This is a genomic window from Streptosporangium sp. NPDC005286 (assembly GCF_040607515.1).
GTDB lineage: Bacteria > Actinomycetota > Actinomycetes > Streptosporangiales > Streptosporangiaceae > Streptosporangium.
The window spans coordinates 1-56,589 of sequence record NZ_JBEXGU010000031.1 but is presented as its reverse complement, the minus strand read 5'-3'; the positions used below and the strand labels follow the sequence as shown (position 1 = coordinate 56,589).

54 protein-coding genes (1 of these 54 only partly in view) are annotated in these 56,589 nt (G+C 68.0%); 28 read left to right on the top strand and 26 right to left on the bottom strand.

The genetic code is table 11. From position 1 onward, the window contains the following. The 3 genes in view from ABZU75_RS14555 to ABZU75_RS14545 are tightly spaced (each overlapping or abutting the next) and all read right to left on the bottom strand, a layout consistent with a single transcriptional unit that may run on beyond the window. A protein-coding gene (locus tag ABZU75_RS14555; RefSeq protein ID WP_355553894.1) for an ABC transporter ATP-binding protein crosses the window boundary here: on the bottom strand, positions 1-57 show its beginning. It extends 738 nt beyond the left edge of the window; the window shows 57 of its 795 coding nt (coding positions 1-57); the start codon lies at positions 55-57; its stop codon lies off the left edge, out of view. After that, on the bottom strand, positions 54-1,133 hold the full coding sequence (locus ABZU75_RS14550) for an iron chelate uptake ABC transporter family permease subunit (RefSeq protein WP_355553890.1): 1,080 nt from the start codon (positions 1,131-1,133) through the stop codon (positions 54-56). The genes ABZU75_RS14555 and ABZU75_RS14550 overlap by 4 nt, the downstream gene beginning before the upstream one ends. Then, positions 1,130-2,182 carry an iron ABC transporter permease gene (locus ABZU75_RS14545; protein WP_355553888.1) on the bottom strand — a complete coding sequence of 351 codons (1,053 nt, stop codon included), beginning with the start codon at positions 2,180-2,182 and terminating at the stop codon, positions 1,130-1,132. Before ABZU75_RS14545 ends, ABZU75_RS14550 begins: the two co-directional genes overlap by 4 nt. A 100-nt stretch (positions 2,183-2,282) precedes the next feature. Between ABZU75_RS14545 and ABZU75_RS14540 the strand changes: the two genes are divergently transcribed. Further along, on the top strand, positions 2,283-3,281 hold the full coding sequence (locus tag ABZU75_RS14540) for an iron-siderophore ABC transporter substrate-binding protein (RefSeq protein ID WP_355553885.1): 999 nt from the start codon (positions 2,283-2,285) through the stop codon (positions 3,279-3,281). A gap of 638 nt (positions 3,282-3,919) precedes the next feature. Further along, entirely contained in the window at positions 3,920-4,519 is a 600-nt protein-coding gene (locus ABZU75_RS14535) for a sigma-70 family RNA polymerase sigma factor (protein ID WP_355553882.1), read from the top strand. Positions 4,520-4,613: 94 nt separating this feature from the next. Here the strand turns inward: ABZU75_RS14535 and ABZU75_RS14530 are convergent, their stop codons facing one another. Further along, positions 4,614-5,450 (bottom strand): EamA family transporter, encoded by an 837-nt coding sequence (locus ABZU75_RS14530; protein ID WP_355553879.1) that lies wholly within the window; start codon positions 5,448-5,450, stop codon positions 4,614-4,616. A gap of 85 nt (positions 5,451-5,535) precedes the next feature. On the opposite strand from ABZU75_RS14530, the gene ABZU75_RS14525 reads away from it, so the two are divergent. The 4 genes from ABZU75_RS14525 to ABZU75_RS14510 all read left to right on the top strand — a co-directional run bounded on the left by ABZU75_RS14525 (position 5,536) and on the right by ABZU75_RS14510 (position 8,358). After that, a complete protein-coding gene (locus ABZU75_RS14525) occupies positions 5,536-6,111 on the top strand; it encodes an XRE family transcriptional regulator (protein WP_355553876.1) in 576 nt (191 codons plus the stop codon). Between the two features lie 248 nt (positions 6,112-6,359). After that, positions 6,360-7,295 (top strand): polysaccharide deacetylase family protein, encoded by a 936-nt coding sequence (locus ABZU75_RS14520; RefSeq protein WP_355553873.1) that lies wholly within the window; start codon positions 6,360-6,362, stop codon positions 7,293-7,295. A 92-nt stretch (positions 7,296-7,387) separates the two neighbouring features. Then, positions 7,388-7,909, top strand: a complete 522-nt coding sequence (locus ABZU75_RS14515) for a sigma-70 family RNA polymerase sigma factor (RefSeq protein ID WP_355553870.1) — start codon at positions 7,388-7,390, stop codon at positions 7,907-7,909. Continuing rightward, positions 7,906-8,358 carry a hypothetical protein gene (locus ABZU75_RS14510; RefSeq protein ID WP_355553867.1) on the top strand — a complete coding sequence of 151 codons (453 nt, stop codon included), beginning with the start codon at positions 7,906-7,908 and terminating at the stop codon, positions 8,356-8,358. Before ABZU75_RS14515 ends, ABZU75_RS14510 begins: the two co-directional genes overlap by 4 nt. Here the strand turns inward: ABZU75_RS14510 and ABZU75_RS14505 are convergent. Next, positions 8,300-9,733 carry a hypothetical protein gene (locus tag ABZU75_RS14505; RefSeq protein ID WP_355553864.1) on the bottom strand — a complete coding sequence of 478 codons (1,434 nt, stop codon included), beginning with the start codon at positions 9,731-9,733 and terminating at the stop codon, positions 8,300-8,302. The two genes, ABZU75_RS14510 and ABZU75_RS14505, sit on opposite strands and share 59 nt — an antisense overlap. Positions 9,734-9,886: 153 nt before the next feature. Between ABZU75_RS14505 and ABZU75_RS14500 the strand changes: the two genes are divergently transcribed. Both ABZU75_RS14500 and ABZU75_RS14495 read left to right on the top strand, forming a co-directional pair. Beyond that, positions 9,887-10,543 carry a response regulator transcription factor gene (locus tag ABZU75_RS14500; RefSeq protein WP_350914853.1) on the top strand — a complete coding sequence of 219 codons (657 nt, stop codon included), beginning with the start codon at positions 9,887-9,889 and terminating at the stop codon, positions 10,541-10,543. Between the two features lie 49 nt (positions 10,544-10,592). Next, on the top strand, positions 10,593-11,747 hold the full coding sequence (locus ABZU75_RS14495) for a HAMP domain-containing sensor histidine kinase (protein ID WP_355553860.1): 1,155 nt from the start codon (positions 10,593-10,595) through the stop codon (positions 11,745-11,747). Between the two features lie 222 nt (positions 11,748-11,969). On the opposite strand, the gene ABZU75_RS14490 is transcribed toward ABZU75_RS14495, so the two are convergent. Then, positions 11,970-12,590 (bottom strand): superoxide dismutase family protein, encoded by a 621-nt coding sequence (locus ABZU75_RS14490; RefSeq protein ID WP_355553857.1) that lies wholly within the window; start codon positions 12,588-12,590, stop codon positions 11,970-11,972. Positions 12,591-12,901: 311 nt separating this feature from the next. Here ABZU75_RS14490 and ABZU75_RS14485 point away from each other — a divergent pair, with 311 nt between their 5' ends. The 5 genes from ABZU75_RS14485 to ABZU75_RS14465 all read left to right on the top strand — a co-directional run bounded on the left by ABZU75_RS14485 (position 12,902) and on the right by ABZU75_RS14465 (position 19,317). Next, the gene (locus ABZU75_RS14485; RefSeq protein ID WP_355553854.1) at positions 12,902-14,119 is read left to right on the top strand and encodes a heparin lyase I family protein; all 1,218 of its coding nucleotides are present in this window, start codon (positions 12,902-12,904) and stop codon (positions 14,117-14,119) included. 92 nt (positions 14,120-14,211) lie between these two features. Further along, entirely contained in the window at positions 14,212-15,540 is a 1,329-nt protein-coding gene (locus ABZU75_RS14480; RefSeq protein WP_355553851.1) for a discoidin domain-containing protein, read from the top strand. A 124-nt stretch (positions 15,541-15,664) separates the two neighbouring features. Beyond that, a complete protein-coding gene (locus ABZU75_RS14475) occupies positions 15,665-17,020 on the top strand; it encodes a discoidin domain-containing protein (RefSeq protein WP_355553848.1) in 1,356 nt (451 codons plus the stop codon). A gap of 90 nt (positions 17,021-17,110) precedes the next feature. Further along, positions 17,111-18,328, top strand: a complete 1,218-nt coding sequence (locus ABZU75_RS14470) for an MFS transporter (protein WP_355553845.1) — start codon at positions 17,111-17,113, stop codon at positions 18,326-18,328. Continuing rightward, the gene (locus ABZU75_RS14465) at positions 18,325-19,317 is read left to right on the top strand and encodes a hypothetical protein (protein WP_355553842.1); all 993 of its coding nucleotides are present in this window, start codon (positions 18,325-18,327) and stop codon (positions 19,315-19,317) included. Before ABZU75_RS14470 ends, ABZU75_RS14465 begins: the two co-directional genes overlap by 4 nt. 89 nt (positions 19,318-19,406) lie before the next feature. Here the strand turns inward: ABZU75_RS14465 and ABZU75_RS14460 are convergent, their stop codons facing one another. Then, the gene (locus ABZU75_RS14460; RefSeq protein WP_355553839.1) at positions 19,407-22,211 is read right to left on the bottom strand and encodes a LuxR C-terminal-related transcriptional regulator; all 2,805 of its coding nucleotides are present in this window, start codon (positions 22,209-22,211) and stop codon (positions 19,407-19,409) included. Positions 22,212-22,419: 208 nt separating this feature from the next. Between ABZU75_RS14460 and ABZU75_RS14455 the strand changes: the two genes are divergently transcribed. Beyond that, positions 22,420-25,191: a LuxR family transcriptional regulator gene (locus ABZU75_RS14455; protein WP_355553836.1), complete on the top strand. Its 2,772-nt coding sequence runs from the start codon at positions 22,420-22,422 to the stop codon at positions 25,189-25,191. A 66-nt stretch (positions 25,192-25,257) separates the two neighbouring features. Here ABZU75_RS14455 and typA read toward each other — a convergent pair whose 3' ends face one another. After that, on the bottom strand, positions 25,258-27,111 hold the full coding sequence (gene typA, locus ABZU75_RS14450) for a translational GTPase TypA (RefSeq protein ID WP_355553833.1): 1,854 nt from the start codon (positions 27,109-27,111) through the stop codon (positions 25,258-25,260). Positions 27,112-27,290: 179 nt separating this feature from the next. Between typA and ABZU75_RS14445 the strand changes: the two genes are divergently transcribed. From ABZU75_RS14445 to ABZU75_RS14435, 3 genes are read left to right on the top strand one after another with little or no spacing between them, the layout of a single operon-like run. Further along, positions 27,291-28,070 (top strand): alpha/beta fold hydrolase, encoded by a 780-nt coding sequence (locus ABZU75_RS14445; RefSeq protein WP_355553830.1) that lies wholly within the window; start codon positions 27,291-27,293, stop codon positions 28,068-28,070. Between the two features lie 28 nt (positions 28,071-28,098). Further along, complete coding sequence (pta, locus tag ABZU75_RS14440) at positions 28,099-30,144, top strand: phosphate acetyltransferase (RefSeq protein ID WP_355553827.1); 2,046 nt, start codon at positions 28,099-28,101, stop codon at positions 30,142-30,144. Next, complete coding sequence (locus ABZU75_RS14435; RefSeq protein ID WP_355553824.1) at positions 30,141-31,277, top strand: acetate kinase; 1,137 nt, start codon at positions 30,141-30,143, stop codon at positions 31,275-31,277. Before pta ends, ABZU75_RS14435 begins: the two co-directional genes overlap by 4 nt. Before the next feature lie 177 nt (positions 31,278-31,454). Here ABZU75_RS14435 and ABZU75_RS14430 read toward each other — a convergent pair whose 3' ends face one another. Then, positions 31,455-32,888: an aldehyde dehydrogenase gene (locus ABZU75_RS14430; RefSeq protein WP_355553821.1), complete on the bottom strand. Its 1,434-nt coding sequence runs from the start codon at positions 32,886-32,888 to the stop codon at positions 31,455-31,457. 370 nt (positions 32,889-33,258) lie between these two features. Between ABZU75_RS14430 and ABZU75_RS14425 the strand changes: the two genes are divergently transcribed. Then, the gene (locus tag ABZU75_RS14425) at positions 33,259-34,170 is read left to right on the top strand and encodes a hypothetical protein (protein WP_355553818.1); all 912 of its coding nucleotides are present in this window, start codon (positions 33,259-33,261) and stop codon (positions 34,168-34,170) included. A 44-nt stretch (positions 34,171-34,214) separates the two neighbouring features. Here the strand turns inward: ABZU75_RS14425 and ABZU75_RS14420 are convergent, their stop codons facing one another. The 3 genes from ABZU75_RS14420 to ABZU75_RS14410 form a co-directional block, all read right to left on the bottom strand. Next, entirely contained in the window at positions 34,215-34,580 is a 366-nt protein-coding gene (locus tag ABZU75_RS14420) for a tyrosine-type recombinase/integrase (protein WP_355553815.1), read from the bottom strand. Between the two features lie 392 nt (positions 34,581-34,972). Then, positions 34,973-36,364 (bottom strand): sigma factor-like helix-turn-helix DNA-binding protein, encoded by a 1,392-nt coding sequence (locus ABZU75_RS14415; protein ID WP_355553812.1) that lies wholly within the window; start codon positions 36,362-36,364, stop codon positions 34,973-34,975. A gap of 2 nt (positions 36,365-36,366) precedes the next feature. Continuing rightward, positions 36,367-37,128 (bottom strand): sigma factor-like helix-turn-helix DNA-binding protein, encoded by a 762-nt coding sequence (locus tag ABZU75_RS14410; RefSeq protein ID WP_355553809.1) that lies wholly within the window; start codon positions 37,126-37,128, stop codon positions 36,367-36,369. Between the two features lie 227 nt (positions 37,129-37,355). On the opposite strand from ABZU75_RS14410, the gene ABZU75_RS14405 reads away from it, so the two are divergent. Further along, positions 37,356-37,553 (top strand): hypothetical protein, encoded by a 198-nt coding sequence (locus ABZU75_RS14405; protein WP_355553806.1) that lies wholly within the window; start codon positions 37,356-37,358, stop codon positions 37,551-37,553. Between the two features lie 129 nt (positions 37,554-37,682). On the opposite strand, the gene ABZU75_RS14400 is transcribed toward ABZU75_RS14405, so the two are convergent. The 7 genes from ABZU75_RS14400 to ABZU75_RS14370 all read right to left on the bottom strand — a co-directional run bounded on the left by ABZU75_RS14400 (position 37,683) and on the right by ABZU75_RS14370 (position 43,343). Then, positions 37,683-38,906, bottom strand: coding sequence for a tyrosine-type recombinase/integrase (locus ABZU75_RS14400; RefSeq protein ID WP_355553803.1), 1,224 nt, complete (start codon positions 38,904-38,906; stop codon positions 37,683-37,685). Next, entirely contained in the window at positions 38,903-39,079 is a 177-nt protein-coding gene (locus tag ABZU75_RS14395) for a helix-turn-helix domain-containing protein (RefSeq protein WP_355553800.1), read from the bottom strand. Before ABZU75_RS14395 ends, ABZU75_RS14400 begins: the two co-directional genes overlap by 4 nt. Continuing rightward, positions 39,066-40,448, bottom strand: a complete 1,383-nt coding sequence (locus tag ABZU75_RS14390) for a replication initiator (RefSeq protein WP_355553797.1) — start codon at positions 40,446-40,448, stop codon at positions 39,066-39,068. The genes ABZU75_RS14395 and ABZU75_RS14390 overlap by 14 nt, the downstream gene beginning before the upstream one ends. A gap of 227 nt (positions 40,449-40,675) precedes the next feature. Then, entirely contained in the window at positions 40,676-40,996 is a 321-nt protein-coding gene (locus ABZU75_RS14385) for a hypothetical protein (protein ID WP_355553794.1), read from the bottom strand. Between the two features lie 14 nt (positions 40,997-41,010). Further along, positions 41,011-41,631 (bottom strand): DUF2637 domain-containing protein, encoded by a 621-nt coding sequence (locus ABZU75_RS14380; RefSeq protein WP_355553791.1) that lies wholly within the window; start codon positions 41,629-41,631, stop codon positions 41,011-41,013. A gap of 13 nt (positions 41,632-41,644) precedes the next feature. Then, positions 41,645-42,997, bottom strand: a complete 1,353-nt coding sequence (locus ABZU75_RS14375) for an FtsK/SpoIIIE domain-containing protein (RefSeq protein ID WP_355553788.1) — start codon at positions 42,995-42,997, stop codon at positions 41,645-41,647. Further along, positions 42,990-43,343: a hypothetical protein gene (locus tag ABZU75_RS14370; protein ID WP_355553785.1), complete on the bottom strand. Its 354-nt coding sequence runs from the start codon at positions 43,341-43,343 to the stop codon at positions 42,990-42,992. Before ABZU75_RS14370 ends, ABZU75_RS14375 begins: the two co-directional genes overlap by 8 nt. Positions 43,344-43,472: 129 nt before the next feature. On the opposite strand from ABZU75_RS14370, the gene ABZU75_RS14365 reads away from it, so the two are divergent. Further along, positions 43,473-43,808: a winged helix-turn-helix domain-containing protein gene (locus tag ABZU75_RS14365; protein ID WP_355553782.1), complete on the top strand. Its 336-nt coding sequence runs from the start codon at positions 43,473-43,475 to the stop codon at positions 43,806-43,808. A 5-nt stretch (positions 43,809-43,813) separates the two neighbouring features. Here the strand turns inward: ABZU75_RS14365 and ABZU75_RS14360 are convergent, their stop codons facing one another. Both ABZU75_RS14360 and ABZU75_RS14355 read right to left on the bottom strand, forming a co-directional pair. Then, positions 43,814-43,990 carry a hypothetical protein gene (locus ABZU75_RS14360; RefSeq protein WP_355553779.1) on the bottom strand — a complete coding sequence of 59 codons (177 nt, stop codon included), beginning with the start codon at positions 43,988-43,990 and terminating at the stop codon, positions 43,814-43,816. Further along, complete coding sequence (locus ABZU75_RS14355; RefSeq protein WP_355553776.1) at positions 43,987-44,202, bottom strand: hypothetical protein; 216 nt, start codon at positions 44,200-44,202, stop codon at positions 43,987-43,989. The genes ABZU75_RS14360 and ABZU75_RS14355 overlap by 4 nt, the downstream gene beginning before the upstream one ends. A 153-nt stretch (positions 44,203-44,355) precedes the next feature. Here ABZU75_RS14355 and ABZU75_RS14350 point away from each other — a divergent pair, with 153 nt between their 5' ends. Both ABZU75_RS14350 and ABZU75_RS14345 read left to right on the top strand, forming a co-directional pair. Further along, positions 44,356-45,096 carry a helix-turn-helix transcriptional regulator gene (locus tag ABZU75_RS14350; RefSeq protein WP_355553773.1) on the top strand — a complete coding sequence of 247 codons (741 nt, stop codon included), beginning with the start codon at positions 44,356-44,358 and terminating at the stop codon, positions 45,094-45,096. 2 nt (positions 45,097-45,098) lie between these two features. After that, on the top strand, positions 45,099-45,575 hold the full coding sequence (locus ABZU75_RS14345; protein WP_355553770.1) for an NUDIX domain-containing protein: 477 nt from the start codon (positions 45,099-45,101) through the stop codon (positions 45,573-45,575). Here ABZU75_RS14345 and ABZU75_RS14340 read toward each other — a convergent pair. The 3 genes from ABZU75_RS14340 to ABZU75_RS14330 all read right to left on the bottom strand — a co-directional run bounded on the left by ABZU75_RS14340 (position 45,543) and on the right by ABZU75_RS14330 (position 46,999). Continuing rightward, complete coding sequence (locus ABZU75_RS14340) at positions 45,543-46,109, bottom strand: HD domain-containing protein (protein ID WP_355553767.1); 567 nt, start codon at positions 46,107-46,109, stop codon at positions 45,543-45,545. The two genes, ABZU75_RS14345 and ABZU75_RS14340, sit on opposite strands and share 33 nt — an antisense overlap. A gap of 67 nt (positions 46,110-46,176) precedes the next feature. Further along, positions 46,177-46,650, bottom strand: a complete 474-nt coding sequence (locus tag ABZU75_RS14335) for a GntR family transcriptional regulator (protein WP_355553763.1) — start codon at positions 46,648-46,650, stop codon at positions 46,177-46,179. Positions 46,651-46,654: 4 nt separating this feature from the next. Continuing rightward, entirely contained in the window at positions 46,655-46,999 is a 345-nt protein-coding gene (locus tag ABZU75_RS14330) for a hypothetical protein (protein ID WP_355553760.1), read from the bottom strand. Between the two features lie 163 nt (positions 47,000-47,162). Here ABZU75_RS14330 and ABZU75_RS14325 point away from each other — a divergent pair, with 163 nt between their 5' ends. Together ABZU75_RS14325 and ABZU75_RS14320 are read left to right on the top strand one after the other, a co-directional pair. Further along, positions 47,163-47,897 carry a helix-turn-helix transcriptional regulator gene (locus ABZU75_RS14325; RefSeq protein ID WP_355553757.1) on the top strand — a complete coding sequence of 245 codons (735 nt, stop codon included), beginning with the start codon at positions 47,163-47,165 and terminating at the stop codon, positions 47,895-47,897. A gap of 305 nt (positions 47,898-48,202) precedes the next feature. After that, positions 48,203-49,069: a macro domain-containing protein gene (locus ABZU75_RS14320; protein ID WP_355553754.1), complete on the top strand. Its 867-nt coding sequence runs from the start codon at positions 48,203-48,205 to the stop codon at positions 49,067-49,069. 15 nt (positions 49,070-49,084) lie between these two features. On the opposite strand, the gene ABZU75_RS14315 is transcribed toward ABZU75_RS14320, so the two are convergent. Then, positions 49,085-49,948: a TIR domain-containing protein gene (locus tag ABZU75_RS14315; protein ID WP_355553751.1), complete on the bottom strand. Its 864-nt coding sequence runs from the start codon at positions 49,946-49,948 to the stop codon at positions 49,085-49,087. Between the two features lie 434 nt (positions 49,949-50,382). Continuing rightward, complete coding sequence (locus tag ABZU75_RS14310; RefSeq protein ID WP_355553748.1) at positions 50,383-52,086, bottom strand: hypothetical protein; 1,704 nt, start codon at positions 52,084-52,086, stop codon at positions 50,383-50,385. A gap of 350 nt (positions 52,087-52,436) precedes the next feature. Between ABZU75_RS14310 and ABZU75_RS14305 the strand changes: the two genes are divergently transcribed. From ABZU75_RS14305 to ABZU75_RS14290, 4 genes are all read left to right on the top strand, one after another. Then, a complete protein-coding gene (locus tag ABZU75_RS14305; RefSeq protein ID WP_355553745.1) occupies positions 52,437-53,087 on the top strand; it encodes an HAD-IA family hydrolase in 651 nt (216 codons plus the stop codon). 99 nt (positions 53,088-53,186) lie between these two features. After that, positions 53,187-53,426: a hypothetical protein gene (locus ABZU75_RS14300; protein ID WP_355553742.1), complete on the top strand. Its 240-nt coding sequence runs from the start codon at positions 53,187-53,189 to the stop codon at positions 53,424-53,426. A 327-nt stretch (positions 53,427-53,753) separates the two neighbouring features. Further along, on the top strand, positions 53,754-54,113 hold the full coding sequence (locus ABZU75_RS14295) for a hypothetical protein (RefSeq protein ID WP_355553739.1): 360 nt from the start codon (positions 53,754-53,756) through the stop codon (positions 54,111-54,113). Between the two features lie 43 nt (positions 54,114-54,156). Then, positions 54,157-56,589 (top strand): tetratricopeptide repeat protein (locus tag ABZU75_RS14290; RefSeq protein ID WP_355553736.1); only part of this gene is annotated, 2,433 nt, incomplete at its 3' end.

The following is a 56,589-nucleotide window of genomic DNA, read 5'->3' as shown; positions in this document are numbered from 1 at the left end:
GTCGACGACGACGCGGTCCCCGTACCCCAGCTTGAGGTCAACGGCCTGGAGTCTCACGTACGGGCCTTCCTGCGCACACGGATGAGGAGATAGATCAGGTAGGGGGCGCCGATGACTCCGGTGACCACGCCCACCGGCAGCTCGACGGGGCTGAACGCGGTCCTGGCGACCAGGTCCGCGCCGACGGTGAGGACCGCGCCGGCCAGGGCCGAGACGACCAGCGGGGGCTGTGCCACCCCGGCCAGGCGCAGCGCGATCTGCGGTGCGGCCAGGGCGACGAACGCGATCGGCCCGGCGGAGGCGGTCGCCGCCGCCGCGAGGAGTACGGCCGCGAGGATCATCAGTCCCCTGGTGAGGTTCATCCGCACCCCCAGGCCGGTCACGGTGTCGTCGCCGAAGCGCAGCGCGCCGAGTGAGGCGGTGCCGAACAACGCCGGTGGGACGAGCACGGCCAGCGCGATCACGACCGGCACCACGTGCTCCCAGTCCCGGCCGTTCAGCGAGCCGCTGATCCAGACCATGGCCCGGCTGCTGTCGTTGACGTCGCCGACGGTCAGCAGCCAGAACTTGAGGTTGGTGCAGATCGCCGAGACGCCGATGCCGACCAGGACCAGCCGGTAGCCGTCCATGCCTTTGCGCCAGGCCAGCAGGTAGACGGTCAGCGCGCCGATCAGGCCGCCGAGCAGGGCCGCCGCGGGGACGCCCGCCTCGGCGAGGACGCCGCTCACGCCGCCCCAGGTGTTTCCCGCCGCCACGATGACCGCGACCACGATCACGCTGGCGCCGGTGGTGACGCCCAGGATGTCCGGGCTGGCCAGCGGGTTGCGGGCGATGGCCTGGATGATCGCCCCGGACAGGGCGAGCGCCGCGCCGACTCCGGCGCCGGTCAGCGCGCGGGGAAGCCGGAGTTGCATGACGACGAAATGGTCGGGCCCGTCGCCGGTGATGGCGCGGAAGACCTGGGAGAGGCTCATCGGGATGTCGCCGAGGCGCATGCTGAGCGCCATGAGCAGCACCGTTGTGCCCAGCAGCGCCAGTGCGGCGGCGACGGAGCGCGGCCGGAGCAGCCAGGAGGCAGGACCGATGCGCAGCGCTCGCCTGCTCACGAGGTCCGGGGGCGCGGTGGAGGTCACAGTCGCACCGGCCTTCTGCGCCGTACCAGGGCTATGAAGAACGGCGCGCCCGCGAGGGCGAGGACCACACCCACCTCCAGCTCGCCGGGATGGGCCACCACGCGGCCGATGACGTCGGCGAGGAGCAGGGCCGAGGCGCCCGCCAGGCCGGAGTACGGCAGCAGCCAGCGGTGGTCGGGGCCGGAGAGCGGCCGGGTGAGGTGCGGGACGATCAGGCCGACGAAGGCCAGCGCGCCGCAGACCGCCACGGAGGCGCCGCTGAGCAGGGTGATGGCGATGATGCCGACGGCGCGGGTCAGGGCGATGTTCTGGCCGAGCGCGCGGGCGACGTCCTCGCCCAGGGAGAGCGCGTTGAGGCCGGGCGCGTTGACCAGGGCGGCGATCAGGCCGACGGCGATGAAGGGGAGCACCTGCCAGGCCACGTCCGCGCCCCTGGCCGCTATCGACCCCAGTTGCCAGAAGCGGAAGGTGTCCATGGCCTGCTCGTCCAGCAGCACCAGCGCCGAGGTGAGCCCGTAAAGGAAGGCGCTGACGGCGGTGCCCGCGAGGGCCAGGGTCACCGGCGTGGGGCCGCCCCGGCCACCGGCCATGCCGAGGGCGAACACCCCGGCGCTGGCGATGAGGGCACCGGCGAGGCCGAACCAGATGTAGCCGTACGGGCTGCCGACCCCCAGGACCACGATGCTGAGGACCATGGCGAAGGCCGCACCCTGGGTGACGCCGAGCAGTCCCGGGTCGGCCAGCGGGTTGCGGGTGTGGCCCTGCATGAGGGCGCCCGCGACGCCGAGGGCGATCCCGGCCATGACGCCGATGGCGGTTCTGGGGATGCGCAGCGACCGGACGATGATGTCGTTCTCGGTGCCGGTGGGGCCGGTGAGCGCGTGCCAGACGTCGGCCGGCGGGATCGGTTTGGCACCGAACGCGAGGCTCAGCGTGACCGTCGTCGCCAGGAGCGCGAGCAGTCCGCCCAGCACGAGGAGGCGGCGGTTGTGGATTCTCCGGACGATGCCGGGCGGGGCGGCCCGTGGGACGGACGTCGTATTGATCACCTGACCTCCCCTTTTTTGCGTGATCGATGCCGAGTATGCCAGTTTAGGTATGGCTAAGCTAAATAAGGCTTGCCTAAACTTTGTGAGGAGATCCAGGAACATGAGAGCACTGCGCGCCCTGGCCGTCGGAGTGGTGGGAGTCGCGCTGTCCGCGGGTCTCGCCGCCTGCGGATCGAGCACCCCGGAGACCTCCGGCGCGTCCGCGGTCCCCGCGGCGAGCGACACGGCGGCCTTCCCCAGGACCGTGAAGCACGTCATGGGAGAGGCGACGATCCCCGCCCAGCCCAAGCGGGTCGTGGCCCTCGACCAGAGCTTCGTCGACGCGGTGCTGACCCTGGAGACCGAGGTCGTCGGTTTCACCAGTTACCGGGGGATCGAAGGGGAGCTCCCCGACTACCTGACCCCGGTCCTCGGCCACGCCAAGGAGGCCACCTCGGTCGGGACCCTGGAGCAGCCCAGCCTGGAGCGGATCCTCGCGCTCAAGCCCGACCTGATCGTCTCGGCCAAGGTCCGCCACGAGGCGCTGTACGACAAGCTGTCGCAGATCGCGCCGACGGTGTTCAGCGAGACCACCGGGGCCATCTGGAAGGAGAACCTCAGGCTCGTGGGCCAGGCCCTGGGCAAGGAGGACCTCGCCGAGCAGAAGATCAAGGAGTACCAGGACCGCGCCGGCCGGATCGGTGAGTCCATCAAGGCCAAGGAGGGCAAGCTGCCCACCGTCTCCGTCGCCCGCTTCGCGGGTGAGCCGACGGTCCGGCTGTACGTGGAGAACTCCTACTCGGGCCTGGTGCTCAAGGACGTCGGCTTCCCGCGTCCCGAGGACCAGCCGACCGTGACCGACACGATCATGGTTCCGATCAGCCAGGAGAACATCTCCCAGCTCGACGCCGACCACATCTTCGTCGCGGCCTACGAGGACCCGGCGGTCGGGCCGGTCAAGGAGAAGTTCGAGGCCAACCCGCTCTGGGGCAAGCTCAAGGGCGCCAAGCACGACGTCAGCGACACCGTCTGGATGAGCGCCGTCGGCATCCAGGGCGCGCACGCCATCCTCGACGACATCGCCAAGATCTTCGAGGTCGACCCGGCCAGGGCGGGCTGACCGGCAGGGAGGGGCGGGACGCCTGTCCCGCCTTCCGGCGCCGGGACCGGCACGGGGCCGACGAGCCGTGCCGGTCCCCGCCTGCCGCGGCCGGTTCGCGACGGGAACGCGCCCCCGAGCGGCCTCTTCTCAAACACTGATCAATTTCAGATACCCGCGCATCACATACTCGAAGGCGACCACGGTACGAGCCGTGTCCGCCAGGGAGAGCGGGCGGTGAACCGCCAGGGGCGCCGGGCCGTCTTCCAAGTGGTGATTAAGTCCCCAACGCGTGGGAAGCGGGGAGACGTGGAGATGGGTCTCGGAACTTCTGCGGGCGCAGGCCCCGGCCCGGTGGCGGGTCCAGGGGGCGTGGTGGTTGACATTTTTCCTAACCCGAAAGTTATTGCTACCTGGGGTTATGTGATGATAGACACACCTTCGACTGAATCCGGAGAACGATGTTACGATATTGATACTTGTTCGGCTGTAGGGCGTGTCGTACCCGCCGTTGGCGCAGTCAGCGAGCAGTCTCCCGATCACGCAGGGCTTTTAACGGCCCCCTTACGGGGTGCCTGCGAGCATCGGCTACGCCGTCAGAAAGGGTGTAGCACAGTCTCGCCGGGCGGTAGCGGGGGGAAAAGCACGAGGGGGATCCAATGATCACGATGACGGAAGAGCAGCGCCAGGACTGGTTCGAGCGTGACGTCGTGCCGGTCACCAGCCAGCTCTACGCGTCCGCGATGCGCCTGACCCGCAACACCGCCGATGCGGAGGACCTGGTCCAGGAGACCGTCACCAAGGCGTTCACCTCGTACCACCAGTTCCGCGAGGGCACCAACCTCAAGGCGTGGCTGCACCGCATCCTGACCAACAACTTCATCAACGACTACCGCAAGAAGCAGCGCTCGCCCAAGCTCTCGGCCGCCGAGGAGATCGAGGACTGGCAGCTCGCCGCCGCCGAGTCCCACACGTCCAGCGGTCTCAAGTCCGCCGAGACCGAGGCGCTGGAGCAGCTGCCGGACAGCGCGGTCATGAACGCCCTGCGTGCCCTGCCCGAGGACTTCCGGGTCGCCGTCTACCTGGCCGACGTCGAGGGCTTCGCCTACAAGGAGATCGCCGAGCGGATGGGCACCCCCATCGGCACGGTCATGTCCCGCCTCCACCGGGGTCGCCGCCAGCTCCGCACCATGCTTGAGGACTACGCCCGCGAGGAGGGCGGCCTCCGCTCCGCCATCGAGCAGGCCCAGGTGGCCTGAGTTGTTTTTCGCGGTGGCGATGGGGCGGACGGGCCTGTCGGGCTCGGCCGTCGAGCGGGTCCAGGTGGCCTGAGTCGTTGACAGGGCGGACGGGTCAGCCGGATGCGATCAGCGCGACCGCGGCGAGCGTGAAACCGATGCCCACGGTCTGCACGGTGTTGAGCCGTTCCCCCAGCACCTGACGGGCCAGCAGCAGCGTGCTCGCCGGGTAGAGCGAGACCAGGACGCCGACGAGGCTCAGCAGCCCGCGCTGCTGGGCGAGCATGAAGAGCACGTTGGCGACCATGTCGAGCGCTCCGGCCGCGATGATGACGCGCAGCGTGCCCGGCCCGGGACGCAGGGTGCGGCCGGTGGTCAGGGTCAGCAGGACGATGAGAGTGACCGAGGCCAGGCGCGCCCCGACCAGAGGCCACACGCCGCCTTCCGCCGGGGCCTGGGCGAGCAGGATGAAGAAGCCGCCGAAACCCGCGCCCGCGGCGAGTGAGGCCAGGATCGGGCCGTACCCGCTGCCGCTTTTCCCACCGGAGGAGTCGCGGCTCACCAGTAGCACCGCCAGCAACGCGAGGACCACGCCCACCAGCGCGATCGGCTCGGGGCGTTCCCCGACGGCCAGTCCGAACAGCACGGGCAGCACCGCCGAGACGGTCGCGGTGATCGGCGCCACCACCGACATCACGCCGGTGGCCAGTGCCCGGTAGAACAGCACCACCGCCGCCGCGCCGCAGATCCCGGAGGCCGCGCCCCAGGCCAGCGTCACGGGCGCGGGGGTCCCCGGCAGGATCGGCAGCAGCGCGACGGCCACGGCCAGCCCCGCGGTCTGGGAGAGAACCACCACGGCGAGCACCCGCGACCGGCGGGTGGCCATGCCGCCCAGGAAGTCCGCGGTGCCGTAAACCATCGCGCAGGCCGTCGCCAGCACCACAGCGGTCACATGTCACCTCAGTTCAATGGAATGTACTCCTAGTACAATATATGGAGTGCAATGGAGTGCAAAACAAGTTAACTAGACTGAACTTATGGACCCAGAGACGATCACCGCCGCGGTCGCCAACAACGTGCGGGCCCAGCGGGCGCACCGGCAGATGACCCTCGACGAGCTCGCCGCGCGCTCCGGGGTGAGCCGGGGCATGCTGGTCCAGGTCGAGCAGGGCAGGACCAATCCGAGCATCACCACGCTCACCCGCATCGCCGACGCGCTCGGGGTGACCGTCGCGCGGATGGTGGAGGTCTCCGACACGCCCGTGGTCCGGATTGTCCATAGCACGGACGTGGTCACCTTCCCGCACGGTGACTCCAGCACCGCGCGCCTGCTGGTCGGCACCGACGCGCCCGCCATCCTGGAGCTGTGGGACTGGCGGCTGGCCCCCGGCGACCACCACGACGGCGACGCCCACCCGCCGGGCACGCGCGAGATGCTGACCGTACTGGAAGGGCGGCTCACCCTCTCGGTGTACGGCAGGAGCCACATCGTCGAGGAGGGGGACGCGGTCGTGTTCAGCGCCGACCGCCCGCACCGGTACGCCAACGAGGGGGAGGTCCCGCTGCGGTTCGTGATGGTCGTGACCGAGCCCCGCGAGACGCCGGATCGCTGACCGATATGAGATGTTCGCCGGAAGGAGCCCTTTTAAGGCTCTAACTGGTCTCATCAGATGAGACGTCGCCCCCGGGTGCGCATCTCATTCGATGTGGCGTCGAAGTGCGCGTCGGTACGGGCCAATCGGCAGTCTATGTCCCATCCTGGGGGAAGACCCGGCCATGACCTTGCGGGGGACACGGCCGGGGGCCGCTCGCCGTCCCCACGTTGCTTTCGGGGGGAAGCATGCGGGTACGGATGGTGTCGATGGCCTTGCTGCTCGCGGCGGCTGGGTGCGCTTCTCCGAGCACCACGACAGGCGCGCCCTCGCCTACCGCGACCATCGCGCCCACCGGGCGGGCCACGCCGATCGGGCCGAACGAGCCGACCGCTCCCATCGTGCCCATCGTGCCCGCCGGGCCGACCGGACCCCCGGGGCGTACCGCGCCCGCCGGTGTCCCCGCCGGTGCCCCCGCCGCCGGCGCGCCCTCAGCGACCGCCTCGGGGGCGGCGGGCGCGAGGAGGGCCGAGGTCCGGCCGGACTGGCCGGTGGGAAACTTCCCCGCTCCGCGTCCGGCACGCAGGATCAACTGCGAGCGGGTCAGATGCGTGGCGCTGACCTTCGACGACGGTCCGGGGGCCTACACCAATGCCCTGCTCGACATGCTCGCCAGGCACCGGGGCAGGGCGACCTTCTTCGTCGTCGGGCAGATGGTGCCCGGGGACGGCGAGCGGATCCTCCGCAGGATGGTGGCCGATGGGCACGAGCTGGGCAACCACAGCTGGAGCCACCCGGAGCTGCCCGGGCTGTCGGAGGCCGGTATCAGAGAGCAGCTGAACCGTACCCAGTGGATCGTCAAGCGCGCGACGGGGGTGACGATGGACCTCATGCGCCCGCCGTACGGGGCGACCGATGCCCGGGTCGCCGCGGAGAGCCGCCACCTGGGGCTCGCCCAGATCCTGTGGGATGTCGACACGCTCGACTGGCGTGACAGGGACTCCTCGATCGTCGCCCGCCGCGCGGCCGAGGCGAAACCGGGCTCCATCGTGCTGATGCACGACATCCATCCCTCCACCGTCCAGGCCGTTCCGCGGCTGCTGCACCATTTCGCCGCCAGGGGCTACCGGCTGGTCACGCTCTCCGAGCTGTACGGGAGGCGCCTGGTGTCGGGCAGGAAGTACCCCGTCGACAGCGGCTTCTGAGATCCTCCGAGCCTGTCCTCGTGCCGGGTGGGGGCCCGGGGAGCGTGAACCTCCCGCGCCCGTTTCCCGACTGTTCCGGTTGAGGAGGCAGGGTGACTGACGAACTGCTGGTGGTCCGGTGCCGGCTCGGCGAGCGCGAGGCGTTCGCCGAGCTGGTGAGGGCCTGGCACGATCCGGTTTGGAACTACGTGCGGCGCATGCTGGGGCCCGCGCAGGCCGACGACGTGGCCCAGGAGGTCTGGGTGGCCGTGGTGCGCGGGCTGCCACGGCTGAGGGAGCCGGGCCGGTTCGCGCCCTGGCTGTTCACGATCGCCAGGCGTGCGGTGGCCGACCGGCTCCGCGAGGAGTACGCCAGACCCGAGGTCCTGGCGGAGGAGGAACGCGCGACCGGCGACCCGGCCGACGCCCTCGCGGACCGTGCCGGCCTGCTGGCGGGCCTGTCGGAGCTGCCGGTCAGGGAGCGGGAGATCCTCGTGCTGTTCTACCTGCACGACCTCTCCCTGGAGGACTGCGCGCAGATCTGCGCCGTCCCCGTCGGCACCGTCAAGTCACGCCTGTCCCGCGCGCGGCGCATGCTGCGCGACCGGCTCACGGAGAAGGGATATCGAGAATGAACCCCGACGACATGATCGGCAGGCTGGCCGGGCCGCTGTCGCTGCGCCGCCGGATCGGCAACGTCGTGGCACTGCTCGGCGGGCTGGGCGGGGCGCTGTTCACCGGTCTGCTGTGGGCCACGGAACCCGCCCTGCCGGGTCGTACCCACCTGGCCTTCGGCGCGATGGTCGCGCTCGGCCTGGCCTGGGCCGGCTACGGAGCCTGGGCGCTGACCCGCAGGACGCCGCTGTTCGCCCTCGACCGGGTGGTCGCCGCCTGGCTGGCGGTGGCCGCGACCGTCCTGCTGACGGCGGGAACGGCCGCGATCGCGATCATCAGGGGGACCTGGGCGGGTGCGGCGGGGGTCGCCGTCGCCGCGACGCTGGCCATGCTCGCGGTGGCGTTCCTGCTCAGGGCCCGCGCCGACCGCGCCGCCCTGCTGCGACGCAAGCACGAGCTCGGTGGCTGAGGCCCGCCGCGGCCAGGGCCGCGGCGAGGCAGGCCATCGGGATCGACGGCAGCACGTAGCGGTGGTCGAAGTCCAGCGCGGCGATCGGGGCGACGAGCAGGAAGACGGCCGCCGCCCACGGCAGCAGGGCCGGGCGCCGCCGCCCGACGGCTCCGAGGCCGCCCAGCAGCAGGAGCGCGCCGAGCAGCGGGCCGTGCAGGACTCCGGGATAGGAGTAGGCGCCGAGGAGGTTCCCGTAGGGCTCGACCGACGACATCCCCCGGATGTCGCCGTCGTACTCCCGGCGTACCTGGTCGATCAGCGGGAAGGCGGGCAGCGGCCAGGAGCCGACGGGGAACGTCAGGGCGGGGGAGACCCGCAGGGGGTGGCGCACCGGGGTCGCCGCGAAGGTGAGCGAGGTGTCGCGGGCGACCTCGCGGAGGTAGTCGAGCGGCTGCGCGGCGATGGCACGCAGTGCGAAGGACCTGGCCAGGTCGTTGTGGGCGAACCGCCCTCCAGGCAACCTGTTGAGTGAGGCGTCGGCGGCCCAGACGTACTCGGACGCGGCGTCGACCACCGTGCCGTTCGGGCAGAGCACCGCCTCCCGGGCCGGTGGTCTGATCACCGAGCAGTCGGCGAACGTCATCGTGCGCGCCCACAGCGCCACACCGTCGGAGCCGCTGAGCGCGAACCGCCCGTGATGCTGCTGATACCAGCCCGCGTAGGCGGCGAGCGGCAGCGTCCCGGCGACGACCAGCGCGACCACCCGCTTCCAACCGGCCCGCCGCAGGAGCAGGTGAAGCAGGACCAGGCCGAGCAGCGGCACCGCGACCGTGCGGGTGAGCCCGGCCAGCGCCAGCAGCAGACCCGTGGCCGCGGCCGCCCGCGCCGAAGGGCGCTCCCGCCACATGAGCACCGTCAGGGCGGCCGTGACGAGAAAGATGACCTGGGTGTCGGAGAGCACCGCGTGTTCGAGCCGCAGGAACGCGGGGTTGAACAGGATCGGCAGGGTGGCCAGGGCCGCCCCCCAGCCGGGGAGTGCGTGGCGGCGCAGCACCAGATAGATCATCAGGGCCGTGCCCAGGCCCATCAGATGCTGGAGGCCCGCGATGAGCTGGACGCTGTGGAAGGGCAGCAGCAGCCGGAGCAGGAAGGGGTACCCGGCCGGATGGAACGCGCCGGAGGGCTCCAGATGGACCGCGGTGTTGAGGTAGGTGAAGGAGTCGTACCAGTAGAGCTGGGCGGTGTCGTAGCCGAGCATGACGAGGACGCGGAGCCCCGCCGCCAGCGCGATCGCGACGGCGAACGGCAGGTGACCGCCGAGGAGCCGGTCGCGCGGCCCGTTCCGGCCGGGCGCGGTGGGCATGGTCGTGACGCCGCCGGGTGAGGCGAGCATGGATGGTTCCCCCGTTCCGGGGCCGGGGGAGTCCCGGCGCGGTGGGAGCAGTCCAGCGAGTGATCGATAACCTTGACGTCACCGAATCCGGTTATGCCCGCGTTATGCGGCCTGTGGCAGGCTGGCGCGACTCGGAGCCAGGGGAGGCACGTTTTGCGGGTGTTGGTGGTCGAGGACGAGAGAATGCTCGCCGACTCGATCGCGGAGGGGCTGCGCGGGGAGGCGCTCGCCGTCGACGTCGCCTACGACGGGGAGGCGGCGCTGGAACGGCTGCGGATCCACGACTACGACGTGCTCGTCCTGGACCGGGACCTGCCGGGCCTGCACGGCGACGACGTGTGCAGGGCCGTGGTCGCCGAGGGCGGCCTGGTGCGGATCATCATGCTCACCGCGGCGGGTGACGTGCGCTGCCGGGTGGCGGGACTGTCCCTGGGGGCCGACGACTACCTGCCCAAGCCGTTCGCCTTCGAGGAGCTGACGGCCCGCGTCCACGCGCTGGGCCGCCGGGTGCGCCCCGCCGACCCGCCGATGCTGGTGCGGGCCGGCATCAGCCTGGACCGGGCGCACCGGCAGGTGTTCCGCGACGGCCGCTACGTGCCGCTCGCCCGAAAGGAGTTCGGCGTGCTGGCCGAGCTGCTCCGCGCCGACGGGGCGGTGGTCTCCAGTGAGACGCTCCTGGAGAAGGTGTGGGACGAGCACACCGACCCGTTCACCAACACCGTGCGGACCACGATGATGAAGCTGCGCCGCAAGATCGGCGATCCACCGGTCATCGAGACCGTCACGGGCGTCGGGTACCGCATCCCTTGATCTTCTCCCCATGGCCGGAGCCAGGGGGCCCCACGCTGAAGGAGATTCGATGAGGACGAGCGTCCGCCTCAGATTCGCGCTGGCCTGCGGCGCGGTCTTCCTCCTGGCCGGAGCCCTCCTGCTCGTCGCGGTCACCCTGGTCGTACGGCAGAGTCTGGAGCCCCGCGACGGGCTGCGGCATCCCGCCTACATCCGGGTATCGAACTTCGTCCTCATGCCCGAACATCCCTCGTACGGGGCGGCGGAGCAGCGGGTCGCGCAGGTCAGGCGCATCTACCAGGCCGACACGATCAAGAACGTGCTCACCGTGGGCGGCCTCGCCCTCATCGCGACGGCCGGGGTCGCGACGGCGGCCGGCTGGCGGGCCGCCGGCTGGGCGCTCCGTCCCATCAGGTCGGTGACCACGAGCGCGCGGCGCGTTGCCCAGAGCCACGACCTCACCGGGCGGATAGCCCACGACGGGCCGGATGACGAGGTCAAGGAGCTCGCCGACATCGTCGACGTCATCCTGGCCCGCCTGGCCCGCTCCTTCGACGGCCAGCGGCGGTTCGTCGCCAACGCCTCCCATGAGCTGCGCACCCCGCTCACCATCAACCGCACCCTGGTGGACGTGGCGGTCAGGCGGCCCGACGCGACAGAGGACGTCAAGCGGCTCGGCGAGTCCCTGCTGCTGGTCAACGCCCGCCACGAACGGCTGATCGACGGCCTGCTCGCCCTCGCCGAGGGCGAGCAGGCCGTCCTGGACCGCCGTCCCTTCGACCTGACGGACGTGGTCGAGCACGTGCTCGACCTGGCGGGCAAGGAGGCCGAGGAACGCGAGGTGACCGTACACAGGCTGCTGGACCCCGCACCGACCGCGGGTGAACCGGTGCTGGTCGAAAGGCTCGTGCAGAACCTCGTGGAGAACGCGATCCGGCACAACCACGGCGGCGGCCAGGTGTGGGTGTCCACCCGGCATCGCGCCGACCGGGTGGAGCTGGTGGTGGCCAACACCGGGCTGCCCGTCCCGCCCTACGAGATAGAGACCATCTTCGAGCCGTTCCGGCGGCTCCACGGCGACCGGCTGCGCTCCGATCGCGGCAGTGGGCTGGGACTGTCGATAGTCCGGGTCGTCGCCGAGGCGCACGGCGGTGTCGTGATCGCCGGCTCCAGGGAGGAGGGCGGCCTGACGATCACCGTCGAGCTGCCGTACGAGAGCCCCTGACGGATCCGGTACGGCTCCGTCCCCCCGGGCGGAGGCCGTACCGGGCGTGCTCTCAGGTGAGCAGTAGTACGAGCGCGGCGAAGGCCACCCACGCGCGGCCGGTCATGACCTGCACGGCGACGATCCCCCTTATCTATGGGGAAATCCTGCCCGGCCGCTCTTGGAGGACGGTTGGAAGCCGCTGGAGCCTGCGACCGGCGACAACGCGGCGGGCAGCGGATCCTAGTTTCTGGTGATCACGCCGCAGGCCACGCGTCCGCCGGAGTCTCCCGCCTTGAGGGTCTCCGCGTCCGGGCCGCTGCCGCCGGCCGGGTCGCCGGGATCGGCGGGGCGGTAGCGGTCGGGGATGTTGGCGTGGTTGTCGGGCAGCGTGTGGATGACGATGGAGCTGCCGTCGGAGTCGAAGAGCTGGCCCACCCGGAAGCGGTCGGTCACGACCGTGGTCTCGCCGGTGCCGTCCTCGGTGACGAGGAGGTTGGGCAGGTCGCCGGAGTGCTCGCCGTGCGTGGCCGGGTGGATGGTGAAGTGCGCGCCCGCGCTGGAGAAGGGGCTGCCGGTGACCGGGTCGACCGCCTTGGGATCGCAGACGCCCCTGGTGTGGATGTGGAAGCCGTGATACCCGGCGTTCAGGCCGCTGACGGTGACCGTGAGCCTGGACTTGTTGTACAGCCTGTGGTCGATGCTCAGAAAGCCGACGTTCTTTCCGGCCGTGTCCTTGATGACGGCCTCGGCCGACGGCCAGGGCCGTCGCGGTACGTGTGAGGTCGCCTGGGCGTTCGCGTCGCTGCCGGCCACCGGTGTGCCGAGTGCGATGGCCAGAATGAGACAGATCCTGCGAAACATGAGAGATCCCCCGTACGATTTCCAAGCTCCCCCGTTGTGGAGGGGGAGCGGCCCCAGCACAGGTTCATATCCCAACGAGGGCAGGCGCCCGCGTCACCACGCCGCCCCTAGAGGCACTCGGGACGATTGCCGGTTCGTCGTGTTTACCCGGCGCCGTCCGGCGTGTTCTCGGCGAACGGCGCCCGAATGAGCATCGCTTACTCATGACTGCCACGTGGCGCTCCGGAACGCTGTGCCCAACGGATACCGGCAAGCCCGCGGCCCGCGCTGGAGTGGCGGGGGCACGGGTCGCCACTGGGGAGTTGACGACAATGATCTGGAAGAGAGTCGCGGCGCTGACCGCGGCGGCGCTGGCACTGGCGCTCGGGGCCTCGACGCTGTCCGCGCAGTCGGCGAACGCCGATCCCGCAGGCGTCTTCAGGACGCTGAACTGGGAGAACGCCGCCGATCGGACCATGCCGGGAACCACGCCGCCCGGCTTCATCAAGCAGTGGGCGAGCAGTCACGGTGCCACCGTCGTGACCAGCCCCGTACGGGACGGCTCCCATGCGGCGCGGTTCCAGCTCAACAAGAACGACCCTCTGATCTCCAACGGCAAGCGCGCCGAGATCAGCCAGAGCAACAAGCAGCCCGTCAACGCCGAGCGGTGGTACGGCTTCAGCGTCAACCTGCCCGCCGGCTGGGTCCACGACCCCTCGGCCGAGATCGTGAGCCAGTGGCACCAGTGCGACGAGAGCAACTGCCCGAAGGGCTCGCCGCCGCTGGCGCTGCTCACCGATGAGGGACGCTGGAAGATCGACTTCCGGGGGAACATCATCGACCTCGGCCCCTACGCCACCGGCAGGTGGACCGACTGGGTCTTCCACGTCAAGTGGCGCACCGACGACAAGGGCGTACTGGAGGTGTGGCGCGACGGGCAGGTGGCCCTGCCGCCGTATACCGGCGCCACGCACGCGGGAGGCCCGTACTCGCCGTACTTCAAGTTCGGCATCTACAAGTGGGACTGGAACAAGACCCAGTCCCAGTCCACCACCACCCAGCGGGTCATGTTCTACGACGCGCTGCGGCTGGGCGACGAGCGGGCCGACTACGAGGACGTGGACCCGGCCGGTGGCGGCACGGGCTGCGCTACGACCCCACTCCCGATAGCGGCCGCGTCCGCGACCACCTTCGAGCCGATCAACCCGCCGGCGCAGGCCGTCGACGGGAACCTGTCCACCCGCTGGTCGGGGCAGGGCTTCGGAGCCTCGCTGTTCCTGGAGCTGAGCTCGGTGCGCCGCCTGTGCGGCACCCGGGTCGCCTGGCACCTGGGCGACGAACGGTGGAACGACTACACCGTCTACACCTCGCTGGACAACATGACCTACACCAAGGCGTGGGAGGGCCGGAGCTCGGGCACGACGACCGGGCTTGAGCAGAGGCTGTTCACGAACGGCCCGCGTGACGCCAAGTACGTGAAGATCTCCTTCTGGCAGAACCCCCAGAACGACTGGGCGAGCATCACCGAAGCGGCCGTCCTCGGCTCCTGACCGGTGCCGCACGCGATCTCACCGCTCCCGTGCCGCCGCCGCGCGGCACGGGAGTTCCCCGGTGAATTCCCCCCACGGAGAGGCGACTCCCGATGCGACGACCCCGCCCCCTTTCCCTGATGATCGCGCTGGCCGCGGCCGGCACCCTGTCCACCACCGGGTTCACCACCGGTGCCCTCGCCCCGGCCGCCCCGGCCGCGGCCCTCGCGCCGGTGGTCGGCCCCGACCCCGTCGACGGGGTGAACATGATCTATCCGACCAAGGCCGGGGGGCAGGTCTGGCACCTGTCGAAGACCCCCGCCGCCGACCCCCGTCTCGACGGGACGACCTTGGCGCCCAACTCGGACGGCACCTTCACCGTGCGGGACACCGCCACCCGGATCGGTGTCTCCACGACCACCTACGACCAGGACGAGCACGAGGACGACCTCGTCTGGCGCCAGCCCGAGCTGCGCTCGCGGGGCTTCATGCACGACCGCAACGACTGGCGGAACGTGGAGATCACCGGATACGTCCGCTACGTCAGCGGCACCGATGACGGGGACGCCTTCACCTGGTACGCCCGCGGTGCCCGGCACACCGGCAGCGGCCAGACTCCCGAAGCGTGCTGGGGTACCGCCTACAAGGCGGACCTGCGCTACGCCGACGGGGCCGTCAAGGTGGAGAAGGAGATCTACCACCGCAAGGGCGACGGATACGCGAACGGCACCTACACCGGTGGCGGTGCCTCGATCAAGGGCAAGACGGTCGGCTTCAAGGTCGTCATGTACGACATCCCCGGCGGCGTGCGGGTGGAGGCGTACCTCGACCGGGCTGGGAACAACACCTGGACCCGCGTCACCTCCCGTGACGACACCGGCGGATGGTCCATCGACACGAACAACCCCTGCGGTGGCACCCGTACCGAGAAGGTGACCTGGGGCGGCCCGAAGGCGGCGTTCCGCTGGGACGACGCCACCAGGGTCGACGTGAGCAAACTCAGCGTCCGGGAGATCGACCCCGCCGGCCAGGCGGAACCCTGCCAGGTGAGACTCACCCCCGCCGGCGCGACCGCCAGCACCTGGGAGGCGGCCAACCCGCCCGCGAACGCGATCGACGGGAAGCCGACGACGCGCTGGTCGGGCCAGGGGTTCGGTGCGAACCTGGTGCTCGACCTGGGCGCCTCGCGGCCGGTGTGCGGGGTCGACGTCGCCTGGTACCAGGGCGACGGACGGTGGAACGACTACACCGTCTACACCTCGCCGGACAACGTGACCTATACCAAGATGGCGGAAGGCCGCAGTTCGGGCACCACTTTGAACGCGGAACCGTACCGCTTCCCGCAGCACCAGGCCCGGTTCGTCCGCGTCTCGTGGTGGAACAGCTCCGCGGGCAACGGCTGGGCCAGCATCGCCGAGGCCACCGCCGTCGGCGCTTCCTGACCCCTCGCGTCCGCGCCTTCCGGACCCCAGCCGGTGTCCCGAAGGCTGGCTTCCCGGCCGCCCGGCCCGGTGTCCCAGGACCCCGATGTCCGGGCGGCCTCCACCGCCGACAGGGAGATCACACATGTCACGAAGGAAACCCGCGCGGGCGGCGCTCTGCGCCCTCCTCCTGCTGTCGGCGCTCGGCACCGGAGGCACCGCGCAGGCCGATGAGCAGGTCCGAAACCGAGCCGTCGCCGTCCCCTCCGACGTCGTCCCGGTCATTCCCGGGTGTACCACCGCCCAGCCGGTCTCCGGCGTGACGGCCAGTACCTGGGAGCCGGTGAACCCGCCGCGGCAGGCGGTCGACGGCGACACCTCCACCAGGTGGTCGGGGGAGGGGTTCGGCGCGAACCTGGTGCTCGACCTGGGCCAGGCGCGCACCATGTGCGGCCTGAAGATCGCCTGGCACCGGGGTAACCTGCGGTGGAACGACTTCGACATCTACACCTCGCCGGACGGCACGACCTACACCAAGGTCTGGGCCGGCCGCAGTTCCGGGAGCACCGCGGGCTTCGAGAGCTACCCGTACGCCGCGCCGGTCAGCGCCCGCTACGTGCGGATCTCCTTCTGGCAGAGCCTGGAGGGCTCCTGGGCCAGCATCAGTGAGACCGCCGCGCTCGGCCCCGACGGAGGGCAGGGCGGCGAGCAGGTGGTCGTGGCGGCGGGTGACATGGTCACCACCTGCCAGGGCGGCGACTGCATGCACGCGCGCACCTCCGACCGGGTCCTGGCCATCGACCCCGTCGCCGTGCTGACCCTGGGCGACAACCAGTACGAGAACGGCACCTATCAAGAGTTCACCCGCTACTACGCGCCGACCTGGGGACGGTTCAAGGCGAAGACCAAGCCGGCGCCGGGCAACCACGAGTACGGGCTCGGTGATGGGGCGGCGGGCTACTTCGAGTACTTCGGCGCGGCGGCCAAACCCGCGGGGAAGAGCTGGTACAGCTTCGACCTGGGCGACTGGCACATCGTCTCGCTCAACTCCGAGACGAGCCGGACCGCGGGCAGCGAGCAGGTCACCTGGCTCCAGGACGATCTCGCCCGCAACACCAAACCCTGCGTGCTCGCCTACTGGCACCGCCCGCTCTTCAGCTCCGGCTCCTCACACGGCAACTTCCCCAACATGAGGCCGTTCTGGGACGTCCTGTACGGCGTCCGCGCGGACCTGGTACTCAGCGGCCACGACCACGACTACGAGCGGTTCGCGAAGCAGAAGCCGACCGCCGAGCCCTCCTCATCGGGGATCCGGCAGTTCATCGTCGGTACCGGGGGCGTGCCGACGACCCCCTTCGGCACGATCCGGGCCAACAGCGAGAAGCGCCTGCTGGCGAACGGGGTGCTCAAGCTCACCCTGGCCGCGGGCGGCTACTCGTGGCAGTTCGTGCGGTACGACGGCGCGGTCCTCGACAGCGGGGGCCCGGTCTCCTGCAACTGACCGGGCCTTCGCCCATGCACCCCACCCGTCCATACCCGCGGGTGACCGGCCCGGTCACCGCTCCACCGCTCGCAGAGGAGGCGGTTCCACGTGTACCTGTCGACCGCCAGGTCCGCGCCCATCGCACGGGAGGGCGGCCCGGTCCGCCGCCTGCTGTCGGGCAACGTGCTCGCACTGGGCCTGGTCAGCCTGGTGACGGATGTCTCCGCCGAGATGGTGGCCGCGGTGTTGCCCGCCTATCTCGTGCTGGGGTTACACCTCGGCATGGCCCAGTACGGTGTGCTCGACGGGCTCCACGCCGGCATGACCACGGTGTTCAGGCTCGCCGGCGGCTACGCGGCCGACAGATGGCGTCTGCGCAAGGCGGTCGCCGGTTTCGGGTACGGCCTGTCGGCCCTGGCCAGGCTCGGCCTGCTCGCGGCGGGGCCGTCCGTGGCGGGGATCGGCGGCGCGCTGGCGGCCGACCGGATCGGCAAGGGGCTGCGCACCCCGGCGCGCGACGCGCTGATCACCTTGTCGGTTCCGGAACCCATGCTGGGGCGGGCCTTCGGTATCCACCGCACGATGGACGCGGTGGGGGCTTTTCTCGGGCCGCTGGCCGCGCTCGGGGTGCTGGCCCTGGCGGGCTCCGGCCAGGCGTTCCCGGCGGTGTTCGTGGCGAGCTTCTGCGCCGCGACCCTCGGCGTGCTGCTGCTGGCGCTGTTCGTCCGGGACCGGCGCGAGCCGGCTCCGCCCGCTGAGCGGCGGGCCCGGACCTCACCGTGGGAGTCGCTCCGGGCCCCGGGAATGCGGCAGGTCTGGTCGGCCGCCGTGCTCCTCGGCCTGGTCACGATCGGCGACGGGTTCGTCTATCTGATCCTGCAGCGCCGCGAGGATCTGTCGATCATGTGGTTTCCCCTGCTGGCGGTGGGGACGAACCTGGCCTACCTGCTGCTGGCGACGCCGATGGGCTGGCTCGCCGACCGGGCGGGCCGCGGTACGACGGTGATGGCCGGATGCGCGGCCCTGCTCGGTGTGTACGTGCTGCTCGCGACGGGAGGCGGGTCCATCCCGTTGGTCCTGCTGCTCTACGGAACCTTCTACGCCGCGACGGACGGGGTATTGATGGCGTGCGCCGGGCCTGTCATACCCGAACGGTGGCGGACCAGCGGAATGGCGGTCGTGCAGACCGGGCAGGCGCTGGCCTACCTGGTCTCCTCGGCGGCCTTCGGCGTGGCGTGGCAGGTGTGGGGACCGGCCCCGGCCTGCTGGGCCGCCGCGGGGGCCGTCGCGCTCGCGCTCCCGCTGTGCGGGCGGTGGCTGCGATGAGGGTCCGCGTCGTCGGCGCGATCCTGGCCACCGCCGTCCTGGTGGCGGTGGCGGTCGGGTTCGCGCTGCTGTCCGGCGCCGCGCGGCCGGACACGCCGGCGACACCGTTCACCGCCTCGCCCACCGCCCCGCCCGGCACCGGCCTGCCGGTCGGGCCCGGCGTGCTGGTGCGCAGCACCGCCGACGGGCCGGAGCACGGCAGGCTCGTCGTCGCGGGCCGGGGCCGGCGCGACGTCCTGGCCCTGGCCTGTGTCCGCGCGTACGCGGCGGGCGGCACCGGCGTCTGCCTGCGCGAGGAAGTGGACGCGCCGGGCTCCTACGAGACCGTGCTGTTCGACAGGCGCCTGCGGCAGACCTGGTCCAGCCCGTTCGCCGGGGTGCCCAGCCGCGCCAGAGTGTCGGCGAGCGGGCGAATGGTGTCGTGGACCGTGTTCGTCCAGGGCGACTCCTACAACGACGCCGGTGCGTTCTCCACCCGCTCGGGAATCCTCGACACCCGTACCGGGGACGTGGCCGGAACCCTGGAGACCTTCGCCGTCACCCGTGACGGCCGCCCGTACGAGGCCGCCGACGTGAATTTCTGGGGCGTCACGTTCGCCGCGGACGACAACCGCTTCTACGCCACCATGTCGACCGGCGGCCGGACGTACCTCGTCGAGGGCGACTTCGCGGCGCGGCGGGTGCGGACCCTCCGCCAGAACGTGGAGTGTCCCTCGCTGTCGCCGGACGGTACCCGGCTGGCGTTCAAGAAACCCCAGCCGGACGGGACGTGGCGGCCTGCCGTCCTGGAACTGGCGACCATGTCCGAGATCCCGCTGGCCGAGACGCGCGCCGTCGACGACCAGCCCGCCTGGCTCGACGACCGGACGGTGATGTACGGCGTGACGAGGGACGCGCGGCACTCTGATGTCTGGGCCGTTCCCGCGGACGGCGGGGGCCATGCGCGCCTGCTGGTCCCCGACGCGGAGTCCCCCGCCCCGCTAGGCTGACCCGCCCGGTCCCGCCGCGCAGGCCGGGGCGGGTTCCGTCACGGCACCCGCCCCGGCCTCCTCTGTCAGGGCCGCTGCCGCCGGTCCTGTCAGGAGAGCCGGCCCCGGCCGGTCACCTCGCCGTGCGGGTACGGCGTGAGCCAGGTCGGGCCCACCGGTGGGACGGGGCGGGGCAGGCCGAGGGCCTGCGGCAGGTCCTCACGTCCCCGGGCGCCGAGCTTGCCGTAGGCGCGTTGCAGGTGGTTGGCGACCGTCCGCCTGGACAGGCCGAGGTGCTCGGCGATGGCGTCGTTGGTCATGCCGCCCGCCGCGAGCTCGCACGTCTCGCGCTCACGCTCGCTCAGCGCGGCCTGCGGCTCGGCCCGCACCGCCCACGGCGGCCCGTACCCCTCGCACAGCCGGGCCAGGTCACGCCCCTGAATCCGTAACCGGGCCACCAGGCGTCCCGCGCCCCGCCGGGCGGCGACGTCGGTCGCGGTCGACAGGGCCTCCCTGGCCAGGCTGTTGTACCCTCGCTCCGCCAGTTCGTCCGCCACCGAGACCAGGTCGTCGACGTCACCGGCGACGGCGGCTCGGCCGTGCCGGTCGAACAGCCTGAACAGCTCGCTGTCGCAGCGGGCGACGACCTCGTGCAGGACCTCCGCGACGGCGTGCGCGGGGCGCAGCCGCACCGAGAGGTAGAGCGCCTCGACCGCCTTGGTGAACCATCCCGCCGACCGGTAACGCATGCCCAGCGAGGCCCCGGCCTCCGCGACCTCTGCCCGGCCCGCCCCGGTATCCGGTTCTCCGCCGCTCCCGATGCTCGCCCGTTTCCCGTCGGCCAGGGCGTCGACGCGGAGTCTCGCCAGGTCCAGGTGGCTGTGCAGGTTCGACGTGGCGGGCAGCCGGCGAGTGATCTCCTCCAGTGTCCGGCGACTCTCGTCGAACCGGCCCACGGCGGCCAGGCAGGCGGCGTGCTCGGCGAAGACGTAGACCTGGATCGGAAAGGGCACATGGCGGTCGAGGAGCGTGCACGCCTCCCGGAAGTGGGGTAGCGCCCGGTTCGGTCGTCCCGCCCACACCTCGCAGATGCCCAGCTCGAAGGTGAGCAGCGCGGCCTCGGCCGAGGCCTCCCGCTCGACGGCCGCCCGGTAGCCGGAGCGGGCCACGGCGAACGCCTCGTCGAGCCGGCCCGCCAAGGCGAGGGCCTGCACGTGGCAGGCCGCCGTGGCGGCGCCCATCGCGCTCCACACTCGGGGCGCGCCCAGCCGCCCGGCCGCGTAGCCGTCGGCCACCTGCGAGGGCCGGCCGAGGTAGATGTTCAGGTACGCCTGGAGCGGATCGCAGACGCTCGCGATCACGCTGTCCCGCACTCCGGCGGACAGCCTGGCCAGGTCGCCCGGGGCCAGATCGGAGACGAGCCCCGTCGCGCCGTCGCCGAAGGCGATCAGCGCCAGCTCGGCGACGGCGAGCTCGGCGGCGGCCTCCCCGTCCAGTGGACCCGCGGCCCGGGTCTGCCGGACGACCTCCGCCGCCTCGATGGGGCAGCGCAGGTTCCAGAACAGGTTGAGCGCGCGTAACGCCGCCAGCTTGGCGAGTTCGTTCGGCGAACCGGTCCCGCCGGACATGCGCCTGCCCAGCAGGTACTCCGCCTCGGTCGCCTTGTCCTGGGCGACCAGGGCCCGCGCCAGCACATCCGTGCCCGCGGTGGTGCCGGCGTGGCGTGCCAGCCGTTCGGCCAGCGGGGCGTCACAGCGGACCAGCGCGTCGGAGGCGGCGCCCACCACCTGGTCGCCGGGCACCGGGTCGCCCGCGGCCAGCCGCCAGGTCACCGCGCGCAGCCGCGCCTGGCCCGCGGCCGCTCGGCCGTGGGGCACCGCGCGGGCGAGCGTGCGGTAGAGGCCCCGGCGCTCGTCCTCGCCGGCTCGGGCCCGGATGGTCTCGCCGTACAGCGGATGTCCCAGCCGGACCACGAGATCACGACGTATCCGCTCGACCGCGATCAGTGCGCGCCGTTCCAGCTCCATCAGTACGGACGTGTCCACGAGCGCCTCGATCACGTCGAGCGACACCGGTTCGGCGTGCGCCACGTACGACAGCGCGCGGGCCTCGTCACCGCTGAGGCTGCCGAGCAGGCCCGCGACCAGGTCGCGCAGCCCGTGCTGGGACGGTATCCGGCCCTTCCAGCGCCACATCTCGCTGACTCGGCGCAAGGTTCCCGAGGTCAGGCAGGCCTCCACGAGATGGCGAAGGAACAGTGGGTTGCCTCGTGTGACGCGCCACAGCCGGTCGACGGTCAGCCCGTCGACCGGCCCGTCCAGCGCCGCGCCGAGCAGGGCGCCGACCGTCGCGCGGTCCAGCGGTTCCACCGCCGACGTCTGGACGAAGGGACGGCGCAGCAGCGCCGCGACGGCCGGCGCGCCGGTGAAGCCGGTCCTTGCCGTGGCGAGGACGCGCGCTCCCGCGGTGGCGGCCAGATGCTGGACCAGGGTGACGGACACCTCGTCGAGGTGATGCACGTCGTCGATGACCACGACGCACGTGCGGCCGCCCGCGACCTCGCACAGCACGTCGGCGGCGGCGGCGAAGACGTTCGCCGTGTTCCGGTGAACCTGTTCGGGCAGCAGGGCCGCCATCGTCGCGAACGGCAGGCCGCTCGACACCTCGGCCCCGGCCGTCACGACGACGTGCATGCCCTCGTCACGGCAGCCGAGCATGATCGGGTCCAACAGCCGGGACTTGCCGACTCCGGTCTCGCCGACAAGCAGCACGCCCGGTTCGCCCTGCCGTCCGAGCCGGGCCACGGCGGCCCGGATCTCGGCCGCCCGCCCGACGAAGGGCCAGGCGGGGCGGTGGCCGCCGACGCCGCGTCCGTCGTGGGGCATCGCCTCCGTCGCGTCGCCGTACGGGCGCACCTGACCCTCCTTGACACCGGAAGTTCATCAGGAATCGACCTTTACCCATTATGGTCAGGAACCGCTTGGAATTCATGCACGGCCATGAATAATCCAACTCACCGGCGCCTGGAGCCGGTGCGGAGAACGGCGATCGGCGATGAACCGGTGCGGGGGCCGATCGGCGGGGAAACGGCCAGACGGAAGTAAGCCCGGACATCCGGAGGTCATGATCGACGATTCCGGAGCCATCGACGCCCTTGGACCCGTCGCCGGCGGAGTATGGCCCACGGCCGGCAGGGAGAGGGAGGTACGCGAGATCCTCGCGGCGCTGGCGATGCCGCCGGGATCGGGGGTGCTTCTCACCGGTGAGCCGGGGGTGGGCAAGACCCGCCTCGCGGACCTCGTCCTCGATCTGTCCGCCGCGGCGGGCACCCTGATCATCCGGGGCGCCGCGACCGAGGCCACCCGGGACATCTCCGGGGTGGGGATCGCCGCCCTGCGCGTCTCCGGTGGTTCCACCGGTTCCTCTTCCGGGCTTTCCGTCGTTTCCGGCCTGCTGGCCGGGGTTCGCGACGGGACTTTGAGGGGTGTCCCCGGGGGCGTTCACGACGCGGCCCCGGACAGGGCCGAGGGTGGCGTTCGGGACGGTGTTCCGGAGGGCACCGGAGGCGGCGTTCACGGTGACGCTCCGGCTCGGCGGATCGTGCTCGGCATCGACGACGTCGACCAGCTCGACGCGGCCTCGGCCGCCGTCGTGGGCGACCTCGTCAGGACCGGGGGCGTCACGCTGCTTCTCACCGCGCGCTCCGGGGCGCCTCTCGACGGCCCCCTCGCCCGGGTGTGCGGCAGGGGACCGCTGGTCGTGCTGCCCGTGGCGAACCTCTCCCGTGCCGTCGTCCTCCACCTGCTCGCCGACGTCCTGGAAGGGCCGGTCGACGGGCTCACCGCCGACGTGCTGTGGCGGATCACCCGCGGGAACCCGCTGCTGCTCCAGCGCGTCGTCGGCATCGGCCTCGAAACCGGGGACCTCGCGCGATCGCGCGAGGTCTGGTCCTGGCGCGGGTCTCCCGGCGGCCACCCCCGCCTGCACGAGCTCGTCGCGGCCGACCTCGCCACGCTCGGTGCGGGGGAGACGAGGGCGCTGGAATACGTCGCCCTGACGGGGTCCCTCCTCCGGGCGACGGCCGAGCACCTGGTCGGACCCGCGATCGTCGGGGAACTGGCGCATCGGGCCGTCATCACCCTCACCCCACGCGGGGGAGCGGACGAGGTCACCATGTCCCATCCGCTTCACCGGCAGGCCCTGCTCGCCGGGATCGGACCCCTGCGGCGAAGGCAGAGATACCGGGAGCTGGTGGCCGCCGCGGGCGAGGCGGGTGTGCCCGACCCCGGCGACCCGGCGGCGGTGCTCTGGCGGCTGGAGGCCGACCTCGACGTCCCGGCGTCACAGGCGCTGGTGGCGGGTGGGCGTGCGCTCGCCTCGGGCGACCCCGTGCTCGCCGAGAGTCTCGCCCGTCACGTCCCCGGCGCGCCGGGCGCGGTCCTCCGGGGCCAGGCGCTGATCGCCCAGGGACGGGCGGCGGACGGCGAGCGCCTGCTGGCCGACCACGGGGGAGGCACCGCCGAGACGGTGGCGCTGCGCTCGCTGAACCTGTTCTGGGGGCTCAGCCGGCCCGACGACGCGCACCAGACGATGGCACGCCATCCGGGCACGGAACGATCCGCCGACCTCCGCGTGGCCGAACTCGGACTCGCGCTCTTCACCAGAGCCACCCCGGCGACCGAGCCCACCCCGCTCGCCGGAACCGCGGCGCCCCTCGCCGGGACCACATCCGAGACCGGGCCGCCCACGACCCCCGATCGCGGCCCGTTGAACCCGTTGGTCGCCGATGCCGCCACGGTCCTGCGGGCCTACCGGCTCACCTTCCGCGGCAGGCCGGCGCGGGCGGCGGAGGACTTCGACCGGGGGCCGCTGAGACTGCCGGCGCGGTGGCCCGCCATGCGGGGCTCGGCCGCGGCCTGCCACGTTCACGCGCTCGTCCTGGCGGGTCGGCTCCGCGAGGCGCTTCTCCTCGTCGACACCTACTACGAGGAGGCCGTACGACGCGCGGAGCCGTCGGAAGTCGCCATCGTCGGGCACGTGCGGGGTCACTGCCAGCTGTGGGCGGGCTCGCCGCGGCGGGCGCTCGCCCCGTTGCGGGAGGCGCGAGCGCTGGTCGACGAGCACGTACCGTTTCCGATGCGGGTCTTCATCGGCTGCGAGTACGCCGTGTGCGTCGCCGCCCTCGGACGCTCGCAGGAGGCCTTCCAGGAGCTGGACCGGCTCCGCGAGCTGATACCCGGCGATCTGGGACTGCGCGACAGGCTGGAGTTCAGCCGGATCCGGTTGCTCGCCCACTCCGGCAGGCCGGCCCACGCCGCCGATCTCGCCAACCGGCTCGCCGACCGCTACCTACGCGACTCGCGGCTCACCACCGGGGTCGAGTGCGCCTACTACCACGTCCGTCTCCGCCCGTCGTCCAGGGCCGCGGCCCGCCTTCGGGAGGCCGCGGGCGCCTGCGACAGCCCGCTCTTCGAACTCTTCGCCGACCACGCCGAGGCGCTGACCGCGCGCGACGGTGCGGTGCTGCGCGGCATCGCCGACCGGTTCGCCGAGCTCGGCTATCTGGGACTGGCCCTGGAGGCCGCGAGTGCGGCGCCCGGCGGCGGCCACGCGGCGCGACGGCGCCTCGACGACCTCGTCGAACGCTGTGACGGCCACCGTCCCCTGTGGCCCCCGTCCTTCGCGGGCTCTACGGTCCTGACCAGCAGGGAGCGGGAGATGTGCGAGCTGGCGGCGGCGGGGCTCAGCGACTCCGCCATAGCTGCGAACCTCGGCGTCTCGGTGCGTACCGTGACCAACCTGCTGGGGAGGGCCTACCACAAGCTGGGCGTCCACAGCCGCCGGCAACTCGGCGCCGCACTCCCGCTGTCACCGGACCGGGAGGGCGGCGGGTGACGGTGCCGCAGGCCCCGACCAGGCCCGGCCCGCGTGGTGACGCGGGCCGGGCAGGGCCGGTGGCGATCAGTTGGCGCGCTTGGCGCGGGCGGTGGTCCTGGCGCGGGTCGAGGCGTCGAGGACGACCTTGCGGATGCGCACGTTCTCCGGCGTGATCTCCACGCACTCGTCCTCGCGGATGAACTCCAGCGCCTGCTCCAGCGAGAGCTGGCGCGGCGGGATCAGCGTCTCCGTCGTGTCGCTCGTCGAGGAGCGCATGTTGGTGAGCTTCTTCTCCTTGGTGATGTTCACATCCATGTCGTCGGAGCGCGAGTTCTCACCGACGATCATGCCCTCGTAGACCTCGGTGGTCGGCTGGACGAACAGCACGCCGCGCTCCTGCAGGTTCAGCATGGCGAACGGGGTCACCGGGCCCGGCCGGTCGGCCACCAGCGAGCCGTTGTTGCGGGTGCGCAGCTCACCGAACCACGGCTCGTAGTTCTCGAACACGTGGTTCACGATGCCGGTGCCGCGGGTCTCGGTCAGGAACTCGGTGCGGAAGCCGATCAGGCCGCGGGCCGGGACCACGAACTCCATCCGGATCCAGCCGGTGCCGTGGTTGGTCATGTGCTCCATGCGGCCCTTGCGGACGGCCAGCAGCTGGGTGATCGCCCCGAGGTACTCCTCCGGGCAGTCGATGGTCACCCGCTCGACCGGCTCGTGGACCTTGCCGTCGATGAGCTTGGTGACGACCTGCGGCTTGCCGACGGTCAGCTCGTAGCCCTCGCGGCGCATCTGCTCGACCAGGATGGCCAGCGCCAGCTCGCCGCGGCCCTGCACCTCCCAGGCGTCGGGGCGGTCGGTCGGCAGGACGCGCAGCGACACGTTGCCGACGAGCTCCTTGTCCAGCCGGTCCTTGACCATGCGGGCGGTGACCTTGGAACCCTTGACCCTGCCGACCAGCGGCGAGGTGTTGGTGCCGATGGTCATGGAGATCGCGGGCTCGTCGACCGTGATGAGGGGCAGCGGGCGCGGGTCGTCGGGGTCGGCGAGGGTCTCGCCGATCATGATGTCCGGGATGCCGGCGATCGCGATGATGTCACCGGGACCCGCCTCCTCGGCGGGCTTGCGCTCCAGCGCGTCGGTCATCAGCAGCTCGGTGATCTTCACTCGCTGGATGGTGCCGTCGGTGCGGCACCAGGCGACCTGCTGGCCCTTCCTGATGGTGCCCTGGTGGACGCGGCAGAGCGCGATCCTGCCCAGGTAGGAGGAGGCGTCGAGGTTGGTGACGTGCGCCTGCAGCGGGGCCGTCGGGTCGTACGTCGGCGCCGGGATGGTGTCCTTGATCACCTCGAACAGCGGCTCCAGGTCCTCGGAGTCCGGCATGGCGGCGTCCTCGGGACGGTTGAGCGAGGCGCGGCCGGCCTTGGCCGAGGCGTAGACGATCGGGAAGTCGATCTGCTCCTCGGTGGCGTCCAGGTCGATGAAGAGCTCGTAGACCTCGTCCACGACCTCCTTGATCCGGGCGTCGGGGCGGTCGACCTTGTTGATGCACAGGATGACCGGCATCTTGGCGGCGAACGCCTTGCGCAGCACGAACCGGGTCTGCGGCAGCGGGCCCTCGGAGGCGTCGACCAGCAGCACCACGCCGTCGACCATGGACAGACCCCGCTCGACCTCGCCGCCGAAGTCGGCGTGGCCGGGGGTGTCGATGATGTTGAGCGTCATACCGCCGTGCTTGACCGCGGTGTTCTTCGCGAGAATGGTGATGCCCTTCTCGCGCTCGAGGTCGTTGGAGTCCATGACACGGTCGTCCACGTCCTGGTTGACGCGGAATGCGCCCGACTGCCAGAGCATGGCATCCACGAGAGTGGTCTTGCCGTGGTCGACGTGCGCGATGATCGCGATGTTCCGCAGGTCGTCGCGGCTGTTCAAAGGCATGATGGAGTCTCACTCTGTGATCGTGGAGGCGGCCGCGGAACCTGCGGCTCCCCCATTTTAGTTGATCCGGACAATCGCTCTCACGCCTCTGACAGATGAAGTGCGGCAATTCACGCTCCGAGCCCCCTGCTCGCGCCGGATGAGGTCGGTCGGGACGGGCGATCCCTAAGCTCGGATCCATGCCCTACGCACCGTCGTTCCCCGTGATGCTCATGACCCGGGACAATCTGCGGATCGATGCCGCGCACACCCCGCCGCGCGGGGCGGCCGACCTCGGGATCGTGCTGGCCCACGGCTTCACCGGATCGCACAGGGAACGCGCCACCCGCCGCATCGCCCACGTGCTCAGCGGGTTCGGCGGGGTGGTGGCGTTCGACTTCCGGGGGCACGGCCGCTCGGGGGGACTGTCGACGGTGGGCGACCTGGAGATCCTCGACCTGGACGCGGCGGTGCGGCACGCGCGGGCGATCGGCTACCGCAAGGTGGTGACCGTCGGGTTCTCCCTGGGCGGGGCGGTGGCCCTGCGGCACGCGGGGGTGCTCGGCGGGGTGGACGCGGTGGTGTCGGTGAGCGCGCCGGCGCGGTGGTACTACCGGGGGACCCGGCCGATGCGCCAGGTGCACTGGGCGATCGAGAGGCCGGTCGGGCGACTGTTCACCCGGCTGGGCAAGAACACCCGGATCATGAAGGGCGTGTGGGACCCGTTGCCGCTGGCGCCGTACGCGGCGGCCGCGAAGATCTCACCGGCGCCGCTGCTCGTCGTGCACGGGGACGCGGACCCGTTCTTCCCCCTCGACCACGCGTACCAGATCTACGGGTACGCGAGCGAGCCGAAGGAGCTGTGGGTCGAGCCCGGGTACGGCCACGCGGAGTCGGCGGCCACCCCGGAACTGGTCCGCCGCATCGGTGGATGGGCCGTCGCCCGTTTCGGTCCGCCGGAGGGTGTTTACTCCTTTTGAGGATCGGTTACAGCGGGGGATGGGGCGCATGCGGAGCATCTATGTGGCGGGTCTCGGGCGGGGAGACGGCAGGCAGATCGTCGAGCTCGGCCTGATGGAGCTGCTCACCCGGAGGGCCGGCCGCACGGGGGTGTTCCGGCCGATCACCGGGGACGGCGAGGACCGCATCCTGGAGCTGCTCAGGAGCAGGTACCGCCCCGCCGCCGCGGTGACGGGGGTGAGCGCCGAGGAGGCCGCGGAGATCTACGCGGAGCGGGGCGTCGAGGAGCTCGTCGGCCGGTTGGTCGCCCGCTTCCACACGCTGGAGCGGGAGTGTGACGCGCTGCTGGTGCTCGGCAGCTACTTCGACACCGACGACCTGCCGCGCGAGCTGGGTTTCAACGCCCGCCTGGCCGCCGAGTTCGGCGCCCCGGTGATCGTGGTGGTGGGCGCGCACGGCGACGCCGCCGAGGAGATCGCGGCCGAGATGCGCACCGGCTACCAGGTCTTCTCCGACCTGGGCTGCACCGTGCTCGCGGTGATCGCCAACCGGGTGCCCGAGGGCACGGTCGTCGACTGTGAGCTCCCGGTCCCCTGCTACGCCATCCCCGAGCGGCCGTCGCTGTCGGCGCCGACCGTCGGGCAGGTCATGCGGGCGGTGGAGGCGGAGCTGATCCAGGGCGACGAGGACAGCCTGCTCCGCGACGTGTTCGGGTTCGTGTTCGGCGGTGCGACGCTCCCGGTGTTCCTGGAGCACCTGGCCGACGGCGCGCTGGTGATCGCACCGGGCGACCGCGCGGACCTGCTGCTGGTCTCGCTGGCCGCCGAGGCGGCCGGTGCGGTGAGACCGGCCGGGGTCGTGCTCACCGTGGGGGAGCGGCCCACGGCGGCCGTACGGGCGCTCACAGCCCGCCTGGCGCCCAGCATGCCGGTGCTGGCGGCCGACGGGGGCAGTTTCGAGGTGGCGACCATCCTGGCGGGCCTGGAGGGGCGGCTCACCGCGGACAACCCCCGCAAGATCGAGACGGCGCTGGGCCACTTCGACGCCCACGTGGACGCCGCCGCCCTGGCCGACCGGATCGAGCTGACCCGCTCGAAGCGGGTCACCCCGATGATGTTCGAGCACACCCTGCTGGAGCGGGCGCGGGCCGACCGGCGGCACATCGTGCTGCCCGAGGGCGAGGAGGACCGCATCCTGCGGGCGGCGGACATCCTGCTGCGGCGCGGCATCGTCGACATCACCCTGCTGGGCAGGGAGGACGTGGTACGGCGGCGGATCGCCGACCTCGGCCTCGACCCGTCGGGCGTGACCGTCGTCGATCCGCTGACCTCGCCGCTGCGCGAGTCGTTCGCCCAGGAGTACGCCGGGTTGCGGGCGCACAAGGGCGTCACCTTCGAGCGGGCCATGGACGTGGTCGCCGACGTCAACTTCTTCGGCACGATGATGCTGTACCGGGGCCTCGTGCACGGCATGGTCTCCGGGGCCGCGCACACCACGGCCGCGACGATCCTGCCCGCCTTCCAGATCATCAGGACGGTCCCCGGCACCTCGATCGTCTCCTCGGTGTTCTTCATGTGCCTGGCCGACCGGGTGCTCGTCTACGGCGACTGCGCGATCAACCCCGACCCGGACGCCGAGCAACTCGCCGACATCGCGATCTCCTCGGCCCGTACGGCGGAGCGCTTCGGCGTCGAGCCGAGGGTCGCGATGCTGTCCTACTCCACCGGCGAGTCGGGCAGCGGCGCCGACGTCGACAAGGTCCGCGCCGCCACCGCCCTGGTCGCCGAGCGCGCGCCGGACCTGCTGGTCGAGGGGCCCATCCAGTACGACGCGGCGGTGGACGCCCGCGTCGCCGCGGCCAAGCTGCCCGGGTCGCGGGTCGCGGGCCGGGCGACCGTGCTGATCTTCCCGGACCTGAACACCGGCAACAACACCTACAAGGCGGTGCAGCGCTCGGCCGGGGCCGTCGCGGTCGGGCCGGTTCTGCAGGGACTGCGCCGGCCGGTCAACGACCTGTCACGCGGCGCCCTGGTCGACGACATCGTGAGCACCGTCGCCATCACCGCCATCCAGGCACAGGAGGTCAAGCTGTGAGCCGGGTGCTGGTCCTCAACTCCGGGTCGTCCTCGGTGAAGTACCGGCTGCTGAGCGGTGCCGAGCACCTGGCCTCGGGAGTGGTGGAGCGGATCGGCGAGCTCGGCTCCCCGGTGCCCGACCACCGGGCGGCCCTGAAGGTGGTCGCCGACCTGCTCGCCGCCGAAGGGCTGGGACTCGACTCTCCCGAGCTCGTCGCGATCGGGCACCGGGTGGTGCACGGCGGCACGACCTTCGCCGAGCCCACACTGATCACCGACGAGGTGGTCAGGAAGATCGAGGAGCTCATCCCGCTCGCCCCCCTGCACAACCCCGCCAACCTGATGGGCATCGAGGTGGCGCGGCGGCTCCGCCCCGATCTGCCGCAGGTGGCCGTCTTCGACACCGCCTTCCACGCGACGATCCCCCCGGCCGCCTCGACGTACGCGATCGACCGGGTGGTGGCCGAGCGGCTGGGCGTGCGGCGCTACGGCTTCCATGGCACCTCACACGCGTACGTCTCCCGCCAGGCCGCGCTCCTCGCGGACCGGCCGGAGGCCAACGTGATCGTCCTGCATCTCGGCAACGGGGCCAGCGCCTCGGCGGTGTCCGCGGGGCGGTGCGTGGACACGTCCATGGGCATGACCCCGCTGGAGGGCCTCGTCATGGGCACTCGCAGCGGCGACCTGGACCCGGCGGTCGTCCTCTATCTGGCGCGTGCCGGAGGCATGTCCCTCGACGAGATCGACGTGCTGCTCAACCGCCGCAGCGGGATGCTCGGTCTCTGCGGTGACAACGACATGCGCGCGGTGGCGGAGCGGGTGAGCGAGGGCGACCCGGACGCCGAGCTGGCCGTGTCGGTCTACTGCCACCGGCTCCGCAAGTACGTCGGCGCCTACTACGCGGTCCTCGGCACCGTCGACGTCATCGCCTTCACCGGAGGGGTGGGGGAGAACTCCGCGCTGGTCAGGGAGCGGTCGCTGGCCGGTCTCGGGGCGCTCGGCATCACCGTGGACCCGGCGCGCAACGTGCGGGGCGGCACGATCATCTCCCCTGACGGGGACGGTGTGCGGGTCGCGGTGATCCCCACGGACGAGGAGTTCGAGATCGCCAGGCAAACTCTGCTGGTGGTTTCGCGAACCAACGGGAGATAAGGCACGTCTACCCATGGTGGACGTGCGAAATCCGCCGTGACTGGTCCGGGGACACGGACCGTCGTTCGACGGGCCGTGGGACGGTCAGGCGGTTGCCCAGCGTCGCGGGGGCGTGCTGGGCCGTACGTCCGGCGGGGGTGCCCGTACGGCTTACGGGCGCCCCTCGAAGGCTCCGGATCAGCCCAGGCGGGCGATCGACTTGTACTCCAGGAAGGACGACAGTCCCTCGGGGCCCAGCTCGCGACCGAGGCCGCTGCTCTTGAAACCGCCGAAGGGCGAGCTGGTCTCGACCATGTAGAGGTTGACGCCGTAGGTGCCGGCGCGCACCTGGCGGGCGACGTCCATGCCGTGCTCGGTGTCGGCGGTCCACACCGTCCCGGCCAGGCCGTAGTCGCTGTCGTTGGCGATCCGGATCGCGTCGGCCTCGTCCTCATACGGGATCACCGCCAGGACCGGGCCGAAGATCTCCTCACGGGCGATGCGCATCTCGTTGGTCGCTCCGGCGAAGACGGTCGGGGCCACGTACCAGCCGCGGTCGTGGGGGCGGTCGAGGCCGCCGACGACGGCCTTGGCCCCCTCGTCGATGCCGATCTTGATGTAGCCCTCCACCCGCTCCTGCTGCCGCTTGGCGACCAGCGGGCCGATACCGGTCGCCGGGTCGGACGGGTCGCCGACCGGCATGCCCCGCACCATCGCCGAGACCGCGTCCACGACCTCGTCGTAGCGGTTGCGCGAGGCCAGGATGCGGGTCTGGGCGATGCAGGCCTGGCCGTTGTTCATCAGCGAGGCGATCGACAGGAAGCCCATCGCGGAGGGCAGGTCGCAGTCGTCCAGGATGATCGCCGCGGACTTGCCGCCCAGTTCGAGCGTGCAGCGCTTGAGCTGCTCGCCGCAGATCGCCGCGATGCGGCGCCCGGCGGCGGTGGAGCCGGTGAAGGCGACCTTGTCCACGCCCGGGTGGGAGACCAGGTGCTCGCCCGCCTCGCGTCCGGCGGCGACGATGTTGACGACGCCGTCGGGGATGCCGGCCTCCTTGACCATCTCGGCCAGCGGGTAGGCGTCGAGCGGGGTCTCCGGCGCGGGCTTGACCACGATCGTGCAGCCCGCGAGGAGGGCGGGGGCCAGCTTGATCATGATGACGAACTGCGGGACGTTCCACGGGACCACGGCGGCCACCACGCCGACCGGCTCGCGGCGTACGGTCACGGAGCCGAACGTGCCCGGGCGCTCCTCCTCGACGGGGAAGGTCTTGCCGAGCTCGGCGTAGTACTGGAGCATGCCGAGCGGCTGCGGGGCCTGGGCCATCTGGGAGAAGGTGATCGGGGAGCCCATCTCCAGCGTGATGATCTCGGCCATCTCGTCCTGGCGGGCCGCGTAGAGCTCGGCCAGCCTGGACAGGACGGCGGCGCGCTCGGGCATCGTCATCCGGGGCCACGGGCCGTGGTCGAACGCCTGGCGGGCGGCGGCCACCGCCCGGTCCATGTCGGCGGCGGTGCCGTCGGGGACCCGGCCGACGACCTCCTCGGTGTGCGGGGAGATGACGTCGATGGTGCCGGTCCCGGCGGGGGCCACCCAGTCGCCCCCGATGAAGAGCGTGTCGTGCTGGCGCATGATGTGTTGCCTCCTGGTGGGCGGGCCAGAGTCACAATTTGAGCGAATGCTTGCTTGGATAGTGTCATCCGCAGGGAAGGGCGCCACAAGCCCCACCGCTGCTTGAGACCGAATCATGTTCTGTCGCTGATGGCAAGGGTGACAGAAGTCTCCGCCGGAGTCTCTGTCGGATGGGCGAGGTGGGGCGCCCTGTGCGAGGATTCATCAGGGTTAAACCAGTGACACGTCAGGAAATGTTTACTCAAATCACCCTAAATGGGCAGATGGTTCGTCAATGGTGCGCGAGTTCCTCCGTTCCGGTGGCGAGCTTCAAGATCGTCTTCTATAGTTTCGCTCCGTCCATGAGGGGGGCGCCGGAGGTGAGCGAAGCGTGAGACCGACTCGCTCAGCGATCCTGGCCGCCCTGCTCGCGGTGCTGCTCCTGTCACCGGCCGTGGCGGGGGCGGCCCCGCTCCGCGCGGTCAGGCCGAACCCGGAGGCCGAGCTCAAGAGGCTGACCCAGGAGGCGGCCGAGATCAACAAGAACTACCGCGGCCAGGTGCAGAGCCTGGAGGAGACCCGGGTCCAGGCCAGCAAGGCCACCGTCAACGCCAGAGGCCTCAAGCGCGCCCTGGTGGCCGCCGAAGCCGACATCGTGCGCTTCGCCCAGACCGCCTACATGGGCGGCGCCCTGGACGACGGCAGCCTGCTGAGCTTCCAGGGCGACCCCAGCATGGCCCTCAGCCAGGCCGCCACCATGTCCTACCTGGCCAGCCGCCGCGCCACCCAGCTCAACCGGGTCAAGAGCCTCATCAAGAAGGCCAAGACCGCGGAGAAGACCGCCGACGCGAAGATCGTCGCGCTCAAGAAGGACATCGCCGACCTCAAGCGGCAGCGGGTCAGGATCGAGGGACTGCTGGCCAAGTACGGCTTCCAGACCCCCTCGGGCAACGGCGGCCTGACCCCCCGCACGGTCACCATGCGCAACGTCGTGCTGCAGACCTTCCCCATGCCCTACGGCTACGGCTGCCTGCGTCCCGGCGACCCGGGAGACCACGGCACCGGCCGGGCCTGCGACTTCATGATGAGCACCGGTGGCCGCGTCCCCACCCCCGATGCCCTGGAGCGCGGCAACCGCCTCGCCCAGTGGGCCATCGACAACGGCAACAAGTACGGGGTCATGTACATCATCTGGCAGCAGAAGTACTACGACGTCCGCACCGGCGCCGGCTGGAAGATGATGTCCAACCGAGGCGGCAACACCGCCAACCACATCGACCACGTGCACATCTCGATGTTCTGAACTGTCAGGCTTCTGACCTGCGGTGATCTCGTCGCGAGTCCCTCTCAGGGCACATCCAGGGCACTTTGGCCTGTCGCCCACACGTCTTCGATGACCTGCCTCATGCGGTCCTCGCTGGAGGGCATCAGGTGCGTGTAGGTCCGCAGGGTGAAACCAGGGTCTGCGTGTCCGAGGAAGTCCGCCACGGCCTTGATGGACACACCCCGCTCCAGGAGCACCGAGGCGAAGTGATGGCGGAGCATGTGGAAGCCGTTTTCGTGGGTCGTCGGGATGTCCGCCTTGATCAGGGTCGGCTTCCAGACGAAGTCGACGGCCAGACCGAACGCCTCACCTTGACGGAGCCCGAGCGTCGCAGCCGCCTGGACCATGACCTCGTAGCGTCGTGCGACGGCACCAGCGACGGTCTTCACCTGTTCCGCCGACCACGACGTGATCTTCGGTGGGGTCGAAATCGAAGACAGCCGTATAGAACGCGGCCGCTGTCATGAGGTAGCTGAACTAAGGGGTAGAGGGATACCCGATGCAGGATGAGCTGCTCGAAGAGCCCGATAGTCAAGAGAATCTAGTACTAGTGAGCCTGTCGTCGATTCCACTTGACTGGCTACTCAAGTGGAGGATCCAGCTAACCGATCAATTGACCGGTTAGCTGAGCCCTTTGCAAAGAAGGCGGACCTTATGCATGGTTAGCAGCCAGTTTGGGGTTTCGTCTTCCTTAACCACTTGCTGTTATTCTTTAGTCCCCTTAGTGTCGCCCTTAATCCTGTACTTAGTGCTGCTCCAGTAGCGCTTCCTGGGGCAGCGACTACTTAGTAGGCTTCGCTGAGATGGCGCCGGAGTGTGAGCATAGCTGCCGCTCTGGCGATGGCTCTTCGCTCGTCGACGGAGCGGTGTAATTAGTTGAGTAACATTTGCCCAAAACCCTGCGGCGTGCTCGCTCCAGGTGTTCTTCAACGGTGTGGGTGCTGATTCCCATCGCGTCGGCAGTCTGTTGGATGTTAGTCCCCGTGTAGTAACGCAGGACCAGAGCTTCTCTCTCTCGTGTGGTCAGCTGATGCAGTGGAGACGGGGCGTGCGGCCTCCTTAGAGACAGAAGGAGACGGTTAGATAAGGATGTACGGCGCAACGACACGGTCAGCATGTCGTCTTGTCGGATCATCACAAGGCGTAGTGCTGCCCGTGATTGGTTCACCAATGCTTGCCTGAACGTGGTTTCGCAGGTGGCAAGGCTTAGGTCCTCATCCCATGTCTTGCGGACACGGTTAAATGCTGCGGCGACAACTTCGGTGGCCGAAGCCACGTCACCGATCAGCAACTCGGTTAAATGGACATAGTCGCGGACCTTCCCGATAAGGGTATGTCTGAGCTCGGCTTCGTCTGCCATGCAGGTATGCGCCCAAGCCCGTACATGCGCGAGTTCTAACATCCGCTCTGCGGTTCTCATGATGACCTCTGTGTCCAGTCGCGCAAGCGACATCAGTAGGCCCTGGATGTACATGTCCGTGTCGGATTCTTTGCTCTCGTGAATGCTGAGTGCGTCATTGTGGTCTCTGCAAACGAGGACGAGATTCGACATCGTGACATGCTTGCCGCTACCGCTCCGAGCATGACCAAGGATCCATCTCTCAGGATTGACAACGTAGCAAAGGCCTTCATCCCAGCGGTCGAACGCGGCGACGACTGCCTCACGGAGGCTGGTGTGAACTTCGTCGGCGTCCAGGTGCGCTTCGAGCAAGCGCTTCAGAGCGGGCATGTTCTCGTGATAGAAGTCCGCGAATGGCTGTGCCTCAGCAGAGCTCCGTTTCACTATGGCTCTGTCCTCGACTGGCCCAACTTCGGACGAGGCCTGTTCAACGGTCTCGTCGGCGGCAGACTGCTCTGAATGCGGGGGTTGAAGGTGGCAGGCCAAGCGCAGTAGGCGGACCGCGATCAAATGCTCTTCTTCGTCGCCGTCGACCAGGACAGCGGCTGCTTCCCGCAAAGCATCAGGGTCGCGTTGGTTTGTACGCCACCAGGCGGCGCCCTCATCTGTCTGGATGAAGTAGGCGCGAGCCAAGACCCGGTCGGCGGTGGCTAGATCGGCCAGATCGCGGAGCTGGCGGGCCTCGACCGTGCCCAGCGACGACTCCTCGACCAGGCGGGCCACATCCTCGACCGCGCCTTCCGTCAGCTTGGTCCCCTCAACGATCAGCTTCATTATCAGCGCCCTTCCTTCTCGCGATCGGCCTTCAGCTTTGCCCGATGCCGGTGCAGCATGCCTTCCACCGACCGGCTCGTGGTCGTCGTGGCCTCCGCAATCTCGCTATGGGAGTAACCGTCCTCCGACAGCGCCAACGCAGCAGCAAGCGGAGCAGGTAGATCACGAAGCCCTTCCATGATCGTCAAACGCTGGGTAACGATCGTCTCAGGGCTCGGCTGTGGCGAAGCGAGCCTCGCGTGTTCCAAGTCCTCATACGCGTCCAGATAGGCCAAATCGTCAGGGCTCTGACGTCGAAGCCATGCTCGGTAGGCGTTCGCGAAGTGCATCATCGCGAAGCCGACGAAGAAGTCGCTCAATGACGCACCGCCGCCACGCCGCCACGCACCTGACATCAGCGTTTTCCGGAAGCCGGGCAAGGCGCGGGCAACCGTGTCCTCGGCGATGTCTTCCCGATCGTGAGCAGAGACCTTCTGCCGTGGCAGACCGATCCTGCGTTTCTGGCACATCTGGAAGACCTGGCCCGTACTGAGCAACTGCTGGTATCTCCGGACCGCGTACCTGACGAGATCTTCCTCGAACACCCTGTAGGGCTCACCACTGAAGTTCACGACCTCCAACCTCTGGAGCAACTCGGTGTCCGCTGCCAGACGCCGCTCGTGCTCTGAGACGTCATCCTCCGGATTCGAAGCACTCACCAGCCGGTTCGGCAGGAAGTCGTTGTAGCCCACCAACAGCGGGTGCGGGGAGAATTGTTCGGCCATGACTCGATTTCTGATCGTGGAACGCGCGGGCAAGATCAGCTCAGTCGGCGATCACCCGCACGACGACGAGGGACCGGACTCTTTGAGTCCTAAGTCGGCCCCTCCGCCTTACCCCACGCGCCGGCCCAAAATTTTTCATAGCGCCTTGGTACGGCGGGGCCGTGGGCTCAGACCGCCTTCCGCCACTTAAGCCTCAGTGACAAACATTCTCATCACTGGAGACTTTGATGACTGATCGCACCCCGCCCGCTGGCCTGATCGGACTGCGCGCACTCGTTGTCATCACCATCGGCGTGGCCGTCGGGGTGATCACTGGCATCCTTGCCTACCTATATCTGGTGCCAGGTGCCCTGATGCTGGCCATCTCCACCGGCGTTGTAGCCGCCGTTGAAACGATCAGATTCCTCCACGAGGTGATCGAGTAGGACGCTGTCTAAAAACTCAGTTCAGAATCCTTCTAGGATGTCGTCGCAGGTCAGCCGCCATGATGGATCGAATTTCGATGCTCTGCGCTGGGGGTCCCTGACCTGTGACGATCTCGTCGGGTGGGGTTCTTAGGGCATGTCCAGGGCATTTCGGCCCGTCGCCCACACATCTTCGATGACCTGCCTCATGCGGTCCTCGCTGGAGGGCATCAAGTGTGTGTAGGTCCGCAGGGTGAAACCGGGGTCCGCGTGCCCGAGGAAGTCGGCCACGGCCTTGATGGACACACCCCGCTCCAGGAGCACCGAGGCGAAGTGGTGGCGAAGCATGTGGAAGCCGTTCTCGCGGGTCGCCGGGATACCCGCCTTGATCAAGGTCGGCTTCCAGACGAAGCGGTTGAACTCGGTCCGGTTGATCAGGCTGTGCAGCCTGGTCGTGAAGATCAGCACCGCCGAGTGCGGCGGCCCTTCCGGTGCCCGCCAGGGCAAGATGATCTCGACCGGCGGGAAGGTCACCTGGTGATCGGAGAGACGCAGGGCAAGGCTCTCCGGCAGGGGAACGTCACGGACCTTCCCGCCTTTCGGGAGAGCGAAGAGCGCCTGACGACCGTTCAGTATCTTGACCTGCCGCCGGATGTGAACGACTCCGGCCGCCAGGTCGATGTCATCGATGGCCAGGCCGAACGCCTCTCCTTGGCGCAGCCCGAGCGCGGCGGCCGTCTGGACCATGACCTCATAGCGTCGTGTGACAGCGCCGGCCACGGTCTTCACCTGCTCCACCGACCACGGCGTGATCTTCTTGGACTCCGCTTTCGGAGGCTTCACCGATCCCGCGTGACAGGGATTCTTGGCGATCACTCCGTCGTCCACGGCGGCGTTCAGGAGCGCGGAGAGGTGAGCGAAGACGGTCCGGACATAGTTCGGTGCGAGCTTCTTTTGAAGGCCGCGTAACCACGCCTGAAGGAGACTGGGACGCAGCGCCCGTAGCTCTCTGTCCCCGAGGGTGGGATAGACGTGGAGTCGCAGACGGATCTCCACCAGCTCGTACGACGACCGGTCGAAGGTCTGGGCCTCCAGCCAGTTCTCGCCGTACTCCCTGACCGTGATCTTTCCCGCGTTCGGGTCGATGTAGGTTCCGCGGTTCAGCTCGTTCGTGATCTGCGCGTCGAACGCCTCCGCGCAGGTGTTCGCGTCCTGACCGGCCTTCTTGGCGAAGTTCCTCTTGCGCTGGCTTCCGGACTCGTCGCGCCAGCGCACCTGCCACCGGTCGCCGATGCCGTACTCGGAGCTGCGGACCTTCTTGGTGGTGCCGTCGGGCTGCTTCACCATCTTGTGCCAGCGGTCGTAGACGGTCATGGCTGCCTCCGCACCCAGGCCACGACGTCTTCGGGCAGGTAACGGACGTGACGGCCGACCTTGTGACTCTCCGGGCCGGTGCCGAGGTGGCGCCACTGGTAGAGCGTGGCGACGGGCACCCGGAGGAAGCGCGAGGCTTCGGCCACGCCCCAGAGGCTGTCATCGCGGGTCATGCGGCCCCCAAGGAGGCGATGTACCGGTAAGGGCGCTTACCAGAAGTGCGTCACCGACGGAGAAGCCCTTGCCCGCGTACTCCCAGTTAGTGATCACGAGGACGGTGTCCTCGTCGAAGAGTGGCAGGCGACCGGTGGTGACCTCTTCAGCGCGGACATGGTCGCGGCGTTCGTCTCGGATGGCGCCCATGGTGGTGGAGTAGTGGCGGGAGCGGGTGGAGAAGTGGCCGCGGAAGCCCAGCATGTGTGCCCACTGGATCAGTCGCAGGTCAGCCAGTTCGTCGAGGGCGCCGAGGCGTAGGCATTCGGCGATGAGGCGGCGGGGGTGTTCGCGGAGGTTGAAGGCTGTCAGGTCGTCGAGGGGGTTGATGCGCCGATCCAGGGTGCCGACGCATTCGGCGGCCTTGGTCGCGTACTTGGCGATGTAACCGGCCACGGCCTGGTCGGAGAGTTCGCCGTTCATGGTGATCGGCCGAGTGTCGACCTGGGTGCCCCAGCGCAGCACACGGGAAGGTTCGTCGGCGATGGCAGGGACGGTTACGGACACGGCCGAGGCGGCATACCGTACGGCGTCGGCCAGCAGGTCGGCTGTCGCCCAGGCCGGAGGCGGCGAGGTGGGACCCTCCGAGCCGTCGAGGCGGATGACGGCGTGGAAGTGGACGACGCCGCGGCGCTGGTACTCGGCGACCTTGGCGAAGGAGATCGTGAGCTGTTGGCGTAGTTCCCGCAAGGTCAGGCCTGAGGATTTGGCGACACGGCGGCGCAGGGCATCGGTGAAGTACCGCCAGAGCTGCGGGGCGAGGGCGTTGAACAGCACGCTTCCGGCGTGGTCGTAGCAGTCGGCACACAGCGGTTCGCCCAGGCATGCCTCGTCGGAGCCGTGCCGGGCGGTGCAGGACAAGACGTTCCCGTGTGGGCAGGTGGCCGCATCGCGGCGGGCGTGGCAGGGCAGGGTCTTGCCGTTCTTCTCACGACGGGTATGAACGGCACCGAAGGAGGGGGCGGTGAGGGTGACGAACAGGCAGGGGTGAGCGGTGACGGTGTCGGGGACGCCCTTCCCTCCGGCCAGGCCCGCACGGATGAGTTGGTAGGTGTCGGCTCGGTAGACCTCGGCGCAGGCTGGGCAGCGGGACGCGCGGCGGGTCTTGCACGGAACGCGCAGGACGCCGTCGGGTTCGGTGCGAGTGCTGTAGCGGTGCAGCAGTTCGCCGGTGGCCCGGTCGAGGTGGTCGACGCGGCCCCTCAGGTGGATCGGCTGGCGGCAGCCGCCCGTGGCGCGGATCTGGGCGGCCCATCGGGAGTAGTTCGGGTCGTGCAGGCGGGCGATCATGCCCGTGATCGCGTGCGCGTTGGCTGTGGATGCAGGCAAGATGGAGGCCTCCTTTCACTCGTTGGGTGAGAGGGGATGGCCCCCGACCTGGCAGGCGTCTTGGCGGATGTACAGCCAGGCCGGGGGCGCCGACGTCTCAGCAGAAGCCGAGGCCGTCGCAGGATTCACAGGTGATGCCGAGGCTGTCGAGTCCGGTACCGCCGCAGTGGCAACACCGCCACCGCTTGGGCGGGATCTCAGCCGCAGTCACCCGCTCGTCGGGCGGATCAGAACCCATGAGGCGGTTCACCGGTAGCACCGTCTCGGGCGGCTTCAAGGATTGCCGTCACTTCGAAGTGGATCGGTCCAAAGCAGCGGGCGACCGTGTAGAGGCCATGCGGCAACAGACGCGGGTCGACCTTCGTGCCGCACAGGGCGGCGATCCGGTCGACCTCGGCGCGCAGGCCGGTGTCGGTGCCCTGCTCGGGGTAGTAGGTGATGATCGTCGGGTCGGTCGGGACGGGGACGGCGGGGTTGGTCTCCATGAAGGTGGCCAGGTCCCGCAGGCCGCAGATGAAGGCGGTACGACGCTCGATGTCGGTGGACACGGACGCTTCTCCTTTCATGGGGCTTCCGTGGCTGTGCGCAGGGTGCGCAGCAGGTCGGAGGCCAGTTGGTGGGATACGCCCAGACGGGTGCGCAGGGTGTCGCGGCTGATCGGCCTGCCCTGCGCGGTCTGGTATTCCTCGGCCACGCGGCGGGCGTAGTCGAGGAGCTCTGAGGACGGGCCGTCCTGTTCGATCTCGACGATCGGGACAGGCGTGGGGACCTGTTCGGGGACGACCTGCGGGATGGAGGACGGAGCCGAGGTGCGGCGCTCCAGCATGGAGACCGCGACGAGGAAGGCGCCGGCCGGGGTCGCGGCGGTGATCCAGCCCCAGGCGGTGGGGTCGGCCTGGTTGAGGTTGGCGGCCAGGGACAGGAGGATCCCGGCGACCAGGACGAGGGTTGGCCAGGAGATCCAGCCGTCTGAGAGGCGTCCGGTTTTCTTGTCGCGCTGGCGTTCGCGAGCGGCCATGACACAGGTGAGGTCGACGCATATGGCGATGGCCCAGGCCATCCAGCCGGACTGTCCGTGCTCGGTGGCGGTGTCGCGGATGTGGGTGAACGATCCGGCACCCGCGATGGCGGCCAGGACCAGGACCGGCCCGGAGTCGAGCAGCCAGCAGGCAAGGCGTCGCATCGTGTTCCCCCTTTCAGGCGTTGAGGAGTTCGTCCAGGTCGGAGGTGTTCATCTCGGTCGTGTGGGCGCACGTGGTGATTTCGTCCCAGGAGGGGGCCAGGTCGGCGTACATCCGGGCCGCGTGTTCGGCGGCTCGCTCGGAGACGTGGAAGGAGCGGGCGCGGTACCACTGGCCGTCCTGGGAGGCGACGATCGCGACACCGGGTGTCTCGGCGGCGATGGCACGGGCGGAGACCAGGGCGGCGGGGTCGAGGTCGCCGAGGGTCATGGTCGCGGTTTCGGGGTCGTTGACGCGGTGGCAGATCCGTCCCGAGCACTGGGCGCGCAGCGCGGTGACGCCGGGACCGAGGTCGGAGCCGATCCGCTGGCCGCAGCAGAACAGGTAGATGCCGAAGGCCCGTCCGAGCTGGGCCACGCGGAGCAGCGCAGTGGAGGTGCGGGCGATCTCGTCTTTCTCGCTCTTGTCGGCCATCAGGTACAGCTCGGCCAGTTCGTCGACCAGGACCACGACCGGTACCGGCCGCACCGCCGCAGGGAGTTGCCAGAGGTTGCGGGCTCCTGCCGTACGGCACAGGCCCATCCGGTCCAGCATCAGCGCCACCAGGTCATCGAGTAGACCGACCGACTCGGCGCGGGTGGTGGCCAGCGCCGACAGACGAGGGCTGTATGGGGTGAACTCCACGCCGCCCTTGAGGTCGAAGCCGACCAGCGCGACCGGTTGCGGAGCCAGCCCGACGATCAGGGCATTGGCGAGGTTCGACTTACCGGACTGCGTCGCCCCGGCGTTCAACCAGTGCGGGACGGTGCGGAAGTCGATGACCCACGGCTTACCTGTCTCCAGGCGACCCACGGTCACCTTGAGAAGTTCGTCGGATGGCGGAAGCCGATCGACTCGGACGAGGGGGTCGTGCATGGTTGCGGCCAGGACGACCTGTCCGGGGCGAGGGGAGGAGACCCGGACGGCATGCACCCGCCAGGAGTGCGCGAGGCGTTCCGCGGCCTGGCTGTAGTCGTCCGGGATCTGCCCCTCCAGCAGGCGGAGTGTGACCCGCCAGCCGTGCCGGGTCGGGCGGGGTAGCCACATCCAGGGTTTGGTGTCGACAGCGACCCGGCGGAAGCGCCGTCGTACTTTCACGGTGCCGGTGGACACGATCGAGCCGGGGGTGAGGGTGAACCACCAGCGTGCTCGCTTCTTGGTCAGGCCGCAGCCGAGGGCGACCTTGCGCCAGCTTGCCCGGATGCTGATCGCGGTGAGCGGGTAGCCGGCCACCAGCCAGAAAGAGCGGTGGTGGAAGTGTCGCCAGGCGTAGAGGACGATCGCCGCGCAGAACAGGGCGATGAGCAGTAGCCGCAGGGAGTCAGGCAAGGTCGCCTCCCTGTGGCACACCGGAGACGGGGACGATCGAGGCGGCCTTGTAGCTGATGCCCCAGCGGGAGGAGCCGTTGCTCGGGATCTCCCAGACGTAGCCGACCATGGCGGTCGGCACGACGTCTTGGCCGGGAGCGATCGGTGGTTCTCCGGAGGTTCCGACCTTGACCAGTTCGATCCGGCCGAACTCGTCCTCGGCGAGCAGGACGGATTCGTAGACCTTGTTGCCGTCCTTGTCGGTCTTGATCTTGCCGGTGTCCTGGTCGACGATGCGCGGACGGGCGGCCTTGACGCAGGTGAAGCGGAGCCGGTGGGTGTCGACGGGGATCGGGATGGTGCGCATGGGTGGGCCTCCTTCTTTCGTTTCGAGCAACATAGTTAACCTAGTTGGCATGGTTGTCAATGGTCTCGTAGTTGGCTTGGTCGCGTCTTTGTGCTGAACTAAGGGGCACAGGCGACAGAAGAAGGACGGATGGTCAAGAACACCGGGCGACCCGGCTACCTGCAGATCGCCGACGACCTGCGCGACCAGATCCGGCGCGGTTCCCTCGCGCCCGGCGATCCACTGCCCTCCACGGCGCGACTGGCGAGCACCTACGACGCCTCACTGAGCGTGGTGAAGCTCGCTGTCGGGGTTCTACGAAGTGAAGGGCTGGTCATCGGCCAGCAGGGCAAGGGCGTCTTCGTTCGGGAGGACGGAGTGCCGGCCCCGCCTTCTTCAGGCGAGCTGGCCCAGATCCAAGCCACGCTGCGAGATCTGTCGGAGCGGCTCGCCCGGGTCGAGTCGACGTTGGCCGACCGGGAGTAGCGCGGTCATCCCCGGACGTGGCAGCCGGTGACCCGCCGGGCCAGGCCCGCCGCGCGGCTCGGAGGGATGTCGCCCAGGCTCATCCGCCGGTCGTCCTGGCGCATCCCGACCAGGACGAGCACATAGCCGACGAGCACGACGGCCCCGATCACGAGGCCGATGATCAGCGGAATCGCGGTCACGTCCAGCTCACCCCCGCCTCGGCGACGCCGCGCGGACGGTTGGCCGGCCGCCGGGTCTCCCCGCGCCGCCCAGTGATGCCGCGCCTACCCTCGCGGCGCCGTGTCCAGCGGTCCCGCGCCCGGCACTTGCGGCAGCGGATCTGCCCCTCCTCCAGGGCCGCGCCGCACTCGCAGGCGGGGGCCTCGTCGATCGACCAGGTGTAGTTGATCACTGTTGTCTCTCCTCTCGGTCGCTGTCGTGGTGCCTTGCGATACCGAGAATGCGCCGGAGAGGCGGGACGAGATCACTACAGGATGGGACATGTTCAGGACGTCCGGTCTACGATTGCCAGGTCCCTGGACGTCCCCTCTTACGGGCAGGTGAGATGGCGAACGAGCGGTTGCGGGTGGCTCTCCTCGAACACGGCACCACGATCGACGTACTGGCCGAAGCCGTTCAGGTCGACGCCAAGACGGTGGAGCGGTGGATCACCCAGGGCCGCGTACCGTACCGGAAGCACCGGTTCGCGGTCGCCAGGTTCCTCGGCATGGAGGAGGCGTACCTCTGGCCAGGGGCACTGACACCCCAGCAGACCGCCGCCGTCTCCGAAAGCGAGATCGTCGCCGTCTACCCGCATCGCTGGGCCGTCCCCAAGGACACCTGGGGACGTCTGTTCTCGGCGGCCCAGCAGGAGATCGGCGTACTGGTCTACAGCGGCATCTTCATCGCCCAGGACACCGGCATCATGCGGCTGTTCGCCGAGAAGGCGGAGGCGGGCGTACGGGTACGGATCCTGCTCGGAGACCCCGACTGCGCGGAGGTCGCCCAGCGCGGCGCGGACGAGGGCGTCAACGACGGCATGGCCGCCCAGATCAGGACGGCGCTCTTCCTCTACCGGTCACTGCGGCAGCTCGACGGTGTGGAGGTCCGCCTGCACGACACCATTCTCTACAACTCCATCTACCGCGGGGACGACCAGCTTCTCGTCAACACCCACGTCTACGGCAGGCACGCCTACGACGCTCCGGTCATGCACCTGCGCAAGGTCACCGGGGGCGGGATGGTGACGACCTACGCCGAGAGCTTCGAGGCGGTCTGGAACAGGGCCGTCCCGGTAGAGTCCTGAGCATGGCCCGCCGGCTGGACTTCTACGACGACCCCTCAGCGCCCGAGCCCAACAGCCTCGTCCCTTCGGTGAACGTCGTGGTCGTCAACGATGCCGGGGACATCCTGATGATTCACCGCACCGACAACGACAACTGGGCCGTCCCCGGTGGCGCGATCGACCTCGGTGAGTCCCTGCCCCAGGCAGCGATCCGGGAGACGCTGGAGGAGACCGGCATCACCTGTGAGATCACCGGCCTGGTCGGCACCTACACCGACCCCAGGCACGTCATCCTCTACACCTCCAACGGCGAGGCCCGCCAGGAGTTCTCCATCGTGCTGTGTGGCCGACCGATCAGCGGCGAGCCGACCCCGAGCGCTGAGTCTCGTGAAGTGCGGTGGGTGCCCCGCAATCAGGTCGAGTCACTGACCATGGATCGGTCGATGCGGCTGCGCATTGGCCACTATCTAGCCGGTACCGCCGGACCGTACATCGGTTAGCGCGGCCTGGACCGCGCGCACGGCCGAGGTGATGCACGGGGTCGCGTTGGTGATGGACCGGCTGACCAGGTGCTCGGAGCCGTACCGAGAATGGATCTCCGCCAGACGAGCATCGACATCCAGGACGAGGCCATCCGGGCTGGTGGTCATGTCGCAGTAGGTCAGCGCCTTCACCAGCTCCGGACGTTCCCGATCGAACTCCTCGTTCAGCACCTCCAGCAGACCTCGCTCAGTCGCCTCGTAGACCGCACACGAGTGATGTGCGACCAGCCGGGCCAGCTGGCCATCGGCCTGGTGCACGTCGCGTAGGTAGCGGGCACCGTCCAGCGGGTGGAAGCCGGTGTCAACCAGCTCGGGTGAGTAGCCGATGTCGTGCAGCCAGGCCGAGGCGGTCAGCAGATCGGCTTCCTCCCCGAGGATCGGTGCCAGTGTTTCGGCCCGCGCGGCCACTCCCTGGGTGTGCGCCCACCGGCGCGGCAACGGCTTCTCCAGCAGGTGTTTGGCCAGGTCACGTGCCCACTCAGCTTGTCCCATACGGTTCACGATAGACGCCGGTCCCCGAGGTGGATCCAGAGTTCGAAACGAGACGTCCTAGGACGTCTCAATCCCGCACAGCTTGCACGAAATGGCCCTTGCCATGCCGGGTCACGATCAGTCCCTCGCATTTCAGTTCGTCGAGAGCCTGACGGACCGTGTTGCGCGATGCCCCATACTGCTTGCACAGTGCTAACTCGCTCGGCAGCTTGGCGCCGGCCGCGAGCACCCCTGTCCCGATCTGCGTGCGCAGCTCGTTGGCGATCGCCTGATATCGGTAGGCCGTGTTGATCTCCCCTTCGGGGCCGTTGACCACGCGTCCCCTACCAGGCAACGTGATGATCAGCCCCTCGTCCGCCAGGACGGCCAGGCCCCGCCGGACAGTGGAGCGGGCCAGTCGGTAGTACGCGGCCAGCGCGGACTCAGAGGGCAGCACACTGCCCGGCGGGTACTCACCTGCGCTGATCTGGGCGCGAATACGGTCGGCGAGCCGGCGATGAACCCGCCCGCCGGTCAGCCAGTTGCTCGTCTCGGGAATCATCGGATCAGCGGCGGTAGGCGTCTGCGACCCTGCTCAGGTCGACGCTGAGCGTTCCCTGCTCCCCCTCACGCCAGCCCTCGCCTGCGGCCTCGACGATCCGCTCGGCGGCCTTCAGCAGATGCAGCGACGAGATGCGCTCCTCATGCCGGTCGCCCCAGTAGAACCAGTGGAATGCCGTCTGCACGTACACGCGCCGCGTGCGGAAGTGCCGGTCGAGGACCTCCAGGCAGGGATTCCCACTGCCGTCCACGATCAGGACGGTGGTGATCTCCCGCGCTCTGAGTTCGCCGTCCAGGGCGGTGAGAAGGTCTTGCTGGTATGCGCGCTGTCGCTCTCGTGCGGTGGTCATGAACTCAAGCTCCCATCGACGTGAAGGGCAGAGCCTGGGTGTCTGGCTCTGTGCCGATGAGCTTCGTCTTCGAGGGTTCTTCTCCGACACCGCAACTAAGGGACGTCTAGGGACGTCTTGTGTTAGCGTCGCAGGCAGCGACCGTGTCACGGAAGGGAACCCCATGAACGAGAACCTCCGCCATGCCCTCATCCGGGCACGACTGCACCCCCTCGACGTCGCCACCCACCTGACCGTCGACCCCAAGACCGTCGGCCGCTGGCTGAACGGCCGCATCCCCCACCCCCGCCACCGCCTGGCGGTCGCCGACCTCCTCCACGTCAACGAAGACGACCTATGGCCCGAAACCATGCGCCAACGCCGAGGACTCTCCAACGAGATCAAAGCCGTCTACCCACACCGATGGAGCGTGCCGGCCGACACCTGGCGCACCTTCTTCGACTCCGCACGCACAGAGATCGGCATCCTCGTCTACAGCGGACTCTTTCTCGCCGAAGACGCCGGACTGCTCCGCATCCTCACCGAACGAGCAACCGCCGGGGTAAGGGTACGCATCCTGCTCGGCGATCCCAACAGCCCTCATGTGACAACCCGCGGAGACGAGGAAGGCACCGGCGGCGACGTCATGGCCGCCCGCGTCAAGAACGCCCTCACCCTCTACCGGCCGCTGCAAGCCCTCGACGGAGCCGAGATCCGACTCCACCGCACCGTCCTCTACAACTCCATCTACCGAGCAGACGACGAACTGCTGGTCAACCTGCACGCCTACGGCACCCGGGCTCCCGAGGCACCCGTCATCTACCTGACACACACCGAGAGCGACAGCACCGCGACGACCTACCTCGACAGCTTCGAACGCGTCTGGGCCAGCGCCGAACCTGCAGTTCAGATGACCTGAGGGGCGCCGGATCCAAGATCGAACGTAACTTATCTGTTCGCTTTTAAAGGCGATCCGCCTACGGCGTCTCGCCGCGCGTAGGCGGTCGCTGGCCGCGCTGCGGCTCTTCGGCCGGTCGCGGCCAGCACCGCCCCCGCTGCCAACAGCATGAGTGATCGAAGAAGAGACGCAGCAGATATCTTCTCGGATCTAGGACGTTGCATTCATCTGATATCCCAGCTCGCCAAACAATGATTGATTCCCGCTCCTGCTGGGTCAAAAAAGAACAGCTAGCATTCTGGCGAGCCCCAATCTAGAATGCTCGTGTGGTCGCGGTGAGGAAAAGTTTATCCTTCATTTCATGGAACCTAACTCGAGCTTGGGCCAGCGTCTTTCTATTGTTGCTTGGCATTTTTGCGGGTATTGCAGGGCTGCTGGATGCCCTCTTCCCTGACATATTTGAGGCACAGGGTTGGGCTTATCTGACGTTTATCTTCGGAATATCTGCTCTCGGTTCTTCAGTACGAGTATGGCCCCGATCTACGTATCAGAAGCATTTCCCGGTTCCTGGAACCACAGTCACCTTAGTGGTAGGCGATCTTTTCGAGCAAGAAGGTCATCTTGTAATCGGAATGAACGATATCTTTGATACTGAAATTCCCGCTATTATCAAACCGGGTTCCATTCAGGGGCAACTCTTGCTCCGTGAATATCAGAACGACTTAGTTCGACTCAATAAAGATCTAGAAAAGGCTCTACAGGGAATGCCGGTACTCACTATTGAGCCCCGGCAGGGTAAGCCTGTAGGAAAAAGGCGTCGTTATGAGATGGGGACTGTAGCGGTAATCGGAGACAGTGGTCGACGCTATTTCTGTAGCGCTTATGCTAGAATGGATAATTCCGGTGTGGTGCAAGCATCTGTTGAAGGCCTGTGGCTTAGCCTATCCAAGTTATGGATAGTTGTGCGAGATGTAGCTCAACAGGACATAGTGTCGATACCCGTAGTAGGTTCAGGGCTGGCTCGTATTTCGGGGAGGCTTTCACATGTCGACCTGGTGCGACTAATCATATTGTCTTTTCTTGCTGCTTCGCGTGAGCGTATAGTCACAAAAGAGCTAAGGATAATTCTGTACCCAGCAGATTTGACAGATGTCGAGTTTCGTAGCATAACGGACGTTTTGAGAGGACATTAAAGGGCGCAGCGCTAATTACCCCTCCTGTACCTCGCCCATTTTCACTTGTGGACGTGCCTGCATCGATCGACGCACGATACGTCGCCCTTTTCCGGATAGGGGATGCGTTAATTCTCTGGCGATTACATCAAATTGCTCACACAACCTAAAGAAATCTTTGAGCTGTTGTGTTTCTTCTGGCATATCGCCAAGAAGCCGGCGAAGCCGGTGAACGGTGGCGATTAGATCTTCAAGTAGATCTATGTTGGCCCTGTGTGCGTACTGATTCATTACCCAGGCCAGATATTCTGGAGGGAAAAGCTCTTCAGGCGAGGTCAACGTTTTTTGTTGCGCCCGCACGAGCTCTAGGACTTCGTGGATCATTTCTTCGGAAGACCGCTTAACTCCGACAGAAACGCTGGATGTGTCCTTCAATTCATCGAGTGCCTCTTCCAGCTTCGGCCACCAGACATCGAATATCTGCTCTAGGCGTTTAAGGTCAAGTGAGACCTCACATTCATCGTTGATGCTCCTTACGAGCTTCAGTACATCATTTCGCTCGTATATTGTGGACTGAAACTGGAGAAGTGGTCCAGTGACGTCGCTACGTTCGATTCTGAACAGAAATGGAGATACGTTACTCTTTTCGAAGGATTTTGATAGGGCGCCTGCTTCGAAGTTAAGCCAAGGCGCTTTTATGTTTTGACTTGTGACGCACAATATTCCAAAGTTTGACTCACTGAGCTCCTTGGAAATGTCTGCACTCCATCGTGCACCTTTGTCGATATCCTCTGAAGAAACATATGGGATGACCGCCTGGATAACAGATGGAAGCCAATCACGAAGAGCCTCGGCCACATGCTTACTGAGCTGCCCCGACCAGCTAATGAAAATCTTCAATCGAACCCCAGGAAATTAGAGTGCAGATCTGTTGAATTTGTAAGGTGGTGTTCGACCCGTTGGGTCGGAAGTGCGTGATTGTATATTGAGTCACTCTGTGCTGTCTATCTCTATAGCGAGATTAAATCTTTCATGATCCTTTTAAGGAGCGGTAGCTCAGACCGTGACGATCGCTGATTCCGGTACTCACCGTGGGAGGTTTGGGCGATCGACTGCCGCGGCTCTCCTTCGTCGAGCCTTGCCACCGGATGACCGTGGCTGAGGTGACAGCAACATCCCTACACTCTGGCACACCCGCGGCAACGCCCACACCCTCTGACCAAGCCCCGGGCTGGCCGCCCAGGAAGGCTGCTCCGCCTGAGAGTGGGAAGTCGACAGTTCGAGCCCACTTCTGCTCGGACACGGAATCTAACGCTTCAGATGGAGGCTTTCCATCACACTTGGCTAGTGCCGTCGCGAAGCTTTTCCGCTTCATCTAATACAACGGATTCAGCGTCTTCCAGAATAATCTTCAAACTTCGATCGGCACTGTTCATCGTCAGGATGTCGCGTCGCCTGGCCAATAATGCGCCGATGGCTTCAAGAGCGATATCTGCTGCTGCCTGCCCGTCTTCATGAATTTGTTGAGGGGTGGATTTAAAATTGTTTCCGTGAACGATATTGCTCCGCAACGCGTAGATTTTGCTGTATCGAGTGCGAGCCTGATCTCGTTTTTCTCCCGCCGGGTGTAACAATTTTGCCAGCGAAGCCGATACCCTCAACACGCTTTCACTGGTGGCACCGAAGAGCGATTCCCATGCGATCACTGAGTCAATGAGCATATCTGAGGGGTCACGTCTCTCAGTGAGGGCGCGAAGTGTTCGTGTCATAGCAAGGTTCAGATGGCTCATATCGGATGCCATCACGATTTTAATCCAATCACTCCATGACGCGACTTCCTCAGCTGATAGCGCGGTCGGGTGCCGGGAGGCCATATGTTGAGGATCGTTGTAGGAGTAGCCTCCATTGAACAGTGGTGTGATAAACCTGCTCCAGGTTGAGATCAAAATGGGGCGAGTCTCGCGTTTAACTGCGAGAGCGAAGGCAAGGCGTGTTCGATCGATCAAATCCGCAAAATTCTCGGCCGTTGAAGTTTCCATATGAATCTGATTCATGTCGTGCTTCACCTGCATTGTCATTCCGATAGTTGCTTCGAAGATGACGTCACCGGCATCCGTGATCTCGACCTGCTCGCCTCTCTCATCCGTGGTCATTGTCCGATGCTTTAGCATCCGCTCCAAAGACGTCGGATGATCCTCTATCCGTGCTGGCCTAATAAGCCCCCAAGGTCCTGAGATTTCGACACCTTCTGGCAGTCGTATCCCTGTGAACGAGGTCACCGCTGTGACTAAAGTTCGATTACCACTAAATAGCGACCGGGCTTGGACTAGCACATCGGGCAGTTTTTCGATTAGTTCGTCTAGAGTGGGTACACCTGCCCGAAGCTTTGAAAGCTCCCATCCAGCGAAAACAAGGTTGGAGCCATAAGACGCAGCTTGGAAATCTCTCGCGATGCCATCAGAGGTGCCGATCGCTACAGCCTCCATATCAAATTCGTTGGCCCCCAATGGAAATATCCCTTCATTGCGTACTGCCGTGATCACCTTCTTGCTAACGGGAGACGTCAGGTGTGCCGAAGGTGACCAAACGTCATGATAGGGAAGCAGAAGCTCACCGTAACTCTCTACGGCAAGATCCACGATGGCGTCAAGCAGGGGATCGCCAGAGCTGGAACGGCTCGGCAGCTCTGATTGGGCTGCATATTTCCGGAAGTGGTTAATTGAAGTCGTGCCCCACGCAGGAACGTAGAATGCCAAAGTAGAGGCCGCCAGGTTAGCGGGAAGGTCGGGCTGGTCTGCCAGTCGCTTTCTTAGTAAATCGGCAATGGTCACCGCTACCTCGGCCTGCTGCTGAGATAGGTCTTCGCTTGGATCGGCCAACAGCCAATCTATGAACGCATCACCTAGATGCTGGCGGAGGTAAATTACCTCTTCACGCGCATCACGGCCGGGGTGTGCTGGCTGTTCCACTACGACCTCCTCTGCTGACTTAAGAGTTTCCTGAGAGTGAGTACCGCCCGGCTGGTCGTTTTCCGCCATGCTTAGAACTCCGATTCTCGATGATCCCGGAGAGATCGCTAGTGTTGTTCAAAGGGTAGCCCTGATTAGTGGCGCTAGTAAGGCACTACATACGAGGCCACTCCTACGGCGCGTATTGAGAAGCGGATGGTTCCGCTGCCGGCGCCGCTGTAGGTGCCGCTTGCCACCGTGCGGAGGTCGACCAGGGGGTCTGTACAGCAGTGGGATACAGCAACACTGTTTTCCACGAGCACACGCCACTGACCCGCATCTACCACGTGACCAGGTGAGGAGTCCTCTACGGCATGACGGGCTCCCGTTTGTAAACAGGCACTCAAGCTTGTGGCGACGGTCCTGCGTAGGGTGTCGTCGTGCAACGACTGGCGCTCTTCGACTTGGACAACACCCTCATCAGCCTGGATGAAGCGTTCCAGGTGTGGGCTGGGAAGTTCGCCGCCGAGCATGGCCTTGAGCATGGAGCCATTGATTGGCTGCTCGCTCTCGATCGGGCCGGCTGCCCGCACCGTGAGGTCTTCTTCGCCAAGGTCCGCGACCGCTTCACCTTGCCCGAGCCGGTCGATGAACTGTGGAGCCGCTACCGTCAGCGCATGCCGTACCTTGTCCACTGTCGACCCGAGGTGATGGACGGCCTGTCTCGACTCCGCGCGTCCGGCTGGAAGGTGGCGATTGTCACCAACGGCACCGCGGACAACCAGCTCGGCAAGATCCAGCGGACGGGCTTGGCCAAGGCCGTCGACGCCTACGCGCTCTCAGGGATCGAAGGCATCCGTAAGCCCGACATCGGTCTGTTCGAGGTCGCGGCCAAGCGCTGTGGCGCGGTGCTGGCCGACGGGGGATGGATGGTCGGTGACAACCCAGTTACCGACATCGGAGGGGGACGGGCCGCAGGCCTTCGCACGGTCTGGCTCAACCGGGAGACGTGGTCCGGCCAGGAGCACGAGGCAGACCACGTCGTTACGGATGTGCTCCAGGCGATGGAAATCCTGAGCGGTGAGTATTGATCATTGCTACCTTTTTGGCGTTATGAAGCGTAAGAGGGCGTGGCCGGGAGTGGGTTTTACGTTCCTGCTACGCCAAGTCGTTTGTATGGGAGTGATCTCGTGGAGATCGTTGGAATGCGCAAGACCAGCGAGCAGGACTCCTTCCCCTGGGCATCTAATAACGTGCCGCTCATCCTCATCAAGGGAGGCACCGTGCGGTACGCCAAGGATGTAGCGACGAAGCGGGCTCTGCTTGCGACCCGAGGAGGAGAGATCCTCGCCTGCTGGCCGGGCAAGTGGAGCCAGGACGTCTTCCATGTCGATGACCGAAAGGCGGCGCTGGAGGCCCTCAGTAAGTAGTGGGGGAAGTGTGACGACAACGCTGACGACAACGTCGACCACCACGAGCGCACGGCGACAGCCGTCCACCACCTCCTGACCTCGTGCCCGTTGAGCGGAACAGGGTGATCGCTCCGCCTGAAAAGCGGAAGGTCGGGCCTGCCGCATCACTCCGATGCTCGGGCCTGGGGTCCTGCGCTCCGGGTCGGCTTGCTGCCGGATCACCTGGTGAACCCCCGCCGTCAAGCAGGGAAGGGACGATTTGGTCGCCGAATCAGTATCTGCACTGATCCGGTCATATCCGGTAATCGCCCGCTGGCTAGTGGACGGTGGTTCATTATGAAGAACATGAGAGGCGGGCGAATGGTGGTGTGGGTCGGCGCGGTGGTGGCAGGAGCCGGTTGTACCCTGGCCGGGGTGCTGTTGGTGCGGGCCGGGCTAGATGACGCCGACAAGTGGGCGAGCATCATCGGCATGTGTATCGCGGCGGCCGGGTTGCCGCTGGCGGTCTACAGCATCGTCCTGGCCCGCCGCTCCGCCACTGTCCTACCTTCTGCTACGGAGGAACTGCCGCAGACCCGGACCCAGCCCATAGCGCCCCATGAGAAGGCCGGAGGCGGTCCTAGCGTGTCCAACTCCACCATCGAAGGACCCAACATCCAGGTCGGCCATGCTGGCGGGGATGTGGACATCCGCTATGAGCGCTGAGGCCGCATCCCTCCCCGGTGGGTTACCCTCCGGCACCCCGTCGGTGTCCGGCTCACTGATCGGCGGGCCCAACATTCAGATCGGGCACGCTGCTGGGGATGTGCTGATTGCTCTCGATCGGCCCGGCTACCGGCTGGAGATGCTCGGGGTTGCTCCGCCGGTGCGTCTGCCGCGTTCTCGGCGCGGTCCCAGTTACTTGCTGGACGTGCAGCGCCAGGTAGTGCCTTACCGGTCTCGCCCCGCCGAGGAAGAGGCATTGACCGCTTGGCGGGATGACTCAGATGAGCCCGTGTCGGTGATCTTGTTGCATGGGCCCGGAGGGCAGGGTAAAACTCGCCTGGCCGCCCACTTCGCCTCCATAAGCCACGCCGCAGGGTGGGCGGTGGCTCGGGCGGTGGAGAAAACCCCTCGCCTCCGCGACGGCAGCGGCGCGGTCGAGTTGGCCGACGGGCAACCGCTGCTGGTGGTGGCCGACTATGCCGAACGCTGGCACCCGTCCACGTTGGCCCAAATGATAGACGGCCTGGCCTGGGATCTGCTCGGCCGTACCGTCCGCCTGCTGCTGCTAGCTCGCCCGGGAGAAGACCTGTGGCAGAGCCTATGCGCGCAACTGGATCGCACTGGCGCCGACTTGGCCGACCCCATCGCCGTGGGCGACTTCACCCCCGCCGCCGACCGGCCGCAGGCCTATCGCCAGGCCGTCGCCGCGTTCGCTGCACAATTGGAGCACACCGACCCTGTGCCGGGGCCGCCAGCAGACCTGGACCATCCCGACTATGCCTCAGCGCTGACTTTACACATGGCCGCCCTGGCCGCTCTCTACGCCGCACAGCAAGAGACCCCCGCCCCAGATCGGCCAGGTCTGTCGGACTATTTGCTCAAGCACGAGATGCGCTACTGGCAGGCGACGGCACCCGCCTTCACCTCCCCGGCCGTCATCGAGCGCATGGTGTTCCTAGCCACCGTATTCGGTCCCCTGGAGGACATGGGCCAGGCACGCATCCTGCTGCACCGCGCCCACCTGGCCGACGGCCCCGCCCAAGCTGGGCTGCTCCTAGACGCTCACAACCGCCTCTACCCTCTTGCGACACCGGCCCGGCCCGGCTACGCCCCCAGTGAGCGGCTAGGCCACAATGGCCGCCCCGCTGGAGGCGGGTTTCTGCTGCCGCTGCGCCCGGACCGGTTCGGTGAGGACTTCATCGCCCACCACCTGCGCCACCACGCCGCCGAGGCGGCTCAGACCCTGAGCACCCTAACTGCTGTTGCTGTTGGTAACGGGGAAGCTGACAGGCTGTCCGGGGTGGCGCTGCGGAGTTGCCTGATCGTGCTGACCGCCACCGCAGCCCGCCATCCTCAGGCCCGAACGCTGCTCCTGGAACTGCTGGACCAGCAGCCAGAGCTAGCCCGGTATGCCACCGCCGAACTGGTCGGATTCATCATCCACCACGCCGAGCACTCCCTAGCCACGCGCCTTCACGATGCCCTTCCTGACTACAGCACTGACCTGCTCCAAGCCGCCGGCAACCTCGCCCGCCACCTACTGCACACTCTGCCCGCCGATGCATCCCCCGCGTTGCGTGCCTCCCGACTTATAGTCCTGGGGATCCGTTTGTCGCACCTGGGGGACATCAGGGGAGCATTGGAGCCTTCACGGGAGGCGGTGGAGGTCTATCGTCGGTTGGCTGAGATGGAGCCGGAGGCCTACCTGCCTGGCCTCGCAAACAGTTTGAGCAACCTGGGGACCCGGTTGTCGGCGGTCGGGGACATCCGGGGGGCGTTGAAGGCCTCGTGGGAGGCGGTGGAGATCTATCGTCGGCTGGATCAGGCGAATCCGGTGGCTCACCTACCCCGCTTCACGTTGAGCCTGAATAATCTGGCGACCCAGTTGTGGGAGGTGGGGGACAAGCGGAGGGCAGTGGAGCTCATACGGGAGGTGGTGGAGTCCTATCGTCAGTTGGCCGAGGCAGATCCAGCGGCCTACCTTCCCGGCCTCGCGATGAGCTTGAACAACCTGGGGACTTTCTCGTCGGAGGTAGGGGATATCCGGGGAGCGGTGGGATCGGTGCGGGAGTCGGTGGAGCTTTACCGTCGGTTGGCTGAGGTGGAACCAGAGGCCCATCTGCCTGGCCTCGCGATGAGCTTGAGCAATCTGGGGACCCGGTTATCAGAGGTGGGAGACATCCGCGGAGCGGTGGAGCCGGTACAAGAGGCGATGGAAATCCGGCGGCGGTTGGCCGAGGCGGAACCGACAGCCTACCTGGGCGACCTGGCGAAAAGCCTGACCAATCTGGGAGCTCGGTTGTGGGAGGCGGGGGACAAACAGGGGGCAGTGGTACCAGCACGGGAGGCGGTGGAGGTCTATCGCCGGTTGGCCGAGGCGGAACCGGAGGTCTACCTGTCCGACCTCGCGCTGAGCTCGAACAACCTGGGGGGTTGCTTGTCGGGGGTGGGGGACAAACGGGGGGCGGTGGAGCTG

Coding starts and splice junctions, on each gene's coding strand:
- ABZU75_RS14445 (WP_355553830.1), top strand. CDS start 27,291: ATGCCCTACGCACCGTCGTTCCCCGTGATGCTCATGACCCGGGACAAT.
- ABZU75_RS14295 (WP_355553739.1), top strand. CDS start 53,754: ATGAGAGGCGGGCGAATGGTGGTGTGGGTCGGCGCGGTGGTGGCAGGA.
- ABZU75_RS14510 (WP_355553867.1), top strand. CDS start 7,906: ATGAACCCCGACGACATGATCGGCAGGCTGGCCGGGCCGCTGTCGCTG.
- ABZU75_RS14525 (WP_355553876.1), top strand. CDS start 5,536: ATGGACCCAGAGACGATCACCGCCGCGGTCGCCAACAACGTGCGGGCC.
- ABZU75_RS14380 (WP_355553791.1), bottom strand. CDS start 41,631: ATGCGACGCCTTGCCTGCTGGCTGCTCGACTCCGGGCCGGTCCTGGTC.
- ABZU75_RS14350 (WP_355553773.1), top strand. CDS start 44,356: ATGGCGAACGAGCGGTTGCGGGTGGCTCTCCTCGAACACGGCACCACG.
- ABZU75_RS14405 (WP_355553806.1), top strand. CDS start 37,356: ATGACTGATCGCACCCCGCCCGCTGGCCTGATCGGACTGCGCGCACTC.
- ABZU75_RS14395 (WP_355553800.1), bottom strand. CDS start 39,079: ATGACCCGCGATGACAGCCTCTGGGGCGTGGCCGAAGCCTCGCGCTTC.
- ABZU75_RS14480 (WP_355553851.1), top strand. CDS start 14,212: ATGCGACGACCCCGCCCCCTTTCCCTGATGATCGCGCTGGCCGCGGCC.
- ABZU75_RS14505 (WP_355553864.1), bottom strand. CDS start 9,733: ATGCTCGCCTCACCCGGCGGCGTCACGACCATGCCCACCGCGCCCGGC.
- typA (WP_355553833.1), bottom strand. CDS start 27,111: ATGCCTTTGAACAGCCGCGACGACCTGCGGAACATCGCGATCATCGCG.
- ABZU75_RS14340 (WP_355553767.1), bottom strand. CDS start 46,109: ATGGGACAAGCTGAGTGGGCACGTGACCTGGCCAAACACCTGCTGGAG.
- ABZU75_RS14535 (WP_355553882.1), top strand. CDS start 3,920: ATGATCACGATGACGGAAGAGCAGCGCCAGGACTGGTTCGAGCGTGAC.
- ABZU75_RS14370 (WP_355553785.1), bottom strand. CDS start 43,343: ATGCGCACCATCCCGATCCCCGTCGACACCCACCGGCTCCGCTTCACC.
- ABZU75_RS14520 (WP_355553873.1), top strand. CDS start 6,360: ATGGCCTTGCTGCTCGCGGCGGCTGGGTGCGCTTCTCCGAGCACCACG.
- ABZU75_RS14540 (WP_355553885.1), top strand. CDS start 2,283: ATGAGAGCACTGCGCGCCCTGGCCGTCGGAGTGGTGGGAGTCGCGCTG.
- ABZU75_RS14365 (WP_355553782.1), top strand. CDS start 43,473: ATGGTCAAGAACACCGGGCGACCCGGCTACCTGCAGATCGCCGACGAC.
- ABZU75_RS14415 (WP_355553812.1), bottom strand. CDS start 36,364: ATGAAGCTGATCGTTGAGGGGACCAAGCTGACGGAAGGCGCGGTCGAG.
- ABZU75_RS14410 (WP_355553809.1), bottom strand. CDS start 37,128: ATGGCCGAACAATTCTCCCCGCACCCGCTGTTGGTGGGCTACAACGAC.
- ABZU75_RS14490 (WP_355553857.1), bottom strand. CDS start 12,590: ATGTTTCGCAGGATCTGTCTCATTCTGGCCATCGCACTCGGCACACCG.
- ABZU75_RS14495 (WP_355553860.1), top strand. CDS start 10,593: ATGAGGACGAGCGTCCGCCTCAGATTCGCGCTGGCCTGCGGCGCGGTC.
- ABZU75_RS14310 (WP_355553748.1), bottom strand. CDS start 52,086: ATGGCGGAAAACGACCAGCCGGGCGGTACTCACTCTCAGGAAACTCTT.
- ABZU75_RS14330 (WP_355553760.1), bottom strand. CDS start 46,999: ATGACCACCGCACGAGAGCGACAGCGCGCATACCAGCAAGACCTTCTC.
- ABZU75_RS14345 (WP_355553770.1), top strand. CDS start 45,099: ATGGCCCGCCGGCTGGACTTCTACGACGACCCCTCAGCGCCCGAGCCC.
- ABZU75_RS14335 (WP_355553763.1), bottom strand. CDS start 46,650: ATGATTCCCGAGACGAGCAACTGGCTGACCGGCGGGCGGGTTCATCGC.
- ABZU75_RS14325 (WP_355553757.1), top strand. CDS start 47,163: ATGAACGAGAACCTCCGCCATGCCCTCATCCGGGCACGACTGCACCCC.
- pta (WP_355553827.1), top strand. CDS start 28,099: ATGCGGAGCATCTATGTGGCGGGTCTCGGGCGGGGAGACGGCAGGCAG.
- ABZU75_RS14485 (WP_355553854.1), top strand. CDS start 12,902: ATGATCTGGAAGAGAGTCGCGGCGCTGACCGCGGCGGCGCTGGCACTG.
- ABZU75_RS14475 (WP_355553848.1), top strand. CDS start 15,665: ATGTCACGAAGGAAACCCGCGCGGGCGGCGCTCTGCGCCCTCCTCCTG.
- ABZU75_RS14400 (WP_355553803.1), bottom strand. CDS start 38,906: ATGACCGTCTACGACCGCTGGCACAAGATGGTGAAGCAGCCCGACGGC.
- ABZU75_RS14455 (WP_355553836.1), top strand. CDS start 22,420: ATGATCGACGATTCCGGAGCCATCGACGCCCTTGGACCCGTCGCCGGC.
- ABZU75_RS14465 (WP_355553842.1), top strand. CDS start 18,325: ATGAGGGTCCGCGTCGTCGGCGCGATCCTGGCCACCGCCGTCCTGGTG.
- ABZU75_RS14430 (WP_355553821.1), bottom strand. CDS start 32,888: ATGCGCCAGCACGACACGCTCTTCATCGGGGGCGACTGGGTGGCCCCC.